Origin of the sequence: Streptomyces sp. CAU 1734, from assembly GCF_039888735.1 — a bacterium.
GTDB lineage: Bacteria > Actinomycetota > Actinomycetes > Streptomycetales > Streptomycetaceae > Streptomyces.
This window is the reverse complement of record NZ_JBDQQP010000017.1, coordinates 57672-115342: the sequence shown is the minus strand read 5'-3', so window position 1 is coordinate 115342 and position 57671 is coordinate 57672. Positions and strand designations below refer to the sequence as shown.

The 57671-nt window shown below is 73.2% G+C and carries 36 protein-coding genes (1 of these 36 only partly in view); 21 read left to right on the top strand and 15 right to left on the bottom strand.

The features are described 5' to 3' along the window. Positions 1 to 339, bottom strand: the 5' portion of a protein-coding gene (locus AAFN69_RS28545) for an SRPBCC family protein (RefSeq protein ID WP_347731732.1). The gene continues 111 nt to the left of window position 1, outside the view; the window shows 339 of its 450 coding nt (coding positions 1-339); it begins with the start codon at positions 337 to 339; its stop codon lies off the left edge, out of view. A gap of 255 nt (positions 340 to 594) precedes the next feature. Between AAFN69_RS28545 and AAFN69_RS28540 the strand changes: the two genes are divergently transcribed. The 7 genes from AAFN69_RS28540 to AAFN69_RS28510 all read left to right on the top strand — a co-directional run bounded on the left by AAFN69_RS28540 (position 595) and on the right by AAFN69_RS28510 (position 5501). Then, on the top strand, positions 595 to 750 hold the full coding sequence (locus AAFN69_RS28540; RefSeq protein ID WP_347731792.1) for a DUF6131 family protein: 156 nt from the start codon (positions 595 to 597) through the stop codon (positions 748 to 750). 232 nt (positions 751 to 982) lie between these two features. Then, complete coding sequence (locus tag AAFN69_RS28535) at positions 983 to 1660, top strand: HemK2/MTQ2 family protein methyltransferase (RefSeq protein ID WP_347731731.1); 678 nt, start codon at positions 983 to 985, stop codon at positions 1658 to 1660. After that, on the top strand, positions 1641 to 1880 hold the full coding sequence (locus AAFN69_RS28530; protein WP_347731730.1) for a CDGSH iron-sulfur domain-containing protein: 240 nt from the start codon (positions 1641 to 1643) through the stop codon (positions 1878 to 1880). The genes AAFN69_RS28535 and AAFN69_RS28530 overlap by 20 nt, the downstream gene beginning before the upstream one ends. Next, the gene (locus tag AAFN69_RS28525; protein WP_347731729.1) at positions 1877 to 2890 is read left to right on the top strand and encodes an iron-containing redox enzyme family protein; all 1014 of its coding nucleotides are present in this window, start codon (positions 1877 to 1879) and stop codon (positions 2888 to 2890) included. The genes AAFN69_RS28530 and AAFN69_RS28525 overlap by 4 nt, the downstream gene beginning before the upstream one ends. A gap of 214 nt (positions 2891 to 3104) precedes the next feature. After that, positions 3105 to 3746: a hypothetical protein gene (locus tag AAFN69_RS28520; protein WP_347731728.1), complete on the top strand. Its 642-nt coding sequence runs from the start codon at positions 3105 to 3107 to the stop codon at positions 3744 to 3746. Beyond that, the gene (locus AAFN69_RS28515) at positions 3746 to 4057 is read left to right on the top strand and encodes a plasmid stabilization protein (RefSeq protein WP_347731727.1); all 312 of its coding nucleotides are present in this window, start codon (positions 3746 to 3748) and stop codon (positions 4055 to 4057) included. Before AAFN69_RS28520 ends, AAFN69_RS28515 begins: the two co-directional genes overlap by 1 nt. 118 nt (positions 4058 to 4175) lie before the next feature. Next, entirely contained in the window at positions 4176 to 5501 is a 1326-nt protein-coding gene (locus AAFN69_RS28510; protein ID WP_347731726.1) for an APC family permease, read from the top strand. A 31-nt stretch (positions 5502 to 5532) separates the two neighbouring features. On the opposite strand, the gene AAFN69_RS28505 is transcribed toward AAFN69_RS28510, so the two are convergent. The 9 genes from AAFN69_RS28505 to AAFN69_RS28465 all read right to left on the bottom strand — a co-directional run bounded on the left by AAFN69_RS28505 (position 5533) and on the right by AAFN69_RS28465 (position 20032). Then, on the bottom strand, positions 5533 to 7974 hold the full coding sequence (locus AAFN69_RS28505) for a SpoIIE family protein phosphatase (protein WP_347731725.1): 2442 nt from the start codon (positions 7972 to 7974) through the stop codon (positions 5533 to 5535). Between the two features lie 70 nt (positions 7975 to 8044). Further along, on the bottom strand, positions 8045 to 12595 hold the full coding sequence (locus AAFN69_RS28500; protein WP_347731724.1) for a HAMP domain-containing protein: 4551 nt from the start codon (positions 12593 to 12595) through the stop codon (positions 8045 to 8047). Between the two features lie 252 nt (positions 12596 to 12847). Then, a complete protein-coding gene (locus AAFN69_RS28495; RefSeq protein WP_347731723.1) occupies positions 12848 to 14455 on the bottom strand; it encodes a fused response regulator/phosphatase in 1608 nt (535 codons plus the stop codon). After that, positions 14452 to 15906, bottom strand: a complete 1455-nt coding sequence (locus AAFN69_RS28490; RefSeq protein ID WP_347731722.1) for an ATP-binding protein — start codon at positions 15904 to 15906, stop codon at positions 14452 to 14454. The genes AAFN69_RS28495 and AAFN69_RS28490 overlap by 4 nt, the downstream gene beginning before the upstream one ends. Position 15907: 1 nt before the next feature. After that, positions 15908 to 16975 carry an ATP-binding protein gene (locus AAFN69_RS28485; RefSeq protein ID WP_347731721.1) on the bottom strand — a complete coding sequence of 356 codons (1068 nt, stop codon included), beginning with the start codon at positions 16973 to 16975 and terminating at the stop codon, positions 15908 to 15910. Further along, the gene (locus AAFN69_RS28480; RefSeq protein WP_347731720.1) at positions 16963 to 17400 is read right to left on the bottom strand and encodes an ATP-binding protein; all 438 of its coding nucleotides are present in this window, start codon (positions 17398 to 17400) and stop codon (positions 16963 to 16965) included. Before AAFN69_RS28480 ends, AAFN69_RS28485 begins: the two co-directional genes overlap by 13 nt. After that, positions 17397 to 17765: an STAS domain-containing protein gene (locus AAFN69_RS28475; protein WP_347731719.1), complete on the bottom strand. Its 369-nt coding sequence runs from the start codon at positions 17763 to 17765 to the stop codon at positions 17397 to 17399. Before AAFN69_RS28475 ends, AAFN69_RS28480 begins: the two co-directional genes overlap by 4 nt. Further along, complete coding sequence (locus AAFN69_RS28470) at positions 17762 to 18616, bottom strand: STAS domain-containing protein (RefSeq protein ID WP_347731718.1); 855 nt, start codon at positions 18614 to 18616, stop codon at positions 17762 to 17764. The genes AAFN69_RS28475 and AAFN69_RS28470 overlap by 4 nt, the downstream gene beginning before the upstream one ends. 321 nt (positions 18617 to 18937) lie before the next feature. Continuing rightward, positions 18938 to 20032: an endonuclease/exonuclease/phosphatase family protein gene (locus AAFN69_RS28465; RefSeq protein ID WP_347731717.1), complete on the bottom strand. Its 1095-nt coding sequence runs from the start codon at positions 20030 to 20032 to the stop codon at positions 18938 to 18940. Positions 20033 to 20355: 323 nt separating this feature from the next. On the opposite strand from AAFN69_RS28465, the gene AAFN69_RS28460 reads away from it, so the two are divergent. The 5 genes from AAFN69_RS28460 (at position 20356) to AAFN69_RS28440 (ending at position 25438) form a co-directional block, all read left to right on the top strand. Continuing rightward, positions 20356 to 21471 (top strand): AI-2E family transporter, encoded by a 1116-nt coding sequence (locus AAFN69_RS28460; RefSeq protein ID WP_347731716.1) that lies wholly within the window; start codon positions 20356 to 20358, stop codon positions 21469 to 21471. An 804-nt stretch (positions 21472 to 22275) separates the two neighbouring features. Continuing rightward, a complete protein-coding gene (locus tag AAFN69_RS28455) occupies positions 22276 to 22653 on the top strand; it encodes a hypothetical protein (RefSeq protein ID WP_347731715.1) in 378 nt (125 codons plus the stop codon). 142 nt (positions 22654 to 22795) lie between these two features. Further along, positions 22796 to 23197: a peptidase inhibitor family I36 protein gene (locus tag AAFN69_RS28450; RefSeq protein WP_347731714.1), complete on the top strand. Its 402-nt coding sequence runs from the start codon at positions 22796 to 22798 to the stop codon at positions 23195 to 23197. Between the two features lie 286 nt (positions 23198 to 23483). Further along, positions 23484 to 24674 carry an acyl-CoA dehydrogenase family protein gene (locus AAFN69_RS28445; protein ID WP_347731713.1) on the top strand — a complete coding sequence of 397 codons (1191 nt, stop codon included), beginning with the start codon at positions 23484 to 23486 and terminating at the stop codon, positions 24672 to 24674. Between the two features lie 11 nt (positions 24675 to 24685). After that, the gene (locus AAFN69_RS28440; RefSeq protein WP_347731712.1) at positions 24686 to 25438 is read left to right on the top strand and encodes an SDR family NAD(P)-dependent oxidoreductase; all 753 of its coding nucleotides are present in this window, start codon (positions 24686 to 24688) and stop codon (positions 25436 to 25438) included. Positions 25439 to 25604: 166 nt separating this feature from the next. Here AAFN69_RS28440 and AAFN69_RS28435 read toward each other — a convergent pair whose 3' ends face one another. Together AAFN69_RS28435 and AAFN69_RS28430 are read right to left on the bottom strand one after the other, a co-directional pair. Then, positions 25605 to 27131 (bottom strand): prenyltransferase/squalene oxidase repeat-containing protein, encoded by a 1527-nt coding sequence (locus tag AAFN69_RS28435; protein ID WP_347731711.1) that lies wholly within the window; start codon positions 27129 to 27131, stop codon positions 25605 to 25607. A 107-nt stretch (positions 27132 to 27238) separates the two neighbouring features. Beyond that, complete coding sequence (locus AAFN69_RS28430) at positions 27239 to 27751, bottom strand: NUDIX hydrolase (RefSeq protein ID WP_347731710.1); 513 nt, start codon at positions 27749 to 27751, stop codon at positions 27239 to 27241. Between the two features lie 168 nt (positions 27752 to 27919). Between AAFN69_RS28430 and AAFN69_RS28425 the strand changes: the two genes are divergently transcribed. Next, positions 27920 to 29233, top strand: a complete 1314-nt coding sequence (locus AAFN69_RS28425) for a cytochrome P450 (RefSeq protein ID WP_347731709.1) — start codon at positions 27920 to 27922, stop codon at positions 29231 to 29233. 371 nt (positions 29234 to 29604) lie between these two features. Here AAFN69_RS28425 and AAFN69_RS28420 read toward each other — a convergent pair whose 3' ends face one another. Both AAFN69_RS28420 and AAFN69_RS28415 read right to left on the bottom strand, forming a co-directional pair. Beyond that, positions 29605 to 30855, bottom strand: a complete 1251-nt coding sequence (locus tag AAFN69_RS28420) for an FAD-dependent monooxygenase (RefSeq protein ID WP_347731708.1) — start codon at positions 30853 to 30855, stop codon at positions 29605 to 29607. An 815-nt stretch (positions 30856 to 31670) separates the two neighbouring features. Then, the gene (locus AAFN69_RS28415) at positions 31671 to 33170 is read right to left on the bottom strand and encodes an MFS transporter (RefSeq protein ID WP_347731707.1); all 1500 of its coding nucleotides are present in this window, start codon (positions 33168 to 33170) and stop codon (positions 31671 to 31673) included. A 378-nt stretch (positions 33171 to 33548) separates the two neighbouring features. Here AAFN69_RS28415 and AAFN69_RS28410 point away from each other — a divergent pair, with 378 nt between their 5' ends. The 8 genes from AAFN69_RS28410 to AAFN69_RS28375 all read left to right on the top strand — a co-directional run bounded on the left by AAFN69_RS28410 (position 33549) and on the right by AAFN69_RS28375 (position 56201). Then, positions 33549 to 34532, top strand: coding sequence for an iron chelate uptake ABC transporter family permease subunit (locus AAFN69_RS28410; RefSeq protein ID WP_347731791.1), 984 nt, complete (start codon positions 33549 to 33551; stop codon positions 34530 to 34532). Continuing rightward, on the top strand, positions 34529 to 35596 hold the full coding sequence (locus AAFN69_RS28405) for an iron chelate uptake ABC transporter family permease subunit (protein WP_347731706.1): 1068 nt from the start codon (positions 34529 to 34531) through the stop codon (positions 35594 to 35596). The genes AAFN69_RS28410 and AAFN69_RS28405 overlap by 4 nt, the downstream gene beginning before the upstream one ends. Before the next feature lie 109 nt (positions 35597 to 35705). After that, positions 35706 to 36572, top strand: a complete 867-nt coding sequence (locus tag AAFN69_RS28400; protein WP_347731705.1) for an ABC transporter ATP-binding protein — start codon at positions 35706 to 35708, stop codon at positions 36570 to 36572. A 407-nt stretch (positions 36573 to 36979) separates the two neighbouring features. Then, entirely contained in the window at positions 36980 to 37216 is a 237-nt protein-coding gene (locus tag AAFN69_RS28395) for an MbtH family protein (RefSeq protein WP_347731704.1), read from the top strand. A 167-nt stretch (positions 37217 to 37383) separates the two neighbouring features. Further along, entirely contained in the window at positions 37384 to 38763 is a 1380-nt protein-coding gene (locus AAFN69_RS28390; protein ID WP_347731703.1) for a salicylate synthase, read from the top strand. A gap of 340 nt (positions 38764 to 39103) precedes the next feature. Continuing rightward, a complete protein-coding gene (locus tag AAFN69_RS28385; RefSeq protein ID WP_347731702.1) occupies positions 39104 to 43870 on the top strand; it encodes an amino acid adenylation domain-containing protein in 4767 nt (1588 codons plus the stop codon). Further along, on the top strand, positions 43867 to 48579 hold the full coding sequence (locus AAFN69_RS28380) for an amino acid adenylation domain-containing protein (RefSeq protein WP_347731701.1): 4713 nt from the start codon (positions 43867 to 43869) through the stop codon (positions 48577 to 48579). Before AAFN69_RS28385 ends, AAFN69_RS28380 begins: the two co-directional genes overlap by 4 nt. After that, on the top strand, positions 48576 to 56201 hold the full coding sequence (locus AAFN69_RS28375; RefSeq protein WP_347731700.1) for an amino acid adenylation domain-containing protein: 7626 nt from the start codon (positions 48576 to 48578) through the stop codon (positions 56199 to 56201). The genes AAFN69_RS28380 and AAFN69_RS28375 overlap by 4 nt, the downstream gene beginning before the upstream one ends. 74 nt (positions 56202 to 56275) lie before the next feature. On the opposite strand, the gene AAFN69_RS28370 is transcribed toward AAFN69_RS28375, so the two are convergent. Continuing rightward, the gene (locus tag AAFN69_RS28370; protein WP_347731699.1) at positions 56276 to 57301 is read right to left on the bottom strand and encodes an ABC transporter substrate-binding protein; all 1026 of its coding nucleotides are present in this window, start codon (positions 57299 to 57301) and stop codon (positions 56276 to 56278) included. Between the last annotated feature and the right edge of the window lie 370 nt (positions 57302 to 57671).

Genomic DNA, 57671 nt, shown 5'->3' with positions numbered 1-57671 from the left:
GACGGTGTCGGCGATTCCCCGCGGGTCGTGGTCGAGCTGGAGCATCACCTTGCTGTGCGTGTCGTCCAGGCGGTGGAAGGTGACCACTCCGGCCTGGCGCACCTCGCCCTGAACGGTGGTCCAGGCGACCCGCTCGTCGGGGACCTGCTCGGTGATCTCCGCGTCGAACTCCCGGCTCACTCCGTCCACCTTCGTGACCCAGTGCGTCAGGGTGGGTGTGCGCTGCTCGATCCGCTCCACCGCGTCCATGAACCGCGGGAACTCCTCGAACTGAGTCCACTGGTTGTAGGCCGTGCTCACCGGTACGGCGACCTCGACGGACTCCTCGATCTTCGACATGTTCACTCCCTGTGGTGATCGGACGGTGACAGAGCAGCGCGTACCCGGGATGTTCCGTCCGACACGGCGCAAGCCGCGGAACGGGCCCGGCGGGCGCCGGAAACAAGGCGCCCACAGGGCCCTGACCTGGCTCGATGCCTTTGATCGGCCCGTTGGGAAGAGGTGCGGAATCCGGTGGGGCCGCCCGGCCTGTTGTGCCGCGGGCCGAATGGGTGTCCCCTGGAGTGAGGGGGCCGTTCCATGACCGGAGACACCATGATCATCCTCGGCCTTGTGCTATTGATCATCGGCCTGGTGGCAGGCATCGGCATTCTGTGGACGATCGGGATCATCCTGATCGGGATCGGCGTCGTGCTGTGGGTCCTGGGAGCCCTGGGACACGCGGTGGGAGGCCGGCGCCACTACTGGTAGCCGGACACCCCGCCCCGGGCCGGCCGCGAACCCCGGGCCGGCCGGCCGCGAACCCCGGGCCGGCCGGCCGCGTGAAGAGCGTTCCGCCGGGCAGGCGGAAGAGCGACGCGAAGACCGGGTGTGCCGAACGAGGCCCGCCCGCACAACGCCCCTTCCCCGATCCGGCCCGCCCCGTGGGCACACCCGGTGACGGCCCGGGGGCGCAGGCTGCGAGGTGCACATGCTCGATGTGATGACGCGGAACGAGACCACGGGCGGCCGGCTGCTGGCGCCATGGACGGTGTACGGCCCACAGGAGGACACCCTGCTGCTGGCCCGGGCCCTGGACCGCGAGATCGTGGCGGCGGGCACGGCCGTCCTCGACATGGGCACCGGCACCGGCGCGCTCGCCCTGGCCGCGGCCGGGCGGGGCGCCCGTGTCACCGCGGTCGACACCACCTACCGCGCCGTCCTCACCGCCCGGCTCAACGCCCGGCTCGCCCGGCTGCCCGTCGAGGTGCTCCACGGTGACCTCTTCGCCCCCGTCGCCGGCCGCCGGTTCGACCTCATCGTGAGCAACCCGCCCTATGTCCCGGCACCCGGGCCCGGCGCCCGCCCCCACGGCGCCGCGGTGGCCTGGGACGCCGGCGCCGACGGACGCCTCCTGCTGAACCGGATCTGCCGCAGCGCCCACACGGCACTGCGCCCCGGCGGTGTGATGCTGCTCGTGCACTCCGCGCTGTGCGGCGTCCCGCCGACCCTGGCGGCGCTGGAGCGGTCCGGCCTCCGCGCCGATGTGGCCGACCGGTCCGAGGTGCCCTTCGGCCCCGTGCTCCGCTCGCGCCGCGCATGGCTGAGGGAGCGCGGACTCATCGGTGTCCATGAGGAGAAGGAAGAGCTGGTGATCATCCGTGCCGAACGGACCCGCTGAGCAACCGCCCGCGGAGGCACCTCGCGGGCGACCGCGCCGCGTCACGGTGACGGGAGACGGGCCGGTTCTCGTGGAGGGCCCTGTGGAGGTCGTCCTGGACGACGGCAGCACCGCGGTGTCGGACCGGTTCACCGTCGCGCTCTGTGTCTGCCGCCGCAGCCGCACCCTCCCGTGGTGCGACACCAGCCACCGGCGACGGGAGAAGAGGCACACCGGATGACCACCCCCGCACAGGACGATCCCGGCCCCGCGCTGCCCCACCCCCGGGGCGAACTCTCGCACGCCGTCCTGGCGGCGCTGACCCTCCCGCCGGGAACGCCCCTGCCGGAACAGGTGACACCGGCGGCCGACCCGTACGGGGACGATCTGCAACTGGCGCTCCACCTCTGCTACGAACTGCACTACCGCGGCTTCGCCGGCGTCGATCCCCGGTGGGAGTGGGATCCCGGGCTGCTGCGGCTGCGGGCCGGGATCGAGCACCTCTTCCTCTCCGCGCTCCGGGCCGACGCCGGGCCGCCCAGGAGCGCCGAGGAGGCGCTCGCCGGCATCCTCGTCGAACCCGTCGACGCCCGCGGCCCGTCCCATTTCCTCAAGGAGGAGGGGGAGCTGTGGCATTTCCGGGAGTACGCGGCCCAGCGCTCCCTCTACCACCTCAAGGAGGCCGACCCGCACGCCTGGGTCATTCCGCGGCTGACCGGCCGCGCGAAGGCGGCCATGGTGGCCGTCGAGTACGACGAATTCGGCGCCGGACGGGCCGAACGCGTCCACGCCCGGCTCTTCGCCGATCTGATGGCCGGCCTCGGCCTGGACACCGCCTACGGGCACTACGTCGACTCGGCCGTCGCGGAGATGCTGACGAGCGTCAACCTCATGTCCCTCTTCGGTCTCCACCGGGCGCTGCGCGGAGCGCTGGTGGGCCACTTCGCCGCTGTGGAGATCACCTCGTCGCCCGGCTCCCGGCGTCTCGCCCAGGGCCTCGAACGTGTCGGCGCGGCGCCCGCGGCCGTCCACTTCTACGCCGAGCACGTCGAAGCCGACGCGGTCCATGAGCAGATCGTCCGCCGGGACGTCATCGGCGGCCTCCTGGAAACCGAACCCTCGCTCGACCGGGACATCGCCTTCGGCATCGACGCCACCGAATGGGCCGAAACCCGGCTCGGCGACCATCTGCTCACCGCCTGGAGGGCCAGCCGCACCTCACTGCGCCCGCACCCGGCGGACGGCGCCTGAGCACTCGCGGCACGGGCCGCGGGCCCGCCGGGCTGCCGTCGCCGGGGCCGCGGGCCGCGCCACCCCCGGACCGCGACTCTCCCGGGGCCGCCGCGGAGGCCCGGACGGTCCGCACCGGATCGGGACTCCGCGCGGGCGACGGCGCGAGGCATTCGTATGGTTCGCGGCCGCCCGGCAGGCAGATTTCCGCACCCCGGGGGCAGTATGTCTTGTTATGGAACGATCTTTGCTCTCGCAGAGGGAGGCCGCCGCGGCGTGCGCGGTCTCGCTGTCCACGATCCGCCGCCGCCGGGAGAACGGCGGCTTCCCGGGCGCCCGCCAGGATCCGGTACGGGGATGGCTGATCCCCGCGGAGGAGCTGCCGGCCATGGGCGCGCCGCTGAACACTCCGGCGCCGGCGGTTGAGCCGTCCGGTACCGAAGGGGCGGGGGACAGGACCGCCCCAACCGGGCCGGACGCCTCGCCCCCGGACATCGGGCGGTTGCGCCGGGAGCTGGCCGACGCACTCTCCCAGCGGCGACTGGCCGAGGCGGAGGTACGTGTGCTGAGCGCCCGGATCGCCGCACAGCGGGAACATCTGGAGGACCTCCGGCGCCTGCTCTTCGGCGGCGCGCCCGGCTGGGTGCCCGCTCCCGGGCCCGTACGGACGGCCGGCGGCGTCCTTTCCTTTCCGCCGGCGCGACACCGGCCGGGACGGCCCCGGCCGTGGCGGCGACTCCGCCGCCTCTGGCCGGGAGGCCGCGACACCGGCCGGTGGTGGGAACGGCGTGGTGCCCGGCCGGCTGTCGGAACCGGCGAACCGGGCCGGGGCCGTCCCGGTGAGCTGTGCGCGGACCCGGGCGGAGGCATCGTGTGATGCCCGCGGGATCGAGGTCGTTTCTCACGGATCGGGCTGGATCGGGGAGCGGGGGCACCTCCCGGGACCGGGCCGGGGAGCTCGCTGCTCGCACGGTCGACAAGGAACGCGCCCGGGCCGGAGAGTCACGGACGGCGAGCCGGACCTCCACGCGCGATCCGAAGTCCGCGCCCGAGCGGGGCGGGCAGCGCTCCAGCGGCGGAGCGCGGGGCCCGACCGGGGAACAGCACTGCGCGGAGGCGAGGAAGAAGAACACCGACGGCCGTTCCACCATGAACACACGGGAACTCAAGCGCGCACTCGGCCGATGAGCCGGGCCGGCTCGCGGGGACCGCACGGCCGTCCGTCCGGGCCGCCGGGCATTCGCGTGGGCACCCGCACGGCCGCCGCCACTCCCCGGCACCGGCACCGACGGGGACACGGCTCCTCGTGAACACCCCCCGCCTCGCGTCCCCGCCGCCGGACGCGCCGACGCCGCTCAAGAAGGCCCTCACCACACCGCTGCTCTACTTCTTCATCGTCGGGGACGTCCTCGGAGCGGGTGTGTACGTCCTGGTGGGCCGGGTCGCGGCCGACTCCGGGGGCGCGGTGTGGGCGCCCATGGCCGTGGCGCTGTGCCTGGCCCTGCTGACGGCCGCCTCATACGCCGAACTCGTCACCGCGTACCCGCGCGCGGGCGGCGCTTCCCACTACGCGACCCTGGCCTACGGCCCCTTCGCCGGATTTCTGGCCGGCTTCTGCATGCTCGCCGCCGGTGTCGTGTCGGTGGCCGCGCTGGCCCGCGGCTTCGCCGGTGACTATCTGTCCGAGTTCGTTTCGCTCCCCGCGGCTCTCACCACGGCCGTGTTCCTGGTGGCGCTGGCGCTGCTCAACGCGCGGGGCATCAGCGAATCGACGCGCGCCAATGTCGTCGCCACCGTCATCGAGCTCGGCGGACTGCTGCTCGTGACCGGTCTCGGCTGCTGGATCGTTCTCCGCGGCGACGGCGACCCCGGAAGACTCACGGAGCTGGGAACCACCGATCAGGGGCCCGGTGCGGCCCTGCTGAGCGGGGCCGTGCTCGCCTACTACTCATTCCTCGGATTCGAGACCTCCGTCAATGTGGCGGAGGAGACCCGCGACCCCCGGCGCGCCTATCCGAGAGCGCTCTTCGCCGCCCTATTCACCGCCGGCGTGGTGTACCTCCTGGTCGGTGCCGCCGCCGCGGCGGCCGTGCCCACCGGGGAACTGGCGGACTCCAGCGGGCCGCTGCTCGAAGTCGTACGCGCCGCCGGCGGCGTCCCCCCGGGGCTCTTCAGCGTCATCGCCCTGGTGGCGGTGGCCAACGGAGCGCTCCTCTCGGGCATCATGTGCTCCCGGCTGGCGTACGGCATGGCGCGGGACCGCCTCCTGCCCCGCTTTCTGTCGCGGGTGCTGCCCGGCCGGCGCACTCCCTGGGCGGCGATCGTCACCACCACCGCGTTCTCGCTGCTCCTCGCGATCACCGGCGATGTGGCCACCCTCGCGTCGACCCTGGTCCTGCTCCTGCTGGTGGTCTTCTTCCTCGTCAACACCTCGGCGCTCGTGCTGCGCCGCACCGCGTCCGCGCGGGACCACTTCCGCGCACCGGCGGTCGTCCCCCTCCTCGGAGCGGCGTCCTGCGTGCTGCTCGCCACCCGGATCGAACGCGACGTCTGGATGAGGGGATCCCTCGTCCTCGTCCTGGGCGCGGTCCTGGGCGCGGTGGCCGCCGCACGCCTGCGGCACAGCCGGTGAGCGGCGCCCCCGCTTCTCTCGTGTCCGTGGTTCAGGTGAGGCGGATGCCGATGAGGGAGGTGTCGTCGTCGGTGTCGGAGGGGCTGTGGGCGAGGATGTCGTCGAGGAGCTGTTCCAGCGGCCTGCCGGGTCCACCCGCCGTGGTGAGCAGGTGGGCGAGGGAGTCATTGAGGGCGAGGCCCTTGCGTTCGATCAGTCCGTCGGAGTACATCAGCAGGGTGTCGCCCTCCTCCAGCCGCATCTCCTGGTCCTGGTAGGTGACATCCGCCACCGCTCCCAGGAGGAGTCCGCTCCCCAGCGGGAAGGTGCGGGCTTCGCCGTCGCGGATCAGGACGGGCGGCAGATGCCCGGCGCGGGCCCAGCGCAGAACGCGGGTGCCGGGGTCGTAGAGGCCGCAGACGGCGGTGGCGGTGACCGGGTCGGCGAGGTGGTGGGTGACGAGGTTGAGCCAGGTCAGGAGCTGGCCCGGGCCGGCGCCGGTGACCGCGAGCCCGCGCAGCGCGTTGCGCAGTACGACCATGCTGGTCGCCGCGCCGATGCCGTGGCCCGCGATGTCGCCGACACAGAGCAGGATCCGCCCGCAGGGCAGGACGACGCTGTCGTACCAGTCGCCGCCGACGAGTGCCTGAGTGGCGGCGGGGCGGTAGCGCACGGCGACACTCAGCCCGGTCAGGTCGAGCGGCCCCTGGCTCGGGGGCATGATGACGTGCTGGAGCTGGAGGGCGAGGCGGTTGCGCTCCTCGACCTCGGCCTCGCTGTGGGCGAGCTGGTCGCGGGTGGCGTGCAGCGCCACCTCCGTCCAGTGCTGGGCGGAGATGTCCTGACAGGCCCCGCGCACCGTGCCGACGCGCTGCTCCGAGTCGAGGACCGGCTCGGCGACGACACGGATGTGCCGGGTGATCCCGTCGTGCCGCCGCAGCCGCAGCGTCACCGAGGCGGGACGCCGGTACCGGAAGAGCGTGTACAGGAACCCCTCGACGGCGTCCGTGTCGTCGGGGTGGGCGTGCGCGGCCAGGTCCCGCAGGGGCAGGGGCGCCGCGGTGGGCGGCCGGCCGTGCAGATCGAAGAGCTGGCTGTTCCAGGTGATCTCGCCGGTGGCCAGATCCTCCTCGAACCCGCCGATGCGTCCGAGGCGCTGGGCATGCTGGAGCAGGCTCGCCAGCCGGACGCTCTCGTCCTCGATCCGCCAGACGAGCACCAGGAATTCGCCGTGGCGGCTGACGCTGACATCGGCGACCGCGGTGAGGGGGATGTCGCCGACCAGCGCGGTGAGGCTCATGCGCCGGGCCCGGAAGGGCTCGCCGGTGGCGTGGACCCGCTCCACCTTCTCGTACAGGCCGCCCTCCTCGGCGGCCAGGGGGTATGCCTCCAGCAGGAGGGCGCCCCGGATGTGGGCGGACGGGCGTCCGGCGGGGTCGGTGAAGCCGCTGTTGACATGGCGGATGCGGAAGTCGGCGAGCCGCCGGCCGGGGTCGAGGTGCGGGGTGAGGAGGAGTACCGGGTCGCCCAGCCCCTCCGTGAGGTCGATCAGTTCGGTGAGGCCGGGCTGTGCCCCGGCCGCCGCGGCGGGCGCCGGCCGGGACTCCAGGGTGTGGGCGCACAGCTCGGCGAGTGCCTCGAACTGGCGCACGTTCCGCGGGGGTTGCGCGGGCAGCGGACCGGGCCAGCAGATCTCCAGCACGCCGTGCAGCCGGCCGCCGGTGCCGGCCGGGACGGCCATCCTGCCGCCCCGCGGCCAGGCAGACCTCCCCAGGGACGGAGCCGCCGAGTCCGCGAGACTGCCGAGGTGGACCGGTTCGCGCGCGTCCAGGGCCCGGCGGGCGAGGGTGGCTACCCCGGGCGGTACGTGGTGCCAGAGTGCCGCCTCCCCGGCGGTGAACCCGGCGGAGCCGGCCAGCGCGAAGGAGCCGTCCCCGGCCGCCGTCCAGATCGCCACCGCGCATGCGCCGAGCGGACGCAGCGCGTTGTCGAGGAGGGCGTGGGCGATGGCCTGGGTGTCGTCGGCCGCCAGGACGCCGCTCTCCGCCGTCCGCAGCCGGACCGCGGTGGTGGGCTCCGCCCGGCCGGCCGGATCGGGGGCGGTGCGCCGGCGGAACTCGGCGGCGACCCGGCTGACCTGGTCGCGGGCGGCCTCGTTGACGATGTCGGCGGCCAGCTCCAGCGGGGTGAGGCCGGCCCGGCCGGCGAGGGCGGCGAGCTGCCGGGCGGCCTCGGCCGGTCCGCAGCCGAGCCGCTCGATGAGAATGCCCTTGGCCAGCTCCGTCAGCGCGCGTCCGTCCGCCGCCGCCTGGGCCGCCCGGACCTCGCTCCGCAGGCGCTCCACGGTCGCCGCCAGCCGGCCGACGGGTGAGCCCGCCGCCGCCGAGCCGCCGGCCGCGGCGCACCCGGCCGGGACCGAGGGGAGGTCCGGGGTGTCCCGTGCCGCCGCCGGGTCCTGCGGGCCGGGTCTGCGGGAACTGCCTGTAGCGCTCACGATGGATCGATCCCTGAACTCTGGGCCGGAAGTCGTCGAAGGGCCGGGGAGGGCGACCGCCCGGTCCCCCTCAGTGCGTGGTGCCCCGAGGGGGGAGCCAGCGGCGGACGCAGTCGATGAGGTCGTTCGCGTCGACCGGCTTGGTCACGTAATCGCTCGCCCCGGAGGCCAGGCTCTTCTCCCGGTCGCCCGGCATCGCCTTCGCGGTCACCGCGATGATCGGCAGCTCGGTGTAGGCGGGCATCCGGCGGATCTCCTCCGTCGCGGTGTAGCCGTCCATCTCGGGCATCATCACATCCATCAGGATGAGGTCGATCCGGGGATGGCGGACGAGGGCCTCGATGCCCCTGCGGCCGTTCTCCGCGTGCACCACATCGATGCCGTGGAGTTCCAGGATCCCGCTGAGCGCGTAGAGGTTGCGCGCGTCGTCGTCGACGACGAGAACCGTGTGCTCGGCCAGCGACGCGTCCACGGGCTGCGCCGCCAGCCGCCCCGCGTCCTCGGCGCGGATCAGCGCCACCACTCCGCCGGGCTCCTCGGCGGCCAGATGGAGCGCGATGCGTTCCCGCAGCTCGTCCAGGCTGGACAGCAGCTCCAGCGACCGGGTCTCGGAACGCCGCGCCAGCGCCTGCTCCCGGGCCGGGTCGAGACGCCGGCTGTTGTGGGCGAGGACGGGCAGCGCGGTGAGCGCGGGATCGCCGTCCATGTGCTCCAGGAAGCGCAGCGCCTGGTCACCGGGCAGACCCAGATCGAGGACCACGCAGTGCACCGGCTCGGCGGCCAGGGCGGTGGCCGCCTCCTGTGCGCCGGCCGCGGTGACCACCGCGGCGTCCGGCAGGTGATCGGCCCGGTCGTGCCCGGCCGCGAGGTCGGCCACGGCGCTCTCGGCGACGAGCGAGAGCAGCCCGTGATGGCGCTCCTCGATCACCAGCAGACGGCGCTGCTGCCGGGGCACCGCGGCGGGCTGCGCCTCACGGGGCGGCGGCCCGGCCGGGGCGGAGCGCTCCGCCCGGTCGTCGAACTCCGCCGAGGAGAAGGGAAGATAGAGAGTGAAGACGCTGCCCTTGCCGGGAGTGCTCCGCGCCGTCACCACGCCGCCGAGGACCTGGGCGATCTCCCGGCTGATCGACAGACCCAGTCCGGTACCGCCGTAGCGGCGGCTGGTGGTGCCGTCCGCCTGCTGGAACGCGCCGAAGATGACTTCGAGTTGCCGCTCGGCGATGCCGATGCCGGTGTCCTTCACCCGGAAGGCGACGACGGGCCCGCTGCGGTCGATCCCCTCGGGCAGCTCCGACTCCGCGGCCGGTTCGATACGGAGTTCCACGCTGCCGTGCTCGGTGAACTTGACGGCGTTGGAGAGCAGATTGCGCAGCACCTGCCGCAGCCGGGAGTCGTCGGTGACCAGCTCGGCGGGGGCGCCGGGCGCGGTGGTGATCGAGAAACCGAGGCTCTTCTGGGTGGTCATCGGGCGGAATGTCGCCTCGATCTCCGCGGTGAGCTGCCGCAGCAGGATCCGTGCCGGGTGGATGTCCATCTTCCCGGCCTCGACCTTGGACAGATCGAGGATGTCGTTGATCAGCTGAAGGAGGTCGGAGCCGGCGGAGTGGATGATCCCGGCGTACTCGACCTGCTTGGGGCTGAGGTTGCGGGTGGGGTTCTGCGCGAGGAGCTGGGCGAGAATCAGCAGGCTGTTGAGGGGCGTGCGCAGCTCATGGCTCATGTTGGCCAGGAACTCCGACTTGTACTTGGAGGCGAGGGAGAGCTGCTGGGCGCGGGTCTCCAGCTCCTGGCGGGCCTGTTCGATCTCCTGGTTCTTGGTCTCGATGTCGTGGTTCTGGGTGGCGAGGAGGGCGGCCTTCTCCTCCAGTTCGGCGTTGGAGCGCTGGAGTTCGTCCTGCTGGACCTGGAGCTCGGCGGAACGCGCCTGGAGTTCGCCGGTGAGCCGCTGCGACTCGCCGAGGAGCTCGTCCGTGCGCGCGTTGGCGACGATGGTGTTGACGTTGACGCCGATGGTCTCCATGAGCTGGTCGAGGAAGTCGCGGTGGACCGGCGTGAACGGAGTGAAGGAGGCCAGTTCGATGACGCCCAGCACCTGGTCCTCGACCACGATCGGCAGGATGATCAGGCTGCCGGGAGTCGTCCGGCCCAGGCCGGAGGAGATGACGTAGTCGCCCGGCACCTCGTCGGCGGCGATCGTACGGCGGCTGCGGGCGGCCTGGCCGACCAGGGACTCGCCCGGACCGAAGCGGCCGGTGACGCTGCCCGGCGGGCGTCCGTACCAGCCCACCAGGGTGAGCTCCGTGCCCCCGGCATGCTCGTCGGCGAGGTAGAAGGCGCCGTACTGGGCGGCCACCAGCGGGGTCAGCTCGTCCATCACGAGCTCCGCCACCAGGGACAGGTCGCGGTGCCCCTGCATGAGTGAGGACATGCGGGCGAGATTGGACTTGAGCCAGTCCTGCTCCTGGTTGGCCCGGGTGGTCTCGCGCAGCGAGCCGACCATGGAGTTGATGTTGTCCTTGAGTTCGGCGACCTCGCCGGAGGCGTCCACGGTGATCGAGCGGGTCAGATCGCCCTCGGCGACGGCGCTGGCGACCTCGGCGATGGCCCGCACCTGGCGGGTCAGGTTTCCGGCGAGCTCGTTGACGTTCTCGGTGAGGCGTTTCCAGGTGCCGGACACGCCCTCCACCTCGGCCTGGCCGCCGAGCCGCCCCTCGCTGCCCACCTCCCGCGCCACCCGGGTGACTTCGGCGGCGAACGCGGAGAGCTGGTCGACCATCGTGTTGATGGTGGTCTTCAGCTCGAGGATCTCACCACGGGCGTCGACGTCGATCTTCTTCGACAGGTCTCCGTTGGCCACCGCGGTGGTCACCTGGGCGATGTTGCGTACCTGTCCGGTCAGATTGTTCGCCATGGAGTTGACGTTGTCGGTGAGGTCCTTCCAGGTGCCGGCGACGTTGGGGACTCTGGCCTGCCCGCCGAGCCGCCCCTCCGTGCCCACCTCCCGCGCCACCCGGGTCACCTCGTCGGCGAACGCGGAGAGGGTGTCGACCATGGTGTTGATCACCTCGGCGAGCGCGGCGACCTCGCCCTTCGCCTCAACGGTGATCTTCTGCGACAGATCGCCCCGCGCCACGGCGGTGGCGACCTGCGCGATGGAACGGACCTGGCCCGTCAGGTTCGAGGCCATCACATTGACGTTGTCGGTGAGGTCCTTCCAGGTGCCCGACACTCCCCGCACGGTCGCCTGTCCGCCGAGGTTGCCCTCGGTGCCGACCTCGCGGGCGACGCGGGTGACCTCGTCGGCGAAGGCGGAGAGCTGGTCGACCATCGTGTTGATGGTCTCCTTCAGCTCCGCGATCTCGCCCCGGGCGTCCACCCGGATCTTCTGGGAGAGATCCCCCTGGGCCACGGCTGTGGTGACCTCGGCGATCGAGCGCACCTGCGCGGTCAGATTGTCACCCATGACATTGACGGACTCGGTGAGGTCCTTCCAGGTGCCGGAGACGCCCTTGACGTCGGCCTGTCCGCCGAGCCGGCCCTCGGTGCCGACCTCGCGGGCGACGCGGGTGACCTCGTCCGCGAACGCGGAGAGCTGGTCCACCATCGTGTTGATGGTGTTCTTCAGCTCCAGGATCTCGCCCCGCGCCGTCACATTGATCTTCTGCGAGAGGTCGCCCTTGGCGACCGCCGTCGCCACCTGTGCGATGGACCGCACCTGGGCCGTGAGGTTGCCGGCCATGAAGTTCACCGAGTCGGTCAGATCCCGCCAGGTGCCGGAGACGCCCTTGACGTCGGCCTGTCCGCCGAGCCGGCCCTCGGTGCCCACCTCGCGGGCCATCCGGGTGACCTCGTCGGCGAAGGAGGAGAGCTGGTCGACCATGGTGTTGATGGTGTTCTTCAGCTCCAGGATCTCCCCGCGCGCGTCCACGGTGATCTTCTGGGAGAGATCGCCCTTCGCGACCGCCGTGGTCACCTGCGCGACATTGCGGACCTGGTCGGTCAGATTGCCGGCCATGAAGTTCACCGAGTCCGTCAGCTCACGCCATACGCCGCCGACCCCGGGCACCTGCGCCTGCCCGCCCAGCCGCCCCTCGCTGCCGACCTCGCGGGCGACGCGGGTGACCTCGTCGGCGAAGGCGGAGAGCTGGTCCACCATCGTGTTGACCGTGCTCTTGAGCTCCAGGATCTCCCCGCGCGCGTCCACGTCGATCTTCTGGGACAGGTCGCCGCGGGCCACGGCGGTCGCGACCTGCGCGATGTCCCGGACCTGCGTGGTGAGGTTGCCCGCCATGGCGTTGACGGAGTCGGTGAGATCGGCCCAGGTGCCGGAGACACCCGGGACCTCCGCCTGCCCGCCGAGTGTTCCCTCGGTACCCACCTCGCGGGCCACCCGTGTCACCTCGGAGGTGAACAGGGACAACTGATCGACCATCCCGTTGAAGACGGTGGCGATCTCGCCCAGCAGTCCGTCGGCCTCACCGGGGAGACGGGTCCCGAAGTCCCCGTCCCGCACCGCGGTGAGCCCGGCCAGCAACTGCCGCAGCTCCGGCTCACCCACCCCGCCGGATCCGCCCGTCTCCCGCGGCCCGTGCTCCGTGCGCTGGGCTCCCGCTCCGGCCATGCCCCACCCTCCCGATCCCCTGGCCGTGCGGCCCGGCCGCCCGAGCGGACACCGCCGCCCGCACCGGCCCGAGCCGCCACGCGCCCGCACAGCAAATGAGTCTGAGGATACCCTCGCCCGTCCGCCGGTTCGGACGCTTTCCGCCCGTGCGCCGACGCCCGCGAAACCGCCCGGGTGACCCGGATCCGGCCGGGGGAGTACGGGACACTCCCGCCGGACGGCCCCTCCCCGAACGGGGAACCCGTCGGTGTGTCAGTCCAGTCGTATCGCGAGGAGGGCGATGTCGTCGTCCTTCTCCGTACCGAAGGCCCGCAGCAGCATGTCGCTCAGTGCCTCCAGATCGGCCGGGCCGGACGACACCGCCGCGACGAAGTCCCGGAGACTCTCGTCGAGGTCCCGGCCGCGTTCCTCCACCAGTCCGTCGGTCAGCATGATCAGACGGGCCCCGGGTGCCGTGTCATGGACGGCCGGCTCGGGGTGGGTCAGACCCAGCCCCAGCAGCGGGCCGTGATCCTGGAGGAAGCGGGCCCGCCCGTCCGGCTCCACCAGCAGCGGGGGAATGTGGCCGGCGTTGGAGAGATGGACGCGCCGCCCGCCGGGCTCGATGAGAATGAGGCAGAGCGTGGCCGTGATCCCTGGCCGCGAGTGCGCCAGCAGGGTTTCCAGCCGGGCGTGGAGATGGTGCGGGGGATGGCCCTCCAGGGCGTAGGCGCGCAGCGCGTGCCGGATCTCGCCCATCACCGTGGCGGCGGCCAGGGAGTGACCGACCACGTCGCCGATGGCGACGAGCAGGCCGGCGGCGGTCTCCAGGACCTCGTAGAAGTCGCCGCCGATCTCCGCGTTGGCGCTGGCCGGGACGTAGCGGACGGCCAGCTCGATTCCCGGGACCGAGGGGAGCCGGTCGGGCAGGAAGGTCTTCTGCAGGGCGAGCGCCAGGGAGTGCTCCTCGGCGTAGCTGCGCAGCGACTCCAGGGCCAGCGCCGAGGCGACCGCGAGCTGCTGGAGGAGCTCCCGGTCCTCCGTGCCGTGCAGTGCTCCGGCCGGGACCGCGATACAGAGCGGGGGCCGGCTTCTCTGGGTGCGGGCCACGATCAGGCAGACGTCCCCCCGCAGCGGATCGGACGGCATCAGGGCCCGCCACAGCGCCCGCGGGATCTCCGTGATCTCGGCGCCGGTGCCCGAGCCGAGCGCCTGGAAGGAGAGCCGGTTCAGCACATCGGGACGGGCGGGCGAGAGCCGGGGAGTCCCCGAGGGGCCCGGCACCGCGCTGTGCACCACCTGACCCTCCGGGGTGAGGAAGACGGCCGTCGCCGGACAGGACATCAGGGCCGCCGCACCACCGGTCGCGGCGGCGGCGAAGGAGTGGAACCCCACCGCCCTGTACACGTCCAGGGTGGTGCGGTTCAGTGTCCGCAGCCGCCGGGCGAGATGCTCCGCCCGTCGCCGCGCCCGGGTGTACCGGAGCGTCGCGGTGACCGTGGCCAGCATCTCGTCGCGGTCGATGGGCTGGTTGAGATAGGCGTCCGCACCGCCTTGGAGCCCCCGGGCGTGATCGTCGGCGCCGAGCGCCACGGCCGACACATGGATCACCGGCACATCCGCGGTGCGGGGGCTCGTCTTGATGGCCCGGCAGACCTCGAAGCCGCTCATGTCCGGCAGATTGACATCGACGATCGCGGCTTCCACCACGGGCGTACCGGGCAGCTCCAGCAGCTCCAGCCCGGCGGTCCCGTCCGGTGCCTCCAGAACGGTGTGCCCGGCGCGCCGGAGCCAGCTGCTCAGTACGTAGCGGTTGGTCGCGTCGTCGTCGATGACGAGCACGACGGCGGGCGCGCCGTCGTGTCGCGAGAACGGATTCATGAGCTGTTCTCCCGCCCGTCGTCCGATGGGTGGGCGCCGGGGGCGCCGGGGGGCGGCCGCACCGCCGCGAAGTGCGGAGCGGGGCGGGGTTCCGGCCCCGCGGCCGTGTACGGCAGGCGGAGTTCGACCCGGGTGCCCTGCCCCTCCACGCTGGTCAGCACCAGCGAACCGCCGAGCAGTTCGGCCAGGGTCCGGGCATAGGGCAGGCCCAGTCCGGTGCCCGGCCGGCCGCGCTGATGCCGCCCCGGCACCTGGTAGAACTCCTCGAACACCCGTTGCTGCTCCGCCTCCGGGATGCCGATGCCGCTGTCGGTGACGGTGAACGCCAGCCAGGAGCCATGCGGCTCCCCGACCTCGCCGACCGCCAGCACCACCTCGCCCCTCTCGGTGAACTTCAGGGAGTTGGAGAGCAGATTGCGCAGAATCCTGGCCAGCAGCACCTCGTCCGTGACCACCGGGGGAAAGCCGTGCAGATCGGGCATGCTCAGCACGACACCGCTCGCGCGCGGTGTGCCGGCCAGCACACCGCCGAGCTCTCCGATCAGCGCGTGGAGATCGACCGCCTCCGGCCGGACCTCCAGCTGCCCGGACTCCGCCTTGGCGACGTCCAGCAGGTCGTTCACGAGGGACAGCAGGGTCTGTCCCGAGGCCGCGATCATGGAGAGCTGCCGGTGCTGCTCCTCGTCGAGCCTGTTCGGCCCGGGTTCCAGCACCAGCCGGCTGAGTCCGACGACCGAGTTGACCGGGGTGCGCAGCTCATGGCTGACATGTGTCCAGAACCGGGTCTTGGCCGCGCTCGCCTCCCGCAGCCGGCGCGATTTGTCCTCCAGTTCGGTGTGGAGGGCCACCACACCGCTGTTGGTGGTCTCCAGCTCCTGCGACAGCTCCGTGTAGAGCGCCATGACGCCCCGGTTGGTCTCCTCCAGCTCCTCGTTGAGCCGGCGGAGTTCCTCGCTCTGGGCGCGGGTCTCCTCCAGGGTGGCGATCAGGTCCCGGGTCTGCGCGCGCAGATCCTCGGCCATGGTGGCCGGAGCCGTGCGCCGGAGGGCCTCACGGAGGCTCCTCCGGCGCACGGCGGAGACGGAGCCCGCCGGAACCGGCTGCTCCAGGACGAGCCGGTTGCGGGACGCGGCGGCCGTGTGGCGGACCCGGTGCACCAGCCGGGTCGCCAGTTCCAGCGCCTCCGGGGCGGGTTCGGTGCCCGCGTCCCACCGGAAGGTCACCGCCAGGGCCGGTTCACCCTCCTCGTGCAGTTCGAAGGTGGCGGTGAGTCCGGCGGCGCCGAGCCTGTCCCGGCCCAGTTCGCTCAGGGCGGTGGCCAGCCGCACCTGGTCCCGGCGTTCCATCCGCAGCAGTTCCGCGGCTTCCTGACCGCTGCGTCTCAGTGAGAAGACGTCCTGCGCGGAGGTGATGGGCACGGTCAGCAGGTGCCCCGGATCGTCAGGTGTCACGTCACCATGCTCCCTTGACGACGACGATTCCCGCGTCGTCGCGCCGTACCGCCGCCTCCCTGAGCAACTGACTCGCGATCACCGTGGGACCGTGTCCGAGGACGCCGGGCATGGTGTCCAGGGTCCAGCGTTCCGTCAGTCCGTCCGAGTGGAGGACCAACGCGCCGCCCGGCACCATCGGCTGCTCGAAGGTGCGCAGCGTGCGCATCTGGTGCCCGACGATCCCCGGCGCGGACACCAGGCTCTTCCGGGTACCGGGGCCGACGACGAAACCGCTGACATTGCCGACGCCGCAGAGCAGCACACGCCCCCGGTCGGGCTCGATCCGCGCGACGGCGACCGCACCGCCGCGGGTACCGCGCAGCGCGGCGTGGACCTCGCGCATGACCGCCTCGGGGTCACTCGACGCGGAACGGCGGAAGGCGCCCATGGCGGCCTCACCGGCCCGCGCGGCGAGCGGCCCGTGTCCGAGCCCGTCGCAGAGGATCGCGAGCAGCGCGCGCCCGTCCCCGGTGCCGTTCCCGCTGTCGCCGGCCCGTACCGCCCAGGTGTCGCCGCATACCGTCTCACCGCTGATGGGACGGGTGATACCGGCGGCCACGGATTCCGGGGGGACGGCGGCCCGTACGTCCCGGCGGTTGCGGGGCCAGAACTGCGCGGCCATCACGGTGCCCCTGCCGGGCACCGAGTGGACGTCGAAGACATCCGCGAGCCGGGCCACGGCGCCCAGCCCGATGCCGAGCGTGCCCGCCGTGGAGACCCCGTCGGAGAGCGCGGCGCCCACATCGGCCATACCCGGCCCGGCGTCCACGGTGACGAACTCCACCGCGGCGCTGCTGTCCGTGCGCAGGGCGCGCAGGGCGAGCGACCCGTCGACGGCGTGGCGCTGGAGGTTGGTCGCCGCCTCGGTGACCGCCAGCGCGACCTCTGACACCCGATGGGGGTCGAGTCCGATACGGCGGGCGAGAGCGGCGGCGGCGCCGCGGGCCGAGGCGGGGAGCACGGGATCGTCCCGGAACCAGGCGATGTCCTCGCACTCCACCAGGGTGGGCCGGCTCACCGTGCCCACTTGACCAGTGTCACGGTCGTGCCCTGCCCCACCTCGGTGTCGAGCAGGAACTCGTCCACCAGCCGGCGGGCGCCGCTCAGTCCGAGTCCCAGACCGCCGCCCGAGGTCCAGCCGTCGGTGAGGGCGAGGTCGATGTCGGGGATCCCCGGCCCGGAGTCCTCGAAGACCGCCCAGGCCCCGATCCGGCCGGTGCCCCGTACCGGACCCACCCGTACGACCCCGCCGCCCCCGTACACCAGGGTGTTGCGTGCCAGTTCGCTGGCGGCGGTGACGAACTTCGTCTGGTCGACCAGGGAGAGCTTGCACCGCTGCGCGAGCTCCCTGGCCAGCCGGCGTACCCGTACGACATCGTCGTTCGCCACGATCGGCATGGTCTGCGGTTCGCTTTCGGGAGCCCAGCGGCTGTTCGTGCCCGGCCCGCTCATGTCCGGCCCGCGCTGCTCCGCCTCAGGAGGGCGAGCCCCTTCTCCAGGTCGAGAGCGGTCCGTACACCCCCGAGTGACAGGCCGAGTTCGACAAGCGTGATAGCCACGGCCGGGCGCATGCCCACCACCACCGTCTCCGCGTCCAGCATGCGGGAGATGGCGGCGGTGGTCGCGAGCATCCGTCCCACGAAGGAGTCGACGATCTCCACCGCGGTGATGTCGATGATCACCCCCCGGGCGGAGCGGGCGACGATCTGCTCGGCCAGGTCCTCCTGGAGGTTCATCACGGTCTGGTCCTCCAGGTCGACCTGGATGGATACCAGCAGGACCTCCCCGATGCGGAGGATGGGTACGCGTTCGGTCATCGCGGGGTGTCCTTGCGGGCGACCATTTCGACGCCGGACTTCCGCAGCGCGAGCTGAAGGGCGTCGGCGAGGCTCGCCTTGGTCACGATGTCACCGAACTCGATGCCCAGCGCCACGATGGTCTGGGCTATCTGCGGGCGTATCCCGGAGACCGTGCACTCGGCGCCCATCAGACGGGCGGCCACGATGGTCTTCAGCAGATGCTGCGCCACCTGGGTGTCGACCGCCGGAACGCCGGTGATGTCGATGATCGCCTGCTCGGATCCGGTGTCCACCAGGGCCTGGAGCAGCTTCTCCATCACCACCTGGGTACGGGCCGAGTCGAGGGTGCCGACCAGGGGCACGGCGATCACCCCGTCCCACAGCTTGACCACCGGAGTGGACAGCTCCAGCAGCTGATCCGCCTGCGTGACGATGATCTCCTCGCGGGCGCGCGTGTACGTCTCGATCGTGAAGAGCCCCAGATCGTCCAGGAGCCGGCTCAGCCTCAGATACGCCTGGACATCCGCCGCGGTCCCGCTCGTGAGAACCGGCTCCAGGACCTGCTTGAGAGCGAAGACGCTCAGCGCCGTCTCGCTGGGGGTGAACCCCTGACGGGCGCGGTTGCGCGACAGCTCCGTGAGCAGGGCGCGCAGCTCCGACAGCTCCTCGCCGTGGGCGTGTTGGGCACCCGCGCGCAGCGCCTCCACCAGAGCCGCGTACAGCTCGCGCAGTTCCCGGTCGAGTTCGGCTCTGCTGATCCGGCCGGAGAGTCCCCGGGAGACATCGGCGACCCACTGGGCTGCCCGTTCCTCCTCGCCGGTGGAGAGCAAGGTCACCAGCCTGGCCGAAATGTCTTGCTTTGCGACCATGGCCACTCCTTGGGCGTTAATTTGTACGATTGCACGATCCTGTTGCGCAGCGTACGACATGGGGAGCGTGACGAGATGCGCTCCGTCCGCCGGTCACCTGCCGGCGGCGTCGCTCATCCCTGCTCATCCCTGCTCTTCCATGCGAACTGCTTCCCCCGGATACCCAGCTGATCCGGTCGGCTATTCCTGTGACGGTGATCACATGTGCGAGGTGTCCGGGCGCCACTCCTCGGACGGCCTCCGCGGCGGACGGGGCGAACGCTCCGCTGCCCGGAAGCCGGAAGGATCCGGTCCGGGCTGCGGTCGCTGCCAGGGGCCCGCTCAGCGGGTGGTCACCCGGAAGGTGCTGAGCACCGCCTTGTGGTCGGTCGGCCAGGTCCAGGTGGGTTCCCGGAACCGGTCCCGGCCCGTCTCCTTCACCCGCTCGCTGCGCACGATGGTGGTGGACGGTCCGACGATGACGCTGTCGAGCAGGCGGATCCGCCGGTCGGGGTGGTAGAAGACGAAGTCGATCCGGTCCCGCTCGTCGGCCTTCGGCGCCCAGGTGAGCGCGCCGACGTCGGCGCCCGGGTTGTCGCTCGGCCAGGTGAAGCCCGGCCTGCGGACGGGGTCCGGGTGGATCACGCGGTAGCTGTCGCGGAATCCGGCGTCCTCGATCGCCCTCGTCGTCGACCACGGGACAACGGCGCCGTTGTGGTCGAACAGGTTCCGGGTCCGGCGGTCCCAGTCCCGGTGGGAGGGCTCGTTGAAGTCGCCGGCCAGCAGCGTCAGCCGCCCCTTGGCCCGCTCCTTCGCGGCGTCCGCGAGGACCGTCCGCGTCACCTTCGTGCGTCCCGAGGCGGCGTTGAGCCGTGTGATCAGGCCGGCGTCGGTGATCGGGCCGGTCGGGATCTCGCCCCAGCCGTACTCGGAGGTCTCCAGGGGCGACGGCGTGCCGCCGCCGTAGCCGCGCGGCAGGTAGTTGACGTAGTAGCGGTACTCCAGATGCCCGGAGTACGCCGCGACCTCGGTGCCGCCGACCGAGACGACCGCCTTCGACCAGTACGGGAAGGACGCGTGCTCGATGATCGGGTAGCGCGAGATCACCGCCGGATCGACCGGGTTCCTGTTGTCGAAGTAGGTCAGCCCGCGCTCGGCGAGATCGGCCAGGAGATCGGCGACCCGCTGCGGGTTCGACTCGCTGAGCATCACGATGTCGGGCCCGACCGCGGCGATGGTGTCCGCGATGCCCGCCCGGCCGCCCGGCACCCGGCTGCCGCCGAGCCAGATGTTGAACTGGAGGACCTCGAGTGTCCGGCGTGAGGGCCCGCGGTGCCTCCGGGCGTCCTGTGGGGCGGCCTCGGCCGTCCCCGCGGCCAGTACTCCCGCTCCGAGGGTCGCGCCGACCATTCCGAGCAGTTCGCGCCGCCTGACCATCTGTGACCTCCATTGATTGCCCGCGTTCACGGCCCGGCCGGGATCGGGGCGGGCCGGGACAAAGCGTCACGGGCCTTCATGTATGGGGCATGAACCTCGGCGCAACGCCGGATGTTCAATGATCAACAAGGGTCGCCCGGCCGCGGGGAGCGGTCCGGCGCCGCTCGCCGGAAGTCCCGTGCCGCCCTCGCCGGCCTTTCCCTCCCGGGGTCCGATTCCGGCCGTCGGACGGCAAAGGTGACGGTCCGTCAATTCGGCTGATCCGCAGACCTTCTGCCGGGGCCCGGCACCGGGCCCTACCGGAATGACCATAAGGTGATCCCATGTCTCAGACGCTGAGTTCCGTCAGATCCCGCGCCGCACTCCGTACATCGGCGCGGGTCTGCGGCGAGCTGCTCGTGGTCCTGGTGATGGCCGCGGTGACCGTATGGATACTTGGCCGGATGTGGTCGGTCATATGGCCGCTCATCATCGGCCTCCTGCTCACCACACTGGCCTGGCCCCCGACCCGTTTCCTGCGCCGTCACGGCTGGGCCCCCGCCCTGGCCGCCTCCACCGTGACCGTGCTGTTCCTTCTCTCCGCCGTGGGAGTCGTGGCGATGATCGCGGTTCCGGTGGCCTCGCAGTCCGGGGAACTCACCACCGGAGTGGTCGAGGGAATCCACCAGGTACGCGAATGGGCCGCCGGGCCGCCGCTGAACATCGGCGATGACCAGATCACCGACGGAGTCGACGCCGCGGTCAGCCGCGTGCAGGGCAGTGTCGACTCCATCCTCACCACCGTCTTCACCGGCCTGAGCACGGTGGTGAACGGCGTGGTCACCGCTGTACTGGCGGTCTTCCTGATGTTCTTCTTCCTCAAGGACGGACCCCGCTTCCTGCCCTGGCTCAGCCACCAGCTTCCCGGCCGGCTCGCCGCGGACGTCCCGGCGCTCGCCGCGCGGAGCTGGGACACGCTGGGCACCTTCGTCCGCTCCCAGGCACTCGTCGGTCTGCTCGACGCCGTCCTCATCGGCATCGGACTGTGGGTGCTGGGGGTACCCCTGGTCCTGCCCCTGGTGGTCCTGACCTTCGTCTCGGCATTCGTACCGATCATCGGCGCCCTGTTCGCCGGCCTGGTCGCGGTGCTCATCGCGCTGGTGTCGAACGGTCCGATGGACGCGCTGATCGTCCTCGCGATCATCGTCACGGTGCAGCAGCTGGAGGGGAATGTCTTCCAGCCCATGATCCAGAGCCGTGGTCTCGGCCTGCACGCGGGCATGGTCCTGCTGGCGGTGACGCTCGGCGGCAGCCTGGCCGGCATCGTCGGCAGCCTGATCGCCGTACCCATCGCCGCGCTGCTCGCGGTGGTCTGGAACTATCTGCGGGAGCAGCTCAGCGATCCGCCGCTGGAGACCGGCTCCCACGAGCCGGGAGCCGCCGCCGCTCCGCTCCGCTGAGGGGGCGGCAGCCGCGACGCGGCCGGGTGGCCGGGCGGCGGCACCGGGTGCCCGTCGCGGCTCCCCCCGGGTGGCCGGCTCCGGCGATGACGACCGGCCGTGTTTCCGCGCGGCCGTCCCCGCTCGGCGGCGGCCGTGCCCGGGCGGACCACCTCTGGGACGCGGTCAACCCGGGACGGAGGGGCAACCCGCCGCCCGGCCCGATCCGGCCGGGCCGGTGACAGCCGCCACACCCCGCCGGCCGCTCCGGTCGAGGTCCGCGCCGGCGCGCCGGTCCGACCCGCCTCGGCGGGGCCGGCGCGACCCGCCCGACGCCGGGGGCGGTATGCGCGCCCGCGCCAATGCGGGTGGCTGACCGGCACACGAGCGGCCGGTGCCCGGTTGCCCCCGTCGCCGTGGTGGCCGCTGCCCTTCGCCTCCCGGCGGAAGAGGGGCTGGAGGCCGTGACCACGCGTCCCGTCGCGGACCGGCTCGGCGTTCGGATGCACACCGTCCCGTGGCACATCACGACCAGGAGGCCGCCGCTCGAACCGGCGGCGGACGCCATCGCCGGGACGATCGCACAGGACGATCTGCCCGCCGGGGCGGGGGAGCGGGCCGACGGGACTTCGCCACCGTCGCCCGGACGCGCGCCAGTTGGCCGTGCGCCATCCGGACCGACCTCTTGTCTTCGGCGGCCCGCCTTGAGAAAATTCTTTCTGCTGCTTTCAGCAAGAATTTGCAGCATCGCGTCATGACGTACATCCGCCCCCGGCCCGATGTGCTCCGACGTCGGGCACTTTCCCGCAAGGAAAGGACAAGCTCATGCCGTTGTTGAGGAAGACCGGGCAGCGCCTGGCCGTGACAGGTGCCGTGGGAGTCCTGGCCGCGGCGGCGGGCCTGGTGACGACCGCCGCCCCGGCGGCCGCCGCGCCGGCCCGCGCCCTGGCCGGCGTCTTCATCTACGCCAACCCCAACTACTCGATCCCGGTGTACCCGAGCGGTGCGCCCGTGCAGGTCGCGAACCTCGGCGGCCCGGCGCGGGACAGCACCTCCTCGATAGGCAACAGCACGGACCTCCGGATGTGTTTCTACGAGCACGGGAACTACGGCGGGCTCGAGTTCAGGATCGGCCCCGGCGAATGGTGGGCCACGCTGCCCGGGTGGATCAACGACAGGATCTCGTCCTACCGCCCCTGCTGACCGAGGGCGACCGCACGGCATCACCGCACTCCGTGCCCGCCCGGCCGGGCGGGCACGGGGCCGATCTCCCCGCGCTGACCGGACCGCTCATTTCGGTGCCGGAACAAAGAGGGGCGGACAGCGCGCCGACAGAAGGGCAGCCATGCGTTCCAGCGTCAGAGGCAGGATCCCCGTTCGTTCACACGCCGGGCGCCGGAAGGCGCTCCTCGGCGCCGTCGTCGCTCTCGCCGCCTCGGCCGGTGTTCTCGTGAACGCGGCCCCCGCCGAGGCCGCCGGCTGTATGGAGAACGGGCGCAGCCTGTGTCTCCGCAAGCACGACAACTACGGCGGCTACTCACTCCCCTTCAGCATGCCCAACGTGAACCCGAACCTCGGCCAGTACCAGGACCAGGTCTCCTCCATCGTCAACGACTCGCACTACTCCATCTGTTTCCATGAGCACCCCGGCTACGGCGGGCTGGAGTTCAGGATCGGCCCCTGGGAGTGGTGGCCCACCCTTCCCGGGTGGATCAACGACAAGATCAGTTCCTTCCGCCCGTGCTGAGGACAGGGAACCGGCTCGTGTGACGCCGGCCCCGTGACCCGGGGCCGGCGTCGCCCGCCGATCGGCGGGGTTGCCCGGACCGTGTCCGCGAGGGGACGAAGAGCCGGGAGGAACGCTCGGACGATCCGCCGGACCACAGGGACGGCGGCGGGCACGGCTCGCCGGGGGAGCGGGGGGAGCGGGCGCATGCGGGGCCGGGGCCCGCACCCGGGCCGGAGCGCCGCCGGTGATCACCGATCCGCCGCCCCTCCCGCTCCCGGGGCGGCACACTGGAAGGGCAGGGACCATGACCGTGGACACCACCCCCGGCACCGCCGATGGCCTCACACCGGTCGAGGCGGCGAACTCGCTGATCCCGCTTCTCGCCGCCGAGGCGGCCCGCGCCGATGAGCGGCGTACTCTCACCCGTACCACCCTGACCGCCCTGCGCCGGGCCGGCCTTCTCCGCCTCGGGACCCCCGTGGCGCACGGCGGCCGGGCAGCGGGCGCGCGCACGGTGGTCGACGTGTGCAAGGAGCTGGCCCGGGGCTGCGCGTCCGCCTCCTGGACCGTGGGCATCGCCTACGGCGGCGCTCTCTTCGCCTCCCAGCTCCCCCGCTCCGAGCGCACGGCGCTGTGGCGGGACGACCCGGACGCCGTCGTCTGCGGCGCGGCCAACCCCTCCGGAACGGCGCGGCGCACGGACGGGGGCTGGACCCTGAGCGGCCGTTGGCGCTGGATCTCCGGCATCCACCACGCCCCCTGGACCCTGCTCGGATTCGTCCGGCCCGGCACCGGGGGCGAACCGGAGCGCTGCATGGCCGTGGTCCCCACGTCCGCCCTGACCGTCGAGGATGTCTGGCACATGGCGGGCATGCGCGGCACCGGCAGCGACACGGCCGTCGCGGACGGTGTGTATGTGCCGGATTCCCGCACGATCTCCCTCACCGCCATGGCGGATGGCGTCTACCGGCGACGCCACCCCGGTGAACCCCGGATCACGTTCCATCTCTCCATCAACCTGCCCCTGGTGGCCACGGCCGTGGGGATCGCCGCGGCGACCCTGGAGCGGGTGCTGGACACGGCGGCCCGGGGTGGACAGACCGTCTCTCCGCTGCACCGCCTGGTCGCCGAGAACCCCGCCCATCAGCTCAATGTGGCGGATGCCGCGACGCTGATCGACACCGCGCTGCTCCATCTGCGCCGCGCCGCCGACGAGGTGGACACCCACGCGCGAGCGGGTCGCACCCCCGCGCTCCCCGAGCGGGCCCGGCTGCGGATGGACGCCGCCCACTCCACACGCTGCGCCCGCGACGCCATGAGCATGCTGCTGGACACCGCCGGCGCGGGCAGCTTCGCCGACGGATCGGTGCTCCAACGTGCCTGGCGCGACATCGAGACGGCGTCCCGGCATGCCGCGCTCAGCGTTCAGACCAGCAAGGAGATCTACGGCCGCGCCCTGCTCGGTGCCCCGCTCCCGCCCAACCCGGCCATCTGAGGAGGCGGATGATGACAGGGGCCGGCCCCCGGGTGGCACTGGTCACCGGCGCGGGACGCGGCATCGGTGCCGCGATTGCCACCCGGCTGCACGAGTCGGGCCACCGGGTGGCCCTGCTGGACCGCGACGGCGGCGCGGTGACCGCGCTCTCCGGCACTCTCGACCCCGCCGGCGCGGGCACCGCGCTGCCACTCAGGGCGGATGTGGACGACACGGACGCCGTCCACGCCGCGCTGTGTGCGACCGCCGCCATCTGGCACGCACCCGACATTCTGATCAACAACGCCGCCCGCACCACCCCGGGCTCGGTGTGGGACATCGAACCGGCCGAGTGGGATGCCGTGCTGACGACCAATCTGCGCAGTGTCCTGACGCTGACCCGGATCTGCGCTCCCGCGATGCGCGACCGGGGCTGGGGCCGGGTGGTCAACCTCTCCTCACTCGCCGGCCAGCAGGGCGGGACCCTCGCCGGTGCGCACTACTCCGCCGCCAAGGCCGGAGTCCTCGTGCTGACCAAGGTGTTCGCCCGTGAACTGGCGTCGCACGGCGTGACCGTGAACGCGGTCGCCCCGTCCGCCGTCGACACCCCCGCGGTGGCCGGGCTCGGCCCATCGGCGGTGTCGGAGGCGGCTCGGCACATTCCGGTGGGCAGAATGGGCAGGCCGGCGGAGGTGGCCGGCCTCGTGTCCTATCTGGTGAGTGAGGAAGGCGGATACGTCACGGGCGCCACCTTCGACATCAACGGCGGCACCCATATGCGCTGATACGCCTCCCCGGCACCCGGCCCCGTCTGCCCGGCCCTGTCCCCGCCGCCGGTACTCGCCCGCACACCGCCGCCCGCCTTCCCTCGCGCACTTCGCTCCCCGCGGCACCCCGCACATCCATGTGGACGAGCGAGCGGCCCGGCGCCGGGAAACGGCCGCCTCCGTGTCAGCGGGGCGCCGGTGCCGCGTGGGCGAGGGCGAGCAGAACACAGACGTCGGCGAGGGCCGGGACGTCGTAGAGGAGAGGGCGCGGCCCCGCCTGATCGGGTCTGCTGTGGTAACCGCCGTGCGGACGCTGCCGCTCGACGAGGTAGGACAGCGCGCGGTGCAGTGCGGTGACGCGCAGCGGGTCGGCGGCGAGAGCGATCACGGCATAGGCGGTACTGATGGGATCGCTGGGATCCCCGGCACGGTGGCCCCAGCCTCCGTCCGGGCACTGCGTCGCGAGGAGCCGGCCGGTGACATGCCGCCGGTGAGCTGCGGCGGCCGTGCGCAGGAGGCGCGGTGCGTGCTCGGTGACGCTGTCACAGGCGAGTGCGGTGCGGAAGAGCGCATTGGTGGCGTTCCTGCTCCAGCTGCGCTCCACGGGCGCGCCGGGCCCCGACCGTTCCAGAACGCAGGACACCGCGCCCTCGGCCGCCCACCGGTGGGCGGGGTTGGCGGCCAGCGCGCCCGCCGCCGCGGCGGTTATGGCGGTCTCGGATGGACCACCCCGGGCGAATGTGGGAAACCCGCCGTCGGGGTTGCGCTGCCGGAGCAGAAACGCCTCCGCGGCGACGATGGCCGCCGCATGTCGCCGCCGTGCGGCGGCACGCAGGAACTCAACGGTGTACGAGGTGTCGTCGACATCGCTCTGGTCGACACCGGTCGTGTATCCCAGGCCGCCGTCGGGATGCTGCTCCGCCGCGAGAGCGTCGGCCATGCGGGTGACGAGGTCGCGATCGGGACTCGTACGGGCAAGGGCGGACCCGGCGATGGCGGTCGCGAAGACATCGAGACCGGTGACGAACGGCAGCCCGCCGTCCGGCCGCAGTTCGCCGGCGACGCGGATCAGGGTCTTCCGGACGGCCGGGCGATGGGCCGGGTGGTGGCGCAGCGCGAGCAGCCCCAGCAGGCGCGCGAGGTGGTTGCCCTCCCATACGGCGCCGGGCCGGACGGCGGGGGCCAGGAACGCCCAGTCGTCGGCCGTGACGGCGCTCGGTGTTCCGGTGCCGTGGGCCGCGAGTACCTTGACGGCCCGCATCTCCAGCCGCAGCCAGCTCTGGTGATGGCCGGTGTCGGCACGGTCGGGTACGGGGTGCGGGAAGTCACCGGCGCCGAGTTCCGCCAGCAGCGTCCGGAACATCAGCTGCTTGCGGCCGGCGCTGAAGTGCTCGAAGGAGGACAGCGCCGCGTCCACACCGCTCCCGGTCACTCCGGACTCGCCCAGGGCGACGCGGGCGAATGTGGTCTGCAGGACGTCCGGCGGGTCCCCGGTGATCCGGGCGGTGAGGTGGCGGCGCAGTCGCCCCGAGGCTTCCGGGGCGACGGATTCGGCGGTCAGCAGGTGCAGCAGCAGGGCTGATTCCAGTACGCGGCTCTCGCACGGTGCGGCCACCAGGCCGGTGGAGCGGACCAGACCCGACACCCGGCGGGACAGGAGATCACGGCAGTGCCGCAGGCCCGGGGGGACGACGGAACTGTTGCCGGACATGGACGAAGAGGTGACGGGCATCGGTTTCCCCGGAAGGTGTGAGGTGGATCGGACGGGCGGATCCGCGGGCCCCGGCCGGCGGCGTCATCCGCCGGAGGTGGCGGCCATCAGGCGAACAGCCGGCGCAGTGACTCCAGACCCGCGGGGATGAACGGCTGCGGAGGATCGGTCAGAACCTCGGCGAGCGGCAGCAGAAGGTGCTGGGCGATCTCGTCCGGCGCCGCCCGTACGGGACCGTCGAGCAGCGCGAGATGGACCCGGAGATGGCAGGGCCCAAGGGGGGAATCGCGGCGGGACCGCAGGACTTCGCGTACCGGCACGCGCAGGCCGGTCTCCTCGGCGAGCTCGCGCTCGGCAGCCCGCCGGTAGCTCTCGCCCGCTCTGACACCGCCGCCGACCAGCACATCGTGGCAGCCCGGATGGACGGTGGCGCGGGCCGGCCTGCGGTAGACGAGAACACGGCCCGTGCCGTCCAGCACGATGGTGGCCGCGATCCGGTAGTGGAGGCCGGCCGCCCCGGCGCCGCCCCGGGGGCCGCGGCACACGAAGCGGTCCTCGGCGTCGACGTAGTCGATGGTCTCCACAGCCGCCCGGGAAGAGGCGGGGCCGGCACGAGTCATGGTGTCCTCTCTCCGCCACCGGACAGACATGGGGAACGGAAAGTGTTGGAGTGGATACGCTGGGCTACCGTTGAGGGGTTGGGGATCGGCGGGCCGGCCGGACTCCACCGAATCCGCTCGAAGGGGAGGGGTCCGTTGACCGTGTCCGAGCCCGCCGAAAACGCTCAAATGGCTCCGGATCCGCACCGTGAGGCGTCGTCCGTGCCGAATCCGCCCGAGCTTTCCCCCGCCCGGGTACGGCGATGGCGTGCATCCGGCGCCCCGCTGATCGATCTTCTGACCCAGGCGCACGCTCTGGGAGGGGTCAGCGCGTTCCGTAGGGGACCGCAGGCATCCGTGCTGGTCACGGCCCCGGACGCCGTGCGGCATGTGTTCGCCCGGCACCCGGATCGCTACGTCAAGCGCTCCCACCGCGCCCGCGTCCTCATCGGCGACGGTGTGGTCTCCGCGACCGGTGAGCGCTGGCGCGTCCAACGCCGCGTTCTCCAGTCCCAGTTCACCGGCCGGGGCATCCGCCGATACGAGGAGCGCATCCTGGACGCGGCCCTGCGAACGGCCCGTCGCTGGGAGCGCGCCGCTTCGGCGGCCGAACCCCGCGACATCGCGGCGGACATGCGGTTCTTCGCCCTTGACACCATCTGGCGCACCCTTACCGGCCATGTGCTCGACCAGGAGACCTGCCGTGAACTCCTGATCACCCAGGAGGTCTTCGCCTCCCTCCCGGCATCGCCGGCGGACGCGATCGATGCGCGGCCGGAGCTTTCGGCCGGCATCGCGAGAATCGATGCCGTGGCCGAGCGGGCCGTCGACGCCGCGCGCACCGGTCCGGCGGGCCCCGCCGGACCGGGCCTGCTGCATGCCCTGCTGGACGCGGCCGCGGAACATCCCGAGTACACCCCGAAGCTGATCCGGGACGAACTGGTCACCTTGCTCGTCGCCGGCCACGAGACCACGGCGACGACCCTGACCTGGCTCTTCGTTCTGCTCGCCCGCCATCCCGAACAGCACGCCCGGGCGCTCGCGGCAGGGCCGCCCGGATCCCCGGCCCTCACGGCGGCCATCCGGGCGCTCATCAGCGAAACGCTGAGGCTCTACCCGGCCGCCGCCTGGCTGCTGCCCCGCCACGCCGTCGAGGACGACATCCTGAACGGCTACCGAGTCGAAGCGGGCAGCGATGTCCTCGGCTGTCCCTACCTCACCCACCGCGACCCGGCGCTGTGGCCCGCTCCCGAGAGCTTCCGCCCGCAGCGCTTCCTCACCCCGGAGGGTCCCGCCTCCCGGCCCGGCGCGTACTACCCCTTCGGCCTCGGTCCCCGGGCCTGCCTCGGCACCCAGTTCACCCTGCGCGAGGTCACCGTCCTCCTCGAACTGCTGCTCCCCGCCTGGACGCCACAGTTCACGGAGATCCCCGCGGGGGCGGTCTTCGGTGTCAGTGTCAGTCCGGACGGACCGATGACCGCCGTCATCCGCCCCCGCAGGTGAGGGCCGTGCCGCTCCCGTGACGCCCCGCCCGCACGGGCACGGGGCGCCGACGAGGAGACGGGCGCGTGCCGGGCCGGTCCCGCCACCGGCACCGGCGGCGGTGATCCCGGGAGGTTTCACCGGGGCGGTTCCGCTCGTCGCGTGTCCCGGGCCCCGGGCGTTCCGGCCGCGGCCCGTCGTCCAGCCGAACGAACACATCAGCCTGCCGTCCCGTCCGCCGGGGTTCTCGAAGGGGGTTCCGGCCGGCCCGGAGCCCCCGGCCCTCACCTGATCGGCCGTCCGGCCGGCCACGGCTCCGCCGCGCGGTGTGGCGTTCCGCCACCGGCATCGGCCCTGGGCGCGGCTCGTCCGGAGGCCCCGCCGGCCGGCGCTCACTCCGCCCGGCGCCGGGCGGCGTCGCGCGGAACCGTCCATGATTCATGGGTGTTGACCTGCGCGACGGTGCCCCGCGACAGCTTCTTGTACCGGCGGCTGATCCGCTCGGCCCGATCGCCGGGCAGCGGCCCGCCGAGCTCGGCCGCGCGTGCGAGGACCTCCTCCGGCCCCAGGGCACGGTTGGCGAGCACGACCGCGTTGACGGCCGGCCTGCGTATCCGGTCGTAGCGGAGCAGCGCTGCCACCGGGTCGTTCTCCCGGGCGAGGCACCAGGCCAGTACCCGGCCGTCGACGACGGACTGCGATCCGCCGTTCATGCCCATGGGATACATCGGGTGCGCGGCGTCACCGAGCAGGGTGACGCGTCCGAAGCTCCAGCGCGGCAAGGGGTTCCGGTCGAGCATCGGGTACTCGGCGATCGACGGGGAGTGCTCGACGAGTGTCGCCGGGTCGATCCAGGGCAGGCCCCACGAAGCGAACCCGAAGACGGCTTCCGCCGGTGTCACGCGGCGGCCGGCGCCGTGCGAAGGGGGGCCGTGCCGTACCTCCAGTACCCAGTTCATCATCGCGTCTCCCCCGGCGGCCACGGGATCCTCGATCGGATAGGCGACGAACTTGTCGCCGGGGGCATGGCCCGCCACCACGATCGAACGGCCGTCCAGGATGTGCGGGTGGTGTGCGACTCCGCGCCACATGCGGACACCGTTGGCGTTGGGCGGACCCTCGTCCGGCCAGAGCTGGGCGCGGACCGCGGAGTCGATGCCGTCGGCGCCGATCAGGACGTCCGCCTCCTCGGCCGTCACCGTGCCGCTCGTCCGGTCCGCGAAGTGCACGCGGACGCCGTCCGCCGTCTCCTCGAAGCGCCGGAACCGCAGTCCGGTGCGTACCGAGTCCGGGCCCAGGCGGTTGTGCACCGCTGCCAGCAGCAGCAGTTGAAGGCGCCCGCGATGCACGGAGTGCTGCGGCCATCGGTAGCCGGCGGCGAGCCCGAGCGGTTCCTCCCACACGGGTTCGCCCGCCCGGTCGCGGTAGCTCAACCGGTGAGGGGCGAGCGATATGGCGTCGAGCTGATCGGCCAGGCCGAGTTCGGCGAGTTCACGGACGGCGTGCGGCAGGAGATTGATTCCCACACCGACGGCCTCCACCGCTCGCGACGCTTCGTACACCCGGGGTTCGAAGCCCGTGGCGTGCAGCGCCAGGGCGCAGCTCAGCCCGGCGATGCCCCCGCCCACCACGATCACTCTCATCGGTCCGCCTCCACCACTTGCTCTCTCCATCGCTCGCGAGGGTTCTGCCGGTCCGGGTTGCCGGGCCCGTGCGAGCCGGGGCACGGAGCCGGGCCGGGCGGGGACATCGGCACGGGTCCGTACAGCCGGTCCGCCTCGGCGCGGGACGCCGGGAGTCCGGCTCACGGGCTGCCGGGCGGACGCCTGAGGGCGGGATGCCGAAAGGAGCGGACCGGCTTGTTCCGGCCATGGCTTCGGCACGCCGCGGCATGGCCCCCGAAGACCCGGCGACTTGAGGACAAGTCTTCCGGCGGGGCGGTGGCCAGTCCAATACATGACACTGCTGGTACCGATCACGCGCCCTGATACGAGGGGGCGTGTTCCCGGGACGGGCCCGGTCCGTCATCGGTCGTACGCCGACGGCCGCATGCGAGCCCGACGCCGTCCGCCCCCGCGGTGCGCGTCACTCCGCGTCCGTGTGGCGGACAACCCGGGGCCGCGCCGCAGGGGGAGACCGGCTTCGATTCCCGCCGGTGTCCGCCGGGGCCCGGCTGTGCGGGGACGGCCGGTACCGGGTGGGCGTTCCGTGTCCCGGACGGCGGGCTCGGGTGGGATGCGCGCGGTCCCGGCGGGGAGGAGCCGGCGGGCGTCGCGGCCGGCGGTCCGGGTGCCGCCCGCTCCGGATCCGCGCCGCGTCCGACCCCGGTCGTCGTGGACCGCCCCGGAGCCGTGCGGACCGTGCCCGGACGCGGTCGATCTCTCCCAGGGATGACGCGGATCCGTTCCCGGCGGACGGCCGCCGCGTCTTCGGCCCCTGCCCGCACGGAAGGTGATGGTCAGTCAGCGACCGGTGCCGCCTCCGCCCGGTCCCGGGGGATCATCAGAGCCGTCAGCAACGCCGCGGCCAGTGTCAGCCCACCGGTGACCAGGAAGGCGTGACCGTACCCCGTCGAGAGCGCCTCCAGGGTGCCCGTGCCGGATTCCTCCGCGCTGCGGGTGGTGGAGACCGCGATGGTGGAGAGCACCGCGAGGCCGATGCTGCCGCCGCACTGGCGGCTGGCGTTCAGCAGGCCGCTGGCCAGGCCGGCCTCCCGCGGGGCAACCCCCGACGTGCCCATGTACGTGTTGGTGACCATGCTCAGTCCGATGCCGACACTCGCCACCAGTGAGGGCCCGAGGAATCCGCCGGTGAAGGTGGACGACGGGTCCAGCGCGCTGAACCAGGCCATGCCGGCGGAGGCCAGCAGCAGGCCGCCGATGATCAGGATCCGGCGGTCCACCGTCTTGACCAGGCGCATGCCGGCGATGCTGCCGGCCATCGCGCCGAAGCAGAACGGCAGGAACGCGGCACCGGCCTCCAGCGGGCTGTAACCGAGCACATTCTGGAGGTGGAGGGAGGCCAGGAAGAAGCCGGTGACGGTCGCGGCGCCGACCAGCAGGGCGTTCACATTGGACACCGACACGGTGCGGCTGCCGAAGATGCCCAGCCGGACGATCGGGGCCGCGCAGCGGCTCTCCCACCGGACGAAGGCGATGCCGAGCAGCGCGGCCAGAGCGAGCACCGACAGGGTTCGGGGCGAGTCCCAGGGATGCCGTTCGGTGTCGAGCACTCCGTAGACCAGGGCCGTCATCGCGGCGGTTCCGAGGATCGCGCCGGGCAGGTCGAGCCGGGGCCGTTCGCCGCTGTTCCGGTCGCGTACGGAGGCCAGGGCGATCGGCAGGGTGACGGCGACCAGCGGCACATTGATGAAGAGGACCCAGCGCCAGCCGAGCAGATCGGTGAGCAGCCCGCCGGCCAGCACGCCCAGGGCGCTGCCCGACGCGGCGACCGCGGCCCAGGTGCCGACCGCTTTGGAGCGGGCCGGGCCCTCGGCGAAGGTGACCATGATCACGGTGAGGCCGATCGGGGCGAGCACCGCGCCGGCCAGACCCTGGCCCGCGCGTGCGGCGATCAGCTGGGCCGGGGTCTGGGCGAAGCCGCCGAGCAGGGACGCGACCGCGAACAGCAGCAGCCCGGCGGCCATGACCCGGCGGTGTCCGAAGAGATCGGCCAGCCGTCCGCCGAGCAACAGGAGTCCGCCGAAGACCAGTGTGTAGGCGTTCACCACCCAGGAGAGCATGCCGGGGGAGAAGCCGAGATCGCGGCTGATCTCCGGCAGGGCCACATTCACCACGCTGATGTCCAGCACCACGATCAGCTGGGAGAGGCAGACCGCCGTGAGAACCAGTGCGGTGCGGGCGGCCGGTTCGCCGTGCTTCGGCCCCGATTCCGGAAGGGGGTCCGGTGTGGTGTCCCCGTCCGGCGGGAGCGCGGCCGAACCGGCGGAATCACCCATGGTTACCTCCTGCGTACATGAATCACACTGGGCAGGTAAGGTATGCCTAACATCCGTACGGTGCAAGGTCGTTCCGCTGTCCGGGCCCCAACGGCCGCTGTGCGCGAGTTGATTGGCGCATCGATGCATGGTTAGGCTTGCCTTGGTAGCGACTTGTCATGGGCCGCTGGGGAGTACGGGGGAACGGGTGGCGAAAGGGCTGTGCCGCGCTGCCGCCACGAAGGCGGCCGAGCGGTGAGGGCACGTGGACAGGCCGTCCCGGGAGTGGCCGGCCGGCCCGGATTATCGGGGGAGCCGGCCGCCCCGGAGAGCTCCGCCGGCGCGGGTTCGCGAACAGCGGCCGGACCGGGCGGGCCGACTCGCCGGCGGGCGGCGAGGATCCGCTGGGGCGGGCTGCTCGGCGCCGCCCTGCTGCTCGCCGCGGTCTGTGTGCTCAGCCTCGCCGTCGGCGCGCGCGGCATCCCCTTCGGCACCGTCTGGGACGTGCTCGTCCATGACCGGGCCGGCGAGGAGAGCTTCGTCGTCAGGGAACTGCGCCTCCCGAGGACCGTGCTCGGCCTGCTGGCCGGAGCCGCGCTGGGGCTCGCCGGCGCGCTGATGCAGGGGCTGACCCGGAATCCGCTCGCCGACCCCGGGCTTCTCGGCGTGAACAACGGGGCGTCGGCCGCCGTCGTCACCGCCATCTCCTTCCTCGGCATCGGCTCGCCCATCGGCTATGTCTGGTTCGCCTTCCTGGGCGCGGCGGCGGCGTACGGGATCGTCTATCTGCTCGGCTCGACCGGCCGGGCCGTCACCCCGGACCGGATGGTGCTCGCCGGAGCGGCCGTCAACGCCACACTGATCGCCTATGTCTCCGCCGTGGTGATCCACGACGTGAGCACCTTCGACGAATTCCGCTTCTGGGATGTCGGCTCGCTGGCCGGCCGTGATCTCGGGGTGGTGATCCAGGTGGGCCCGCTGATCCTGCTGGGAGTGGTGATCGCGCTCCTGCTGGCCCGTCCGCTGAACGCCCTGGCCCTCGGCGACGAGACGGGCAGGGCGCTCGGCGCGCGGACCGAGCGGACCCGGCTCCTCGGTGCCGTGGCCGTCGCCCTGCTCTGCGGGGGTGCCACCGCCGCGGCCGGCCCGATCGCCTTCGTCGGCCTGGCGATTCCCCACATCGTTCGCATGATCACCGGCCCGGACCAGCGCTGGGTGATGGCGTACTCGCTGCTCCTCGCCCCGGTTCTGCTGCTCGGCGCCGATGTGGCCGGCAGGCTGCTGGCCGCACCGGGGGAGCTGGAGACGGGCATCGTCACCGCGTTCCTCGGCGCGCCGGTCTTCATAGCGCTCACCCGCCGACGCCGGATCTCCGCGCTGTGAGCGCGGCCGAGGGGCGGCGGCCGCCCGCGCCCGTGACCGGGCGGGTGCTCCGCACACCCGCCGGTGGTGTCTCACTCCGCTTCCACGCGCGCTCGTTCGCCGTCGGGGCGGGGCTCGTCCTGGCTGTCGTCGCCGTGGGTGTCACGTCTCTGACCACCGGCACCTACACGGCCTCGGTCCCCGATGTGATCGCCACCCTTCTCGGCGGCGGCCCCCCGGGGCTCGACTTCATCGTCGGCCAACTCCGGCTGCCCCGGCTGCTGGTGGGCATCATGGTGGGCATGGCGCTGGGCATCAGTGGGGCGATGTTCCAGAGCGTCTCCCGCAATCCGCTGGGCAGTCCGGATGTCATCGGCTTCACCACCGGCTCGGCCACCGGCGCCCTGGTGGTGATCCTGCTGCTCGGCGGCGGCACCGAGCAGGTGGCCGCCGGTGCGGTGGTCGGCGGCATGGCGACCGCCGCACTGGTCTACGCGCTGGCCTTCCGGCGGGGTGTGCAGGGATTCCGGCTCATTCTCACCGGCATCGGGATCGCCGCGATGCTCCTCTCCTTCAACTCCTATCTGCTGACCCGCGCCGCTCTCGCGGACGCGCATGCCGCGGAGCTCTGGCTGGCCGGCAGCCTCAACGGCCGCCGCTGGGAGCATGCGCTGCCGCTGTCGCTCGCCCTGCTGGTGCTGGTGCCCGTCGCGCTCACGCTCGGCCGCCGGATGTCCCTGCTGGAGATGGGGGACGAGACCGCCCGGGCGCGCGGGGTTCCCGCCGAACCGACCCGGCTCGCCCTGCTGGTGACCAGCGTCGCCCTGGCCGCGGTCGCCACCGCGGCGGCCGGCCCGATCGCCTTCGTGGCACTCGCGGCACCGCAGCTGGCCCGCCGGCTGACCGCGTCCCCCGGCTCCGGTCTGATACCCGCCGCCCTGATGGGCGCGCTGTTGCTCGTCGCGAGTGATTTCGCCGTCCAGCGGGCACTCGCGCCGACGCAGCTCCCGGTGGGCATCGGCACCGCCGCGCTCGGTGGGCTCTATCTGGCATGGCTGCTGGGCCGGGAATGGCGGAAACGGTGACAGCGGTGGTACGCGGAACAGCGTCGGCGGGCGGGCGCGAGCGGTGGCCCGGCCGGTGCCGGCGCCGCCGGCGCTTCGGGCAGCACTCGGGAGACGGGCAGGGAACGGCATGAGCGAATCCGCGCGGGACGTCCGGCTGTACGGTGAGGGGCTGACCCTGGCCTACGACGAGCGGGTGGTGGCCAGTGCGCTGGACGTCAGCATCCCGGACGGTTCCTTCACCGTCATCGTCGGCCCCAACGCCTGCGGCAAGTCCACTCTGCTGAAGGCGCTCTCCCGGATGATCAGGCCCCGGGCCGGTACGGTCCGGCTGGACGCGGCGCCGATCTCCTCGTACTCGGCGAAGGAAGTGGCCCGTCTCCTCGGGCTGCTCCCGCAGACCTCCACCGCGCCCGGCGGAATCACCGTGGGTGATCTGGTCGCCCGGGGCCGGTATCCGCATCAGCGGCTGCTGCGCCAGTGGTCGGCCGCGGACGAGGACGCGGTGGTCGCCGCGATGGAGATGACCAGTGTCCGCGCTCTGGCCGACCGGTTCGTGGAGGAGCTGTCCGGCGGGCAGCGCCAGCGGGTCTGGCTCGCCATGGTGCTCGCCCAGCAGACCGGGATCCTGCTGCTCGACGAGCCGACCACCTATCTCGACCTCGCGCACCAGGTCGAAGTGCTGGATCTGTGCTGGGATCTGCACCGCGGTCGGGGGCACACCCTGGTTCTGGTGCTGCACGACCTCAACCAGGCATGCCGGTACGCCACCCATCTCATCGTGATGAAGGACGGCCGGATCGCCGCCCAGGGCGATCCCGCGCGCATCGTCACGGCCGAGCTGGTGGAGGAGGTCTTCGGGCTCCCCTGCCGGATCATTCCCGACCCGGAGGTCGGGACCCCGCTGGTGGTGCCGGCCGCCAGACCGGACGACCCGCGGCGCCTCGGCGCCGTGGGGCCGGTGAAGACCGCTCCCGCCGGCACACACCGGGGCTGAGCTCCGCGCGCCGGCCCGGCGCGGTGCTCATCCGGGCCGCGTCCCGTCACCGCCGGGGGACCGGTCCCGGCACACGGCCCCGGCCACCGCGCGCTTCGCGCCGCCCGGTTCGCCGGGTTCCCCGTTTCCCTCTCACCGCGCGGCGGGAATACCGGACCGTCATATGCCGGAGGCTTCCCGCCGGGACGGGGAGATCCGCCCCGGCGGTTTCCCCAGCTCGGTGGGGGCGGGAGGGGCCGGGGGCATTCTCAGAACCGATAAAACGTCAAATGCCTTGCCGCAAAGGGCATTTCGGATAAGGCGTAGTGGTGTACACGGCAACAGTTAGGTTAGACTTACCTAACTTTCCGGCGTGCTGGACAGTGGCACGGGCAATACAGGCCGACGACGTGAGGATCAACTCGTCCATGACGACGAACCCCTTTGACGACGACAGCGGGACCTTCCACGCCCTGGTCAACGACGAGGGCCAGTACTCCCTCTGGCCCGCCTTCCTGGATGTCCCGCGGGGATGGTCGGTGGCACATGGGCCCGACACCCGCGTTTCCTGCGTGGAGCACATCGAGCGGGAATGGACCGACATGCGGCCGAAGAGCCTGGTCGCGCAGATGACGGCCGACGCGGAGAGCCGTACGCGCCTCTGACGTCCGCCGCACCGCTGTACCGGTACCGAAGCACTCTCCTCACCAGCAGGTGCACACCTGCCTTCGAGCCGTCCAGGACCTGACTCCGACACGGCGCACTTCGTGCTGCCAGAAGAGGACTTTCCCATGCGGACCATGGAGCATCACCGGCGTGCCGTGAGCGTGCGGTGACCACTCTCTCCGATCGTTTCGACCACCGGACGGGCACCGCCGGCGCGGCCGGTGACCCCATCGCGGTCGCCGCCGCGCTGGCCGCACGTTCCGCGGCGCCCTGCGTGCTGTACGAGCGCGCCGGACAGTGGTCCTTCGGGACCGGGGCCGCCTTCGAACTCCTGCTGTACGCGGACCGGATCGAGCTGCGGTCCGGTTCCGGATCCGGCGGCCGGACCGTGCCGACCGGCCCGGAACCCCTCCAGCAGATCGCCGGATTACTCGCCGAGTGCCCGTTACCCGGCTGGCGGGCCTACGGCTGGGCCGGGTTCGAGCTGTCGTATCTGCTGCACGAACTGCCGCATCCGATCGGCCCCGACCCCTTGCTCCATCTCATCGTTCCCGAGCGCGAGGTGCGCCGGCGGAACGATGAAACCTTTCTGCACGCCCGGGACCCCCGGGACCTCCCGGCGCTGGAAGCCCTCCTCGCCGAGGCGGTCGCGGCGGTCGAGGCCGCCGGCGCGGCCGGCACCGGGCCGGTCGCCGGTGAATCGCTGGAACTCCACGAGGGCGAGCCGGGCGAGCAGTACCGGAAATCCGTCGCCGCCGCCGTCGAGGACATCAGGGCGCGCCGCCTTCAGAAGGTCATTCTCTCCCGTGTCGTCCCGGTACCCGGTGAGATCGACCTGCCCGCCACCTATCTCCTGGGCCGCCGGGGCAACACCCCGGCCCGCTCCTTCCTGCTGGACCTCGGAGTGCACCGCGCGGCCGGATTCAGCCCCGAGACCGTGGTGGAGGTGGACCCGCACGGCAGGGTCTCCACCCAGCCCCTCGCCGGGACCAGAGCACGCTCCGGCACACCCGAGAGCGATCTGGCCCGGCGCGAGGAGTTGCTCCGCGATCCCAAGGAGATCTTCGAGCACGCCGTCTCGGTGAAGGCCGCCTGCGAGGAAATGCGCGCGATCTGCGACCGCGGCTCGGTCACCGTGGACGAATTCATGGACGTCCGTGAGCGCGGCAGCGTGCAGCACCTCGCCTCCCGCGTCGGCGGCCGGCTCGCCCCCGGCAGAAACGCCTGGCATGCCCTGGCCGCGCTCTTCCCCGCGGTGACCGCCTCCGGCCTGCCCAAGGCCGCCGCCTGTGAGGCCATCCGCCGGTACGAGACCGCTCCCCGGGGCCTGTACAGCGGAGCCGTGCTCACCGCCGACTCCGACGGTTCCCTCGACGCGGCACTGGTGCTGCGGACCGTCTTCCAGCGTGACGGCCTGACCTGGCTGCGCGCCGGAGCGGGCATCGTCGAGCACTCCACACCGGAGCGGGAGTTCGAGGAGACCTGCGAGAAGCTGCGGAGCACCAGCGGATTCCTCGTCCCCGCCGCGCCGCGCACCACGTCCTGAGCCCGGGGCGGGCCCGCCGGGCCCACCGCTCCGGCGGGCACACCCACGCACCGCGGCCCCGTCCGGCACCCCTGGTCCGCGAGGCCCCGGACGCCCCGCGGACATCCGTCCGGACGCTCTTCACCGCGCCCGCCGCCACCGGCTCGCGGTGCCCGGCACACCGCCGCTCATCGCGTTCGGCAGGACCGGCGAACGCGATCCGATCACCCGGCTCACCGACGGCGCCGACCGGCCGGCGGCCCGCCGCCCGCACCGGCCCCCGCCCCGGGGCCGCCGCGAACAGCGGGCCCGTCCCGGCCACTCGCCCCGTCCCGATATCCGCAATGAAAGGCGAAGCCCCGTGACAACCGACGCCGCCCGGACCGAACGAGAAGCTCTGGAGCGCAGGCGTGAACTGCTGCGCCGGGCCAAGGCCCGCGCCCGGCTCACCGCGGATCCCGCCCCGCCGGCCGCCCCCGCGCCCGCGGTCACCCGCGGGGATCTGCCTCTCTCGCCCGGCCAGCGGCGCATGTGGTCGATCCAGCAGCTCCACCCCGAGAGCGTCGCCTACAACGTGCTGATCGCCCTCGACCTCCGGGGACCCCTCGACGGCGGCCTTCTCGGACAGGCCCTCGCCCGCCTCGCCCGGCGCCACGACATCCTCCGCACCACCTACCACGCAGGCCCCGACGACACCCCGGTCCAGCGCGTCGACACCGAGCTCACCGTCCCCTTCGACCTGGTCGATCTGCGGCATCTCCCCGCCGCCGAGGCCGCCGAGCGCACCGGGGAACTCGCCCGTGCCGCGGCCGGCCACGTCTTCGACCTCGGCGCCGGATCACCGGTACTGGTACGGCTCATCCACACCGGCGAGGAGAGCGCGACCCTGGTCCTGGTCGCCCACCACATCGCCTGGGACGACGCCACCTCCGGGGTCTTCTTCGGCGAGCTGATGGAGGAGTACCGCGGTCTCCTCGCCGGAACCGCGCCCGACCGGGGCCCCGCCCTTCAGTTCGCCGAGGCCGCCCGCCCCGAGCGTCCCCCCACCGCCCGGCCCGAGGGACTGGCGTACTGGCGCGAGCGCCTCGCCGACCCGCCGGCGCCCGTCGCGCTGCCCGGGCTGAGCGGCGGCAGCGGCGGCGCCGGACGCCCCGGTGACGACCAGGCACACCGGCTGCGGCCCGGCACCGGCCGCCGGATCCGGGAGTTCGCCCGCCACCGGGGCGCCTCCCCCTTCATGGTGCTGCTCGCCGCCGTCAACGCCCTTCTCCACCGCACCACCGGCGCCCGCGACCTCGTCATCGGCGCACCCGTCGTCAACCGGGACTTCCCGCGCTCCGAGCAGGTCGTCGGCTACCTCGGCAACACCCTCGCCCTGCGGTCCGCCGTGGACCCCGCCGACACCTTCACCGAACTGGTCGCCAAGGCCCGCGCCGGCTGCGTCGAGGCGTACGAGCACCAGGACATCGAGCTCGACCGGGTCGCCCGCGAGGCCGACCCGCACCGCCGCCACGGCGAGCAGGGCCTGTTCAATGTGGTGCTCTCGCTCCGCAGCACCGTACTCGCGCCCTTCGCCGCCGCCGGGCTCACCGCGACCCGCCGCCACCTCTACAACGGCAGCGCCCGCTTCGATCTGACCCTGGCCGCCGAATTCACCGGCGACGAGGTCGGTGTCGAGGCCAACCACTGGGCCGACGAGGGCGCCGCCGCCATGGCCCGGCAGCTCCTGCGCCAACTGGACACCCTCCTCAACGCGGCACTGGACCGGCCCGACGCGCCCCTGGCCGCCCTCGACCCGCTCACCGGACCGGAACGGTCACGGATCATCGCCGCCGGGTCCGGCGAGAGCTCCCCGGAGATCACCGGCTCCCTGCTGCCCGGGCTCTTCGAGGCGCGGGCCGGCCGCACCCCGGACGCCACCGCCCTGCTCTCCCCGGCCGGCGCCCTGAGCTACGCCGAGCTGAACGCCCGCGCCAACCGCCTCGCCCGCCATCTGGCCGAACGCGGCATCGGCCCGGAGAACCTGGTCGCCCTCTCCGTACCGCGCTCCCCTGACACCGTCGTCGCCGCGCTGGCCGTGCTCAAGGCCGGTGCCGCCTATGTCCCGGTGGACCCGGCCTATCCGGCGGACCGGATCCGCCTGATGCTCACCGACGCCGCTCCCGCCCTCCTCCTCACCACCGCGGCGGCCGACCCCGGCCTGCCGCGCACCGACAGGGTGCCCCGGCTGCTCCTGGACGCCCCGGAGACCGCCGCCGTCCTCGGCGCGTACGGCGCGGACGACCTCGCCGGCCACGACCGGACCGTACCCCTGCGCCCGGACCATCCGGCCTATGTCATCTACACCTCGGGCTCCACCGGTACCCCCAAGGGCGTGGTCGTCTCCCACCGGGCGCTCGCCGCCCATCTGGAGTGGGCCGGACGGATCTTCACCGGCCTGGCCGGGCACACCCTGATGCACTCCTCCGTCTCCTTCGACTTCTCGGTGACCCCGATGTACGGCCCGCTCCTCCAGGGAGGTGTGCTCGAACTCTGCGAGGACACCCTGGACGCGCTGGCCTCGGCCGCCGGCCGGGCCACCTTCCTCAAGATCACTCCCAGCCATCTGCCGCTGCTCCCCGCAGTCCGGTTCTCCGAGACGGGGCAGCGGACCCTGGTGATCGCGGGCGAGGCCCTGCGCGGCGAGGCACTGGAGGACTGGCGGCCCCCGGCGGCGGGCTCGATCGAGGTCATCAACGAGTACGGCCCGACCGAGACCACCGTCGGCTGTCTCCTCCACCCGCTCGGCACCGCCGAGAACACCCCGCCCGGCCCCGTCCCGGTCGGCCGCCCGGTGCCCCACACCCAGTGCCATGTCCTCGACTCCGGGCTGAGCCCCGTCCCCGACGGAGTCACCGGCGAGCTGTACGTCGGCGGAGTCCAGCTCGCCCGCGGCTATCTCGGGCGGCCCGGTCTCACCGCGGCCCGTTTCGTGGCCAGTCCCTTCACCCCCGGTGAGCGTCTTTACCGCACCGGCGACCTGGCCCGCCGCCTGCCGGACGGCACCCTGGAGTTCATCGGCCGCGCGGACGACCAGGTGAAGATCCGCGGCTTCCGGATCGAACCCGGCGAGATCGAGGCCGCGGTCGCCGCCTTCCCCGGTGTGACCGCCGCCGCCGTCACCGCCCACGACGACGGCCCCGGAGGCACCTACCTCGCCGCCTGGGCCGTCCCGTCCGCCCCCGGCGCCGTCGACGAGGACGCGCTCCGCGACCATCTGACGGACCGCCTTCCGGAGCACGCGGTACCCGCCGCGATCACGCTGCTCGACGCGCTGCCGCTCTCCCCGTCCGGCAAGACGGACCGCAGGGCACTGCCCGCACCGGGCTTCACCGCCGCCGCACCGGCCCGCGAACCGCGCACCGGAACCGAGCGGATCCTGTGCGAGCTCTTCGCCGGACTGCTCGGCGTCGACGAGGTCGGCGTGGACGACTCCTTCTTCGAGCTCGGCGGCGACAGCATCGTCATCATCTCGCTGGTCTCCCGGGCCCGTGCCGCCGGACTGGCGATAGCCCCCGGCGATGTCTTCGCCCACCGCACCCCCGCCGCGCTGGCCGCCGCCGTCACCGCCTCCGCCGAGCCGGAGCCGGCCCCGGAGGAGCGGCGGCCGGACGACACCGGAACGGCCGCCCCCACCCCCCTCATGCGGGCCTTCGACGCCCGCCCCGGAGGTCTGCTGCCCCGCCATCACATGTCCGCGCTCCTCGATCTCCCCGGCGACGTCGACCTGCCCGGCCTGACCGCCGTCCTCCAGGCCCTCATCGACCACCACGGGGCGCTGCGCTCCGTACTGAGCACCGGCCCGCTCCTCACCGTGCGCCCGCCGGGCACCGTGTCCGCCGGATCCCTGCTGCACCGCGCCGACCTCACGGGACTCACCGGAAGCGAGCGCGACGCCCGCACGGCGAAGGAACACGCCGACGCGCTGGCCGGGCTCGACCCCGCCGCCGGGACCATGCTCCGGGCCGTCTGGTACGACAACGGCCCCGCCGGCGGCCGGCTCGCGCTGCTCATCCACCACCTCGCCGTGGACGGTGTCTCCTGGCGGATCATCACCGAGGATCTGGCCACCGCCTGGCGGGCGGTCCGCGCCGGCGAGCCGCCCCGGCTGCCCGAGGTCCGCACCTCCCTGGGCGCGTGGACCGGCGGCCTCGCCGAAGCGGCCGGGACCCCGGCGCGCATCGGGGAACTCGGCCTCTGGCGGACCGTCCTGGACGGACCCGACCCGGTGCTCGGCACCCGCCGCCCCGACCCCGCCGCCGACCGCTGGTCCACGGTGGAGACCGTGACCGTCACGGTGCCCGCCGACACCACCACCGCACTCCTGACCACCGTCCCCGCCGCCTACTACGCGGGCACCGAGGACATCCTGCTCACCGCACTCGCCCTGGCCGTCACCGCCTGGCGGCGCGAACGGGGCGTCGCGGAACCCACCACCCTGGTCACCCTGGAGGGACACGGCCGCGAGGAGAACGCGGTGCCGGGTGCCGACCCGAGCCGTACCGTCGGCTGGTTCAGCAGCCAGTACCCGGTCCGGCTCGACCTCACGGGACTCGACCTGGACCAGGCCCTCGCGGGCGGCACCGACGCCGGGACCGCCGTCAAACGCATCAAGGAACATCTGCGCTCGCTGCCGGACCGGGGCATCGGATACGGCCTGCTCCGCCACCTCAACCCGGCCGCCGCCGCCGAACTCGCCGCCCGCCCCGAACCCCAGATCGGCTTCAACTACCTGGGCCGCTTCCGCACCGGCACCGGTGCGGGGCGCCCCGAGTGGACCATCGGACCCGGCGGGCTCACCGCCGCCTCCGACCCCGAGATGCCCGCGCCCTCGGCCGTGGTCGTCAACGCCCTCACCGAGGAAGGACCCGAAGGACCCCTGCTCACCGCTCACTGGACCCACGCCACCGGCATCCTCACCACCGAGGAGACCACCGCACTCGCCGGTCACTGGCAGCGTGCCCTGACCGCGCTCACCACGCACGCGGACCGTCCGGACGCGGGCGGCCACACCCCTTCCGATCTCTCCCTGGTCTCCATCGACCAGAGCAGGCTCGACGCTCTCGAATCGAGGTGGCGCACCGCATGAACGCCCGATCCCCGATCGAGGACGTCCTCCCGCTGACCCCGCTCCAGGAGGGTCTGCTCTTCCACTCCGTCTACGACGAGACCTCGCTCGACGTCTATGTCGCCCAGCTCCTGATCGATCTGACCGGCCCGCTCGACCCCGCCCGGCTGCGCCGTGCCGCCGAGGCCCTGGTGAGCCGCCACACCTGTCTGCGCGCCGGATTCATCCGCGACGGCGACTCGCCCCTCCAGGTGGTCCTCCGCGAGGTCACCGTCCCCTGGCGGCAGACCGATCTCTCCCATCTCACCGGGGAGGACCGGACCGCCGAGCTCGACCGGCTGGTCGAAGCCGACCGGATCCACCGCTTCGACCTGGAGCAGCCACCGCTCATCCGCTTCCTCGTCGTCACCACCGGCCCCGGCCGGCACCGGCTCGTGATGACCAATCACCACATCGTCCTCGACGGCTGGTCCACCCCCCTCCTGATGCGCGACCTCTTCGCGCTGTACGCGGCCGACGGAGACCCGGCCGCCGCTCTCCCCCCGGCCCGGCCGCACCGCGACTTCCTCGCCCACCTCGCCGGCCGGGACCGGGACGCGGCACTGGCCGCCTGGCGCACGGCGCTCGACGGTGTGAGCGAACCCACCCTTCTCGCGCCCGGCCGCCCCGACCGGCCCCAACTGCCCGCCGAGGTCTCGGCGAAGCTGCCGGCCGGCCTCACCGCCCGGCTGACCGCGCTCGCCCGGGGCCGGGGAGTCACCCTCAACACCGTGGTCCAGACGGCCTGGGGCATCCTGCTCAGCAGGCTCACCGGACGCCGCGACGTGATCTTCGGCGGCACCGTCTCCGGCCGCTCCCCCCTGTTGCCGGGTGTCGAGACCATCGTCGGGCTGCTGATCAACACCCTGCCGGTACGGATCCGGCTCGATCCGGCCGAAACCGTCACCGACCTGCTCACCCGTGTCCAGGCCGAACAGGCCGCCCTCGTCGACCACCAGCAGCTCGGCCTCTCCGACATCCAGCGCATCACCGGCACCGGCGAACTCTTCGACACCCTGACCGTCTTCGAATCCTTCCCCTTCGACGCCGGGGCCATCACCGAGGCACAGCGGGGCGCCGGTCTCACCGCCGAGTCCACGACCCGGCCCATCGCCACCCACTATCCGCTCACCCTCATGGTGATGCCGGGGCCGGACGGCCAGGAGCTCACCCTCAAGTACCGTCCGGACACCTTCGACGAGCCGGCCGCCCGGACCCTGCTCGACCGGTTCCGCCGCATCCTCGACGCCTTCGCCGACGACCCCGGCGCCCGCTGCGCCCGGGTCGGCGTACTGAGCGCCGCGGAACGCCGTGAACTGCTCACCGCCCCCACCGCACCGGAACCCTCCGACGCCACCCTTCCCGCCCTCTTCGGGGAACAGGCCGCCCGCACCCCCGACCGCGTCGCCGTCGTCCACGGCACCGAGCTGCTGACCTACCGCGAACTGAACACCCGCGCCAACCGGCTGGCACACCGGCTGATCGAACTCGGCGCGGGCCCCGAGCAGCTCATCGCCCTCGCCCTGCCCCGTTCGGCCGAACTGGTGGTGGCCGTCCTCGCCGTCCTCAAGACCGGCGCCGGATATCTCCCCGTCGACCCCGACTACCCCGCCGACCGGATCCGGCTGCTGCTCGACGACGCCGCGCCCACCGCCCTGCTGACCGTCTCCGGCGCCGCACCCGGCCACCGGGCCGGAGGCACCCCCCTGCTCCTGGACGACCCCGGGGTGCTCGCCGACCTCGCCGGCCGTCCGGAGACCGACCCCCGCACCGCGCTCCACCCCGACCACCCCGCCTACGCCATCTACACCTCCGGCTCCACCGGCACCCCCAAGGGCGTCCTGATCCCGCACCGCAATGTCGTCCGGCTCCTCGCCGCCGCGGCGCCCGTGATCCAGCCCGGACCCGACGACATCTGGAGCCTCTTCCACTCCTACTCCTTCGACGTCTCCGTCTGGGAACTCTGGGGCGCGCTCCTGCACGGCGGCCGGCTGGTGATCGTGCCCTCCGAGACCACCCGCTCCCCGGAGGACTTCCTCGCGCTCCTGGACGAGCAGCGGGTGACCGTGCTCAGCCAGACCCCGTCCGCCTTCCACCAGCTCGCCCGCGCCGTTCACGAGCGCGGTGCGCCCCCCGCCCATCTGCGGACCGTCGTCTTCGGCGGCGAGACGCTGCAACCGCCCCGCCTCGCCGAGTGGTACGCCGACCACGCCCACCGCCCGGCCGGCTCCCCGGAGCTGGTCAACATGTACGGGATCACCGAGACCACGGTGCACTGCACCCACCAGACCATGACCCGGGAGATGACCGGCTCGCCGGCGAGTGTCATCGGGGAGCCACTGCCCGGGCTGACCGCCCATCTGCTCTCCCCGGAACTGGACCTCGTCCCGCCCGGTGTCATCGGCGAGCTCTACATCGGCGGTGCCCAGCTCGCCCGCGGCTATCTCGGGCGGCCCGGTCTCACCGCGGCCCGTTTCGTGGCCAGTCCCTTCACCCCCGGTGAGCGCCTCTACCGCAGCGGCGACCTGGCCCGCCGCCTGCCGGACGGCACCCTGGAGTTCGCCGGCCGCGCGGACGACCAGGTGAAGATCCGCGGCTTCCGGATCGAACCCGGCGAGGTGGAGGCCGCCGTGGCCGCGCATCCCGGAGTCTCCCGCTGTGTGGTCCTCGCCCGCGACGACGGCCCCGGCGGTACGCGGCTGATGGCCTGGGCCGCCACCGGGGGCACCGGCCCCGCGCCCGCCCCCGCCGAACTGCGCGCCCACACCGCGGCCCTGCTGCCCCCGCACATGGTGCCCGCCGTCTTCACCGTCCTCGACACCCTTCCGCTGACCCCGCACGGCAAGGTCGACCACCGGGCACTGCCCGCACCCGACGCCGGCGCCGGCCCGCCGTCCCGCCCGCCCGCCGAGGGCGCCGAGACCACGCTCTGCGCACTCTTCGCCCAGGTGCTCCACCTGGACCTGGCCGGACCCGACGCCTCGTTCTTCGAACTCGGCGGCGACAGCATCCTCGCCATCACCCTGGTCTCCCGGGCCCGCGCCGCCGGACTGCCGCTCACCCCCCGCGACGTCTTCACCCACCGCACCCCGGCGGCCCTGGCCCGTACGGCCGCCGCCGCCCCGGCCGCGGCCCCCGCCGCCGCGGACGACGGCACCGGAGAGGTCGGCCCGACCCCCATCACCGCATGGCTCGGCTCGATCGGGGGACCGGTCGACGGACTCTCGCAGTCCGCCGTCGTCACCGTCCCGGCCGGGACCACCGGAGAACAGCTCACCACCGCCCTCCAGACCCTCATCGACCACCACGACGCGCTCCGGCTGCGCACCGGGCGGACCGGGGACGGCGGCTGGACCCTGTATGTCCGGCCGCCCGGTTCGGTGCCCGCCGGGCCCCGGCTCCGCCGGACGGAGTGCGCCGGCGGGGATCCCGCCCGGCTCGCCGGATCCCGGGCCGGAGCCGCCCGCGCACGCCTCGCCCCCGGCACCGGCGCCGTGCTCGAAGCCGAATGGCTGGACGCCGGAGCGGACCGCCCCGGCGCGCTGCTGCTGGTCCTCCACCATCTGGCCGTGGACGGTGTCTCCTGGCGCGTTCTGCTGCCCGACCTCGAAACCGCGCTCGCCGCCGCGGGCGACGGCATCCCCGCCGAACTCCCCGCCCGCACCACCTCCCTGCGCCGCTGGGCCGAACTCCTCGGGGAGGAGGCCCGCCACCCCCGCCGCACCGCCGAACTCCCGCTGTGGACCCGGATTCTCGCCGACCCGGGCCCACTGCTCGGCGGGCGGCGCCCCGACCCCCTCCGCGACACGGCGGGCACCGCCGGACGCCTGGAGCACCGGCTCCCGGCCCGGCACACCGGACCGCTCCTCGGCCGGGTCCCGGCCCGCTACCACGCCGGAGTACAGGACATCCTGCTCGCCGCGCTGACGATCGCGGTCGGACAGTGGTCCGAGGGCGGGCTGCCCGTGGTCGTCGACGTGGAGGGCCACGGCCGGCACGAACACCTCTTCCCGGGCACCGACCTCTCGCGCACCGTCGGATGGTTCACCACCGTGCACCCGGTCCGGCTGACCACCGGCCCGCTCACCCCCGACACCGTCCGCGACGACCCCGCGTCGCTCGGCCGCGCCGTCAAGGAGGTCAAGGAACAGCTCCGCGCCGTCCCCGACGCCGGCCTCGGCCACGGCCTGCTGCGCCGGCTCAATCCGGACACCGCCCCGGCCCTCTCAGCCCTTCCCGAACCGCTGATCGGCTTCAACTACCTGGGCCGTTTCACCGCGCCGGGGGACGGCGCCGGGGAGACGGACCCGGCCGCCGGAGCCGGCGGCCCGATCGGCGGCGGCGCCGACCCCGGCATGCCGCTCACCCACGCCATCGAGGTCAACGCCGCCACCTGGGACACCCCGGCCGGACCCCGGCTCACCGCCCGCTGGACCTGGGCCCCGTCACTGCTCACCGAGGAGCGGGCACAGGCCCTCGCCGACGCCTGGTTCACCGTCCTGGAGGCGCTCGCGGCGGGCGCCGAACTGCCGGGCGCGGGCGGCCACACCCCCTCCGACATGCCCCTGATGGAGCTCACCCAGGACGACATCGACGCCCTGGAAGCCGAATTCGACACCCCCGGCGCCGGGCCGGCCGGCGCACCGCGGGCCGCGTTCGAGGACACCGACACCGACAGGATGCCGTCATGACCCAGCAGTCCCGCATCGAGGACGTCCTCCCGCTCACCCCGCTCCAGGAGGGGATGCTCTTCCACACGCTGCTCGACGACGGACAGGGCCCGGACGTCTACACCGTCCGGCTGGGTGTCGACCTCGGCGGCCCCGTCGACGCCGCCGCGCTGCGCCGTGCCGGACAGGCCCTGCTCGACCGGCATCCCGGCCTCAGGTCCGCCTTCCGCACCAACTCCCGCGGCCGCTCGATGGCCGTGGTGCTCCGGCGGGTCGGACTTCCCTGGACCGAGCACGATCTGTCCGGACGCGACGCCCCGGAACAGCTCGCCGCCCTGGCCCGGCTCGCGGACGGCGAACGCGCCCGGCGGTTCGACGTCCGCACACCGCCCCTGCTGCGGATGGCACTGATCCGGCTGGCCCCCGACCGCCACCGGCTCACCCTCACCTTCCATCACGTCCTGCTCGACGGCTGGTCCTCGCCCCTGGTCCTGCGCGAACTGCTGGCGCTGTACGAGGGGTACGCCGCCGGGGTCCCCGCGACACTGCCCGCCGTCACCCCCCACCGCGATCATCTGGCCTGGCTCGGCTCCCGCGACCGGGCCGCCACCAGCGCCGTCTGGGACGAGGCCCTGGCCGGTCTCGACGGCCCCACCCTGCTCGCCGGGCCCGCGCCGGCGCGCACCCCCGTACTCCCGGACCGGCTCGACCTCACCACCCCGCCGGCCCTCGCCGCCGGTCTGCACACCCTGGCGCGCGGCCGGGGACTGACCGTCAACACCCTGGTCCAGGCCGCCTGGGGGCTGCTGCTCGCCCGCCGCACCGGCCGCTCCGACGTGGTCTTCGGCACCGTGGTCTCCGGCCGGCCTCCCGAGATCGCCGGGGTCGAGTCGATGATCGGGCTCTTCATCAACACCGTGCCGGTACGCGTCCGGCTGGACCCCGCCGAGCCCGTCGGCGCCCTGCTGGACCGGCTCCAGGACGAGCAGTCGCGGCTGCTGGGCCACCAGTACCCGGGCCTGGCCGACATTCAGCGCTCGGTCCCGGCCGCCGACGGCGGCGAACTCTTCGACACCCTCGCCATCGTGGAGAACCATCCGCCCGCCACCACCGGCGAGACGGTGGCGGGACTGCGGGTCACCGGTCTCCACGGCGAGGACGCCACCCACTACCCGCTCACCCTCACCGCGGTCCCCGACCGCACCACCCCGGGCGGCCTCCGGCTCACCCTGGACCACCGCCCGGACACCTTCGACAGCGCCGAGGTCGCACTCCTCGGGGAACAGCTCCTGCGGATCCTCGGACGGCTGGCCGGCGACCCCGCACTGCCCACCGCCCGCTGCGATGCGCTGAGCCCCGGCGAGATCGGCCGGGCCCTGGAGAGCTGGCGCGGCGAGAGCGCGCCGCTGCCCGCCCTGACCCTGCCGGAGCTGTTCCGGGCACAGGTGGCCGCGACCTCGGACGCCGAGGCCCTGGTCCACGAGGGCGGCAGCCTCGGCTACGCCGAGCTCAACACCCGCGCCAACCGCCTCGCCCGGATCCTCATCGCGCGCGGCATCGGCCCCGAGAGCACCGTCGCCCTCGCGCTGCCCCGCTCACCCGAGCTGGTCACCGCGATCCTCGCCGTGCACAAGGCCGGTGCCGCCCATCTGCCCATCGACCCGGAGTACCCGGCCGACCGCATCGCCCTGATGCTCGGGGACGCCCGCCCCGCCCTGCTCCTGACCGCCGACGGCACCCCCGGGGCGCCGCCTCACGACACCCCCCGGCTGGCCATCGGCCCCGGCACCGGCAGCGACCTGCCCGGCCACGACATCGACCCGTCCGAGCGGACGGCACCCCTCCACCCCCTCCATCCCGCGTACACCATCTACACCTCGGGATCCACCGGCCGCCCCAAGGGCGTCACCGTTCCGCACGCCGGTATCGTCAACCGGCTCCGCTGGACCCAGCACGCCCACCCCCTGGGCCCCGGCGACCGGGTGCTCCAGAAGACCTCCGCCGGATTCGACGTCTCCGTCTGGGAGTTCCTGTGGCCGCTGGCCACCGGGGCCACGCTGGTCCTCGTCCGCCCCGGCGGTCACAAGGACCCCGCCCATCTCGCCGAGCTGATCCGCGACGAGCGCATCACCACCGTCCACTTCGTCCCCTCCATGCTGGATGTCTTTCTCCAGGAGCCGGGCGCCGCCGAGTGCCGCTCGCTGCGCAGGCTGCTGTGCAGCGGCGAGGCGCTGCGCCGCGAGACCGCCGACCGCTGCCGGCGGGTGCTCGGCCTGAGCCCGCACAATCTCTACGGCCCCACCGAGGCGTCGATCGACGTCACCGCCCACCCGCACGACCCCGGGGCCCCGCCCGCGCCGACCGTGCCCATCGGCCGGCCCGTGCACAACACGCGGGTGTACGTCCTCGACCACGCGCTGCGCCCGGTCCCGCCCGGCGTCGGCGGTGAGCTGTACCTCGCCGGCCCCCAGCTCGCCCGCGGCTATCTCGGCCGCCCCGGCGCCACCGCGACCCGCTTCTGCGCCGACCCCTTCGGCGGCCCGGGCGAGCGCATGTACCGCACCGGTGACCTGGTGCGCTCCGACCCGGACGGGGTGCTGGAGTTCATCGGCCGCACCGACGACCAGGTGAAGATCCGCGGCTTCCGGGTCGAACCGGGCGAGGCCGAGGCCGCGCTCACCGGTGCCCCGGGCACCTCCCGGGTCCGTGTGGTCGCCCGTGAGGACCGCCCCGGCGACCCGCGCCTGGTCGCCTACGCCGTACCCGCAGCCGGCGCCCCGGCCGGGCGGCTCGACCTCGAAGCTCTCCGCGCCCACGCCGCCCGCACCCTGCCCGAACACCTGGTGCCCGCCGACTTCGTGGAGATCCCCGCCCTGCCGCTCACCGCCAGCGGGAAGCTGGACCGCCGCGCCCTGCCCGCCCCCGGCCGGGAGCCGGCGGTCGGCGGCCGGGCCCCGCGCACCCCGCGCGAGCGCCTGCTCTGCGCGCTCTTCGCCGATGTCCTCGAACTGCCCGCCGCCGCCGGCCCCGACGACCACTTCTTCCGCCTCGGCGGCCACTCCCTGCTCGCCGCCCGGCTGGTCAGCAGAATCCGCGCCGAGCTGGACACCGAGGTGCCGCTGCGCGCCGTCTTCGACGCGCCCACCCCGGCCCGGCTCGCCCTGCTGCTGGACGGCGGGCCCGCGGCCGCACCGCCCCTCACCGCCGCCGTACGGCCCCCGGTGATCCCGCTCTCCTCCGCCCAGCGGCGGCTCTGGTTCCTGGACCGGCTCGACACGGAGGGCACCACCTACAACATCCCCTGGGCCTGGCGGCTGACCGGCCGGATCGACCCGGCCGCCCTGCGGGACGCGCTCGGCGATCTGACCGGACGCCACGAGGCCCTGCGCACCGTGCTGCCCGACGACGGCGGCGTACCGCGCCAGCATGTCCTGGCCCCGCACGAGGCCCGCCCCGTGCTCCACACCGAGGACATCACCCCGGATCTGCTGCCCGGCCGCCTCGCCGCGGCGGCAGGCCACCGCTTCGCCCTGGACCGGGAGATTCCGCTCCGCGTCCATCTGCTGACCACCGGACCCGGCGAACATCTGCTGGTCCTGCTGGTGCACCACATCGCCGCCGACGGCTGGTCACGCGGGCCGCTGCTGCGCGACCTGGACACCGCCTACGCCGCCCGGCTGGCCGGCCGGGCACCCGACTGGGCGCCGCTGCCCGTCCAGTACGCCGATCACACCCTGTGGCAGCGCGAACTGCTCGGCCCCGAGGACGACCCGGACAGCCTCGGCCGTACCCAGGAGGCGTACTGGACCGCCGCCCTCGCGGGACTCCCCGAGGAGCTCGCCCTCCCCGCCGACCGGCCCCGGCCCGCCGTCGCGAGCCACCGGGCGGACACGGTGTCCTTCGCCGTGCCGCCGGCCCTCCACCGGGACCTGCGCGATCTCGCCCAGCGCTGTGACACCAGTGTGTTCATGGTCTTCCAGGCCGCGCTCGCCGCCCTGCTGACCCGCCTCGGCGCCGGAACCGACATCCCGCTCGGCACCCCGGTCGCCGGCCGCACCGACGAGGCCCTCACCGATCTCGTCGGCTCCTTCACCAACACTCTCGTCCTGCGCACCGACACCTCCGGCGACCCCGCCTTCCGGGAACTCCTCGCCCGGGTCCGGGAGGGCGGCCTCGCCGCCTACGCCCACCAGGAACTTCCCTTCGAACGACTGGTCGATCTGCTCAACCCGGCCCGCTCGCTCGCCCGGCACCCGCTCTTCCAGGTCATGCTCGCCCACCAGGTCGCCCCGCCCGCCCGGCCCACCCTGCTCGGGGTGCCCGCCGCCCGGCACGACACCGGGCTGCGCACCGCCAAGTTCGACCTCGCCGTCGATCTCACCGAACACCCGGACAGCGACGGGGTCACCGGCCGGATCGACTTCCGGCTCGATCTCTTCGACGCCTCCTCCGTCCGCTCGCTGGCCGAGCGGCTGGTGCGGGTCCTCGAAGCGGTCACCGCCGACCCGGACCGGCCGCTCAGCCGGATCGATGTGCTCTCCGACCGCGAACGCGCCCTCGTCCTCGGCGAGTGGAGCGGCGCCGGCTCCGTCCAGACCCCCGTCACCCTCGTCGGCGCCTTCGAGGAACAGGCCGCGCTCCGGCCGGACGCGATCGCCGCGGTCCTGGAGCGGGACGAGGTCACCTACCGGGAGCTGGACGAGCGCGCCAACCGGCTGGCCCGGCTGCTGCTGGCGCACGGCGGGGGCCGCGAGAGCCTGATCGCGCTCGCCCTGCCCCGCTCCGTCGACACCGTGGTGGCGCAGCTCGCCGTGGTCAAGGCGGGCAGCGCCTATGTGCCGCTGGACATCGACCACCCGGCCGAGCGGATCGCGCTGATGCTCCGCGACGCCGCCCCGGCGGCCGTCCTCACCGTCACCGGACTCGCGGGGCGGATCGCCGGTGCCTGCCCGGCCGCCGAGGTGATCTGCCTGGACGACCCGGCCGTCGGGGACCGTACCGCCGGGCTCCCGGCCGCCGCGGTCACCGACGCCGAACGCGGCGGAGCCGTACGGCCCGAGAGCGCCGCGTACCTCGTCTACACCTCCGGTTCGACCGGCCGCCCCAAGGGCGTGCTGGTCACGCACGCGGGAGTCGCCGGACTGATCGCGACCCAGCGGGAGCGCTTCGGCGTGGGCCCCGGCACCCGGGTGCTCCAATTCGCCTCACCCGCTTTCGACGTGGCGTTCTGGGAGCTCTGCCTGGCCCTGTGCACCGGCGGCCGGCTGATCATCGTGCCGGCCGAACGGCGGGTCGCCGGACCCGAGCTGACCGAGTACGCCATGGAGCACGGCGCCGACTTCCTGGTCCTGCCCCCCGCGCTGCTGGAGGCGCTGCCGCCCGAGTGCACGCTCCCGGAGGACTCGGTGCTGCTGGCCGGCACCGAGCGGGTCTCCCCCCAGCTCGTCACCCGCTGGGGGAAGGGCCGCCGGCTCTTCAACGCCTACGGACCCACCGAGGCCACCGTCAACTCCACCCTCGGCGCGTGCGATCCGGCCGAGTACACCGGCACAGCCCCCGGTTCGGTCCCCATCGGCGTGCCGGATCCCGGCACCCGCGCCCATGTACTCGACGCCGCCCTGCGCCCGGTGCCGCCGGCGGTTCCCGGCGAGCTCTATCTGGGCGGCGCGGGGCTGGCCCGCGGCTACCTCGGGCGGGCCGCCCTGACGGCGGAGCGCTTCGTCGCCGACCCCTTCGGCCCCGCCGGGGCCCGGCTCTACCGCACCGGTGACGTCGTGCGCCGGCGGCACGACGGGCGGATCGACTTCATCGGCCGCACCGACGACCAGGTGAAGATCCGCGGCTTCCGGATCGAACTCGGCGAGGTCGAGGCCGCGCTGACCGCCCTGGACGGTGTGGTGTCGGCGGCCGTGACGGTCCGCGAGGATCTGCCCGGCGGGCGCCGGCTGGTCGGGTACGCGGTCGGCGGCGAGGGCCGGGTCCTCGATCCGGACGCCCTGCGGAGCGCGCTGGCGGCCGTGCTGCCCGGTCCGATGGTGCCGTACGCCGTCGTGGTGCTCGACGCGCTGCCGGTGACGGGCAGCGGAAAACTCGACCGCGCGGCGCTCCCGGCGCCCGCCCGGCGGAGCCCGTCCGAGGGAGAGCGGCCGTCCGGCCCGGTCCAGAAGGCTCTGGCCGATCTGGTGGCCGATCTGCTGGGGCTGCCCGCCGTCGGTGTGGACGAGGACTTCTTCGCGCTCGGCGGCCATTCGCTGCTGGTACCGCGGCTGCTGGCCCGGGTCCGGGAGGAACTGGGCGCGGAGGTGGCGACCAGGGCCTTCTTCGACGGCCCCACAGTGGCGGAGCTGGCCCGAGCGGTGGAGGCGGCCACGGCCGCCGTCGCGGTCCCTGCCGGATCCGCTCGGGACGGCGCTCCGGCGCCCGGCTCGCCGCGCTCCGAAGCGGCGGGTGCCGCGGCGGCCGACCCGCAGGCCGCGCAGCTGCGCGCCGACGCACGGCTCGATCCGGCTCCGCTTCTCCCACCCGGCCCCGCCGTCCCCGCCGGCCGCCCGGCCGAGATCCTGCTCACCGGTGCCACCGGATTCGTCGGCGCCTTTCTGCTGGACACCCTGCTGGCCCGTACCGGGGCCAGGGTGCACTGCCTGATCCGGGCCGCCGACCCGGAGCGCGCGGCCGTACGCCTGCGGGAGACCCTGGACCGCTTCGGCCTGCCCGCCCCGCCGCCCGGCCGGGTCGTCGTCGTCCCCGGCGATCTGTCCCGGCCCGGTCTGGGACTGGCGCCCGCCGACCACCGGGAACTCGCCGAACGGATCGACACCGTCTTCCACAACGCGGCCTCGATCAGCCTGCTCCGCGGCTATCCGGCACTGCGCGCGGGCAACACCCTGGGTACCGCCGAGATCGTGCGGTTCGCGATGACCGCCCGGCTCAAGCGGCTGCACCACACCTCCACGCTCTCGGTGATCCCCCGGCTGGAGTCGGGGCATGCGCGCTGGCCGGCCGAGGAGGAACTGCCCGAGATCGACGGCCCGGGGAACGGCTATGTGATGAGCAAGCGGGCCGCCGAGGCGCTGGTGGCCCGGGCCGGCCGGCTGGGGGTGCCCACCACCGTCCACCGGCTGGCCCGGGTGACCGGGCACAGCCGCACCGGGGCGTGGACGGCGGACGACTTCCTGGCACGGCTGCTGGTCGGCTCGCTGCGGGTGGGCCTGCTGCCCGCCCACGGTCCGGCGGAGTTCTGGACGCCGGTGGACCAGGTGGCCGAGGGGATGGTTGAGCTGGCGCTGCGGCCGGATGCCCCGGACGGGGGCGGGATCTTCCACCACGCGGACACCCCGGCGATCTCCATGGCCGAACTGGGGGAGTGGATGGCCGCCTGCGGCCGCCCGGTGGGCCTGGCCGAACCGGCCGAGTGGGCGGAGGCCCTGGCGGCGGACCCGGGGAGCCCGGTGACTCCGTTCCTGCCCCAGCTGCGCGGCCAGGGCCCGAGGCCGCCGGTGCCCTGGGTGCCGGAGCCGTTCCGGACCGAGCGGCTCCGTGCCGGTCTGGCCGGCTCCGGACTGACCAGGCCCGCCCCGGGACCCGGACTCGTGGAGCTCTATCTCCGCTTCTTCGAGTCCCACGGGCTGCTGCCCCCGAAATGACCCGTCAGCGCGCGCGGTTGTGCCGCCCCCGGAGAAGGGGACGGCACAACCGGGCGGTCACGGCCGCGGGGCGGCTACTTCAGCGCCTGCGCGAGCAGCGGCTCCAGCCCCTTCACCGCATGCGGGATGCTCAGCACCGACGCACTGGACAGCGCCAGGCCGACCGAGGGGTCGGCGGGGAAGACCAGACGGTTCTCCTTCGCCGCCTTCATGGCCGCGATCTGCGGATACTGCTTCAGCGTCGCGGCCAGCGGCAGCTGCTGCTGGCTCAGCAGGATCACCACGTCGGCGTCCGCCTCACCGGCCTTCTCGGCGGAGAGCTCGGCGAAGTACTTCTCCTGGCCCAGGCCGGTCACATACTCGGTCGGCTCGAGGCCGAGCGCGGTGACGAGCTGCATCCGGGTGTCCCCGGTCGTGTAGATGCCGATCTTGCCCGCGAAGGCGAGCAGGATGGAGACCGTCTTCCCGGCGAAGGCGGGGTTCCGCTCCGCCGTGGCCTTCAGCAGCGCTTCGGTCTCCGCGATCAGCTCCTCACCCCGTTTCGCCCGCCCGACGGCGGTCGAGATCACCCGGGTGGAGTCCCGCCAGGGCACCGTGTTGGGAGCGGCGCCCTTGGGCAGGCCCACGGTGCGGGCGATGTCGGTCAGCGTCCTGTACTCGGTCTCGTCGCCGCCGGACTGCACATTCACGATCAGATCGGGGGCGAGGGAGGCCACCTGCTCGAAGTCGAACGGGGGCTTGAGGATGGCCGGAGTCTTTCCGCCGAGGGACTTCTCCGCCCAGCTCCCGACGCCCCGCTTCATCGTCGGGATGAACTGCCAGACGCCCACCGGCACTATGCCCAGCGCCAGCAGTACATCGTGGTCGGTGCGCCCGAGCGAGAGCACCCGCTTCGGCTGCCCGGGGATCTTCACCGAGCCGAACTTGTCCTCGACCGTGACCGGGAAGGTTCCCGCCCCGGCGGAACCGCCCGGCTCGGACGGCTTGGCGGGCTCGTCCTTGCCGCAGGCGGCGAGCAGCGCGGTCGAGCCGATCACCGCACCGAGCGAGAGCAGGCCCCGGCGGCTCAGCGGGCGTTCGCGGTCGGTCGGTCTGGTCATGGCATGGCCCTGTCTGTGAGTGTCGGTGGAGTGGCGGCGACCGGTCCGGACCCGTCCGTCCGAGGGCGTGGTGAGGCGCGTCGCCGCGCCGTCGCGGCCCGGACTCCGCCCGGTTCAGGTGATCGCGCAGACCGACCCTAGTCAGGTAAGGCTCACCTTGGCAAAGCGTACAGTTGAGCGCATGTGAAGCTGACGATGCGTCAATACGGCTGTGCCATAGGCGGGTTGATGGGGCATCCGGGCGAAATGACTCCCTGGCAGGGAGAGTTGACTTAGGTTAGGCTAACTTTGCTTGGGGGTTGGGTGGTGCCCGTGAGGCGTGTTCCGGAGATGCCCCGGCCCCCTTCCCGTGCATACGAGCCGAAGACGG

What these genes read in the sequence shown, in the direction of transcription:
- AAFN69_RS28400 (WP_347731705.1), top strand. Translation starts at nt 35,706, where the DNA reads ATGAGCGAATCCGCGCGGGACGTCCGGCTGTACGGTGAGGGGCTGACC.
- AAFN69_RS28520 (WP_347731728.1), top strand. Translation starts at nt 3,105, where the DNA reads ATGGAACGATCTTTGCTCTCGCAGAGGGAGGCCGCCGCGGCGTGCGCG.
- AAFN69_RS28540 (WP_347731792.1), top strand. Translation starts at nt 595, where the DNA reads ATGATCATCCTCGGCCTTGTGCTATTGATCATCGGCCTGGTGGCAGGC.
- AAFN69_RS28480 (WP_347731720.1), bottom strand. Translation starts at nt 17,400, where the DNA reads ATGAGCGGGCCGGGCACGAACAGCCGCTGGGCTCCCGAAAGCGAACCG.
- AAFN69_RS28445 (WP_347731713.1), top strand. Translation starts at nt 23,484, where the DNA reads ATGACCGTGGACACCACCCCCGGCACCGCCGATGGCCTCACACCGGTC.
- AAFN69_RS28470 (WP_347731718.1), bottom strand. Translation starts at nt 18,616, where the DNA reads ATGGTCGCAAAGCAAGACATTTCGGCCAGGCTGGTGACCTTGCTCTCC.
- AAFN69_RS28525 (WP_347731729.1), top strand. Translation starts at nt 1,877, where the DNA reads ATGACCACCCCCGCACAGGACGATCCCGGCCCCGCGCTGCCCCACCCC.
- AAFN69_RS28465 (WP_347731717.1), bottom strand. Translation starts at nt 20,032, where the DNA reads ATGGTCAGGCGGCGCGAACTGCTCGGAATGGTCGGCGCGACCCTCGGA.
- AAFN69_RS28425 (WP_347731709.1), top strand. Translation starts at nt 27,920, where the DNA reads ATGGCTCCGGATCCGCACCGTGAGGCGTCGTCCGTGCCGAATCCGCCC.
- AAFN69_RS28450 (WP_347731714.1), top strand. Translation starts at nt 22,796, where the DNA reads ATGCGTTCCAGCGTCAGAGGCAGGATCCCCGTTCGTTCACACGCCGGG.
- AAFN69_RS28440 (WP_347731712.1), top strand. Translation starts at nt 24,686, where the DNA reads ATGACAGGGGCCGGCCCCCGGGTGGCACTGGTCACCGGCGCGGGACGC.
- AAFN69_RS28495 (WP_347731723.1), bottom strand. Translation starts at nt 14,455, where the DNA reads ATGAATCCGTTCTCGCGACACGACGGCGCGCCCGCCGTCGTGCTCGTC.
- AAFN69_RS28370 (WP_347731699.1), bottom strand. Translation starts at nt 57,301, where the DNA reads ATGACCAGACCGACCGACCGCGAACGCCCGCTGAGCCGCCGGGGCCTG.
- AAFN69_RS28395 (WP_347731704.1), top strand. Translation starts at nt 36,980, where the DNA reads ATGACGACGAACCCCTTTGACGACGACAGCGGGACCTTCCACGCCCTG.
- AAFN69_RS28375 (WP_347731700.1), top strand. Translation starts at nt 48,576, where the DNA reads ATGACCCAGCAGTCCCGCATCGAGGACGTCCTCCCGCTCACCCCGCTC.
- AAFN69_RS28420 (WP_347731708.1), bottom strand. Translation starts at nt 30,855, where the DNA reads ATGAGAGTGATCGTGGTGGGCGGGGGCATCGCCGGGCTGAGCTGCGCC.
- AAFN69_RS28380 (WP_347731701.1), top strand. Translation starts at nt 43,867, where the DNA reads ATGAACGCCCGATCCCCGATCGAGGACGTCCTCCCGCTGACCCCGCTC.
- AAFN69_RS28500 (WP_347731724.1), bottom strand. Translation starts at nt 12,595, where the DNA reads ATGGCCGGAGCGGGAGCCCAGCGCACGGAGCACGGGCCGCGGGAGACG.
- AAFN69_RS28415 (WP_347731707.1), bottom strand. Translation starts at nt 33,170, where the DNA reads ATGGGTGATTCCGCCGGTTCGGCCGCGCTCCCGCCGGACGGGGACACC.
- AAFN69_RS28430 (WP_347731710.1), bottom strand. Translation starts at nt 27,751, where the DNA reads ATGACTCGTGCCGGCCCCGCCTCTTCCCGGGCGGCTGTGGAGACCATC.
- AAFN69_RS28535 (WP_347731731.1), top strand. Translation starts at nt 983, where the DNA reads ATGACGCGGAACGAGACCACGGGCGGCCGGCTGCTGGCGCCATGGACG.
- AAFN69_RS28515 (WP_347731727.1), top strand. Translation starts at nt 3,746, where the DNA reads ATGCCCGCGGGATCGAGGTCGTTTCTCACGGATCGGGCTGGATCGGGG.
- AAFN69_RS28475 (WP_347731719.1), bottom strand. Translation starts at nt 17,765, where the DNA reads ATGACCGAACGCGTACCCATCCTCCGCATCGGGGAGGTCCTGCTGGTA.
- AAFN69_RS28460 (WP_347731716.1), top strand. Translation starts at nt 20,356, where the DNA reads ATGTCTCAGACGCTGAGTTCCGTCAGATCCCGCGCCGCACTCCGTACA.
- AAFN69_RS28435 (WP_347731711.1), bottom strand. Translation starts at nt 27,131, where the DNA reads ATGTCCGGCAACAGTTCCGTCGTCCCCCCGGGCCTGCGGCACTGCCGT.
- AAFN69_RS28455 (WP_347731715.1), top strand. Translation starts at nt 22,276, where the DNA reads ATGCCGTTGTTGAGGAAGACCGGGCAGCGCCTGGCCGTGACAGGTGCC.